We start from the raw sequence: 57,671 nt of genomic DNA on the forward strand, positions 1-57,671 counted from the left end.
CGAGATTCACATGCCGCGTGACGAGAATCTCGAAGACCGCGTCAGACGGTACGGCAGCGTACCGTTTCAGTAGTTCGTCGTCATTGAGGCTGTTCACCATTCATCCAAGTCATGGCCGCATCCCGCTGAAATCCGCCACGATTTCTTGAACAGTTTTGCAACGGCCTGGCCTTCCTGCCGGTTCCGTGTTCGTGCGTCGGGCTCTGGATGGCCGGATCATTCCAACAATTTCAGACGGAAGAACCTGTTGCTCGCCGATGGAGAAACGGGGACGGACTTTGCTGTCGAATTGATCGAAATGGCTCCTGGAGCCCGCGTCCAATCGGAGAATGCCGGATCGTCAGTCTGTTCCAGGATCGAAGGAATGGTCATCCGCGGCCACATGACATCCAGTTCCTCGCCTGATGTTGTGATGATCAATTCCGGCGCTGGAAGTGTCGCCGGGCTGAAAGCCATGAAGTTGGGCCCGGACAAGCCCCCGCTGCCCGGCACAACGAAATCGCCCAGATACGTACCGTCCACTCCGTCGAACCGGGCGATTTTGTGAGTGCTGTAGCTCGCCACGTACACGTTGCCGTCAGGCCCATGCACCAGGCCGACAGGCAGGCCAAGGTTCCCCTCGGTTGTGAATTCGCCCAGCCAGGCGCCATCGTGACCGTCAAATCGCTGCACACGATTGTCGTTGCCGCTCACCACCAGAAGCTCGTTGGTGGCTCCGAAGCGCAGTCCGAACGGCTGCGAGAGGTGATTGGAAACGATCACGCGCATGAGTGCGCCATTCGTCCCGTTGAATTGCATAACTCTGTTGCTGAAACGGCCAACGACGTACAGGTGTCCGTCTGGTCCAAATGTCATGTCAGAAAAACCGTTTGTGGCAGCGGAGTTTGTGACGAACGCATCCACAAATGATCCGTTTGTTGCGTTGAAACGAAGCACGCGATCGTTGAGCTGGCTGCTGATCCAAAGCATGCCGTCGGGCCGGAAAAGTAGCCGCACGGGATAATCGAGGCCCGCATCCGCACCGATGAACACATCCATGAACCCGCCGTTGGTTCCATTGTAACGCAGGACTGAATCGTTGCCCGCGCTCGCCACATAGAGGTTCCCGTCGGGACCAAATGCCAGGCCGTGGGGAAGGCTGAGCAGGTTGTTCGTATTGGGGACGATGACATCAATGAAGCTCCCATTCGTCGCGTTGTAGCGGTGCACCCGGTTGTTATCGAAATCGCTGACGAACAATTCTCCGTAAACACCAAACGGCAGCAGGAGCAATATAAACCCAACTAGCATCGGGGATTGCATGCGGTCAGCAGCTTAGCAGGCGGCCCAAATCTGCCAATTCAAGACTCCTCGCTGGTTCCCTCGATGCTCCCCGGACCATCACGCTCAACAGAGTTCATGGGTTCCTGTAATGCCGAAACACACTCCCCAGTGCCCCGGGCTTTTGATCCCAATTTTTAGAAAAGGTTTCTGTTCGTATGAGAACCATTGCTCTGAAGGGCCGCTGTTGTTGTAGCGGAATCCCTGGATCCACTGCCGATTTTGCGAATGGGCGTAACTTGACACGTCGGAGCTCCTGTCTAGCTTCAGTGCTCTGAATGACTGATTTAAACAAGGCATGCGCTCGGCTGCCGATCCCGTTCGTGGTGCTTTTCCTGTGCCTCGCCGCAGTCTCCTGCTCGCAACGTAAAGACGCCGCGGCTCCCGGCCGCAACCGTGCGCCTGTTCCAGTGGGCACAGCGCAGGCCGTCAGCGGTGACCTTCCTGTTGAAATTTCGAGCGTGGGCACTGTCGAGCCTCTCTTCCTCGTGACTGTGCGGCCGCAGGTGACCGGAAAAATCCAGGCCGTCCATTTCACCGAAGGCCAGGAGGTCAAAGCGGGCGATCCTCTCGTCACGCTCGACGCAAGCGCGTGGAACGCCGCACTGAACCAGGCGGTTGCAAATTTGCGACGCGCCGAGGCGCAGTTGCTCAACGCGCGGCTGGAGTTTCTCAGGACGAGCAATCTCTTCAAAAGCAACATCGCCTCGGAACAGGATTTTCAGACCGCCGAGGCGACGTTCCTTGCAGCCCAAAGCATTGTGAACGCCGATGCAGCCGCCGTGACCAACGCGATGGTGAGTCTCAGCTACACGGAAATTCGGGCGCCGATTGACGGCAGGACGGGAGCGTTGCAGGTAAAGGCTGGCAATGTGATCAAAGCGCCCGATGATGCCATTGTTACCATCGCATCGCTCAAACCCGCGCAAGTGGTCTTTGGCGTCCCGGAGCACCACCTGAACGCGATCCGCAGTCGGGCCGCGAATGCCTCGCTTGAGGTGCGCGCGTTTGCACCTGGAGAGACCGAGAGGCAGTCAATCGGCGAGCTGACCTTCATCAACAATCGTGTGAGCCCCGGCACAGGCACCATTCAGCTGAAGGCGAGGTTCGACAACGAAGACCTTACGCTCTGGCCCGGGCAGTTCGTGAATACCGTTCTCACGTTGAGCAACCTCGTGAATGTCACGTCGATTCCCAGCCATGCCGTGCAATCGGGGCAGAACGGCGAGTATGTCTTTGTCGTGACCGCTGATGGAGCCGCGGAGATGCGTCCTGTGAAGCCGGGAATTACTCACGCCGGGAAGACGGCGATTCTGCAGGGCGTTGCAGCCGGCGAAACGGTGATCTCTGAAGGCCACCTGCGCGTCACACCCGGCGCAAAGGTGGTGATCAAGAATAACCCAATGTCCGCCGCCTCCGTCACCCCAGCCGTAGCCGCGCCGTGAATATCTCGGAAATATTCATTCGCCGCCCCGTCATGACGTCGCTGGTCATGATGGCGATCCTCCTTTTCGGGATCGTCAGCTATCGGTACTTGCCTGTCAGCGACCTGCCGAACGTCGATTTTCCCACGATCCAGGTGACCGCCAGCCTTCCGGGCGCGAGTCCGGAAACGATGGCTGCGTCGGTCGCGACACCGCTGGAAAAGCAGTTCTCGACGATTGCGGGAATCGATTCGATGACGTCGGTGAGTTCACTCGGCAACACGCGGATCACGATTCAGTTCAACCTGGAACGGGACATCGACGCTGCCGCGCAGGACATCCAATCTGCGATTTCGAAAACGGGCCGGCAGTTGCCGCCGAACATGCCGGCGCCGCCCACGTACAACAAGGTGAACCCCGCGGACTCACCCATTCTGTTCCTTGCGTTGTCTTCTGAAACACTGCCGCTGTCGAAAGTGGATGAATTCGCGCAGACGTTCATGGCGCAACGCATCTCCATGGTTGCAGGCGTTGCGCAGGTGTCCGTTTTCGGATCGCAACAATATGCGGTGCGGATTCGCGTCGATCCCACGAAGCTCGCTGCGTACGGGATTGGCATCGATGAGGTGGCTCAGGCCGTGGAGCAGTCGAACGTCAATTTGCCCACGGGAACGCTCGATGGCGCGCGGCAGGCATACACGATCCTTGCCAATGGGCAATTGCGGGAGGCAAAGGAATATCGGCCCATCATCGTGGCCTATCGCAACGGCCAGCCGGTGCGCCTCGAACAATTGGGAAGCGTCCTGGACAGCGTGCAAAACGACAAGGTCGCAAGCTGGTTCAACAACACGCGCGCCATCGTCCTGGCGGTGCAGCGTCAACCCGGCGCGAACACGGTCGAAGTGGTCGATTCCATCCGCGCGTTGCTTCCCAGCATTCGTGTGCAGCTGCCCGCGTCTGTGAGCGTGGAGGTTCTGAGCGACCGCTCGCAATCCATCCGCGAATCCGTCCGCGAAGTGCAGTTCACCCTCATGCTGACGGTTTGCCTCGTGGTTCTGGTCATCTTCCTTTTTCTGCGGAACCTTTCTGCCACCGTGATTCCGAGCCTCGCGCTTCCGATGTCCATCGTCGGCACCTTCGCCGCGATGTACCTGATGGGCTACAGCGTCGATAATCTCTCCTTGATGGCGTTGACGTTGTCCGTGGGATTCGTCGTCGATGACGCCATTGTGATGCTCGAGAACATCATGCGTCACATTGAAGACGGCATGCCCCCGTTCCAGGCTGCGTTAAAGGGATCACGCGAAATCGGGTTCACGATCATCTCGATGACACTGTCGCTTGCGGCTGTTTTCATCCCCGTGCTGTTCATGGGAGGGATCATCGGACGGCTGTTGCACGAGTTCGCGGTGACGATTGCAGTGGCTGTGTTGTTGTCGGGCTTTGTATCGCTGACCCTCACCCCGATGCTGTGCAGCCGGTTCATTCGCCCGGCGCACGAACGCAAGCATGGACGCATTTACGCCGCGTCAGAGCGGTTCTTCGAAGGCTTTCGCGGCCTCTACGATCGAACGTTGGTCATCGTGCTGAGGCATCGCCTGGCGACGTTGATTCTGTCGCTGTTGGTGGTGGTTGCGACAGCTTGCCTTTTTGTCGTCACGCCCAAGGGCTTTTTTCCAGTGGAAGACACGGGCCAGATTTTTGGCTCAACGGAAGCCGCGCAGGACATTTCGTTTGAAGCAATGCGCGAACGGCAGCTGGCCGTGGCGGCGATCATCAGCGAGAACACCAACATCCTCAATTTCATGTCGTCGATAGGCGCGGGCGGGCCGAATGCGACAGCGAACAGCGGACGCATTTTCATGCGCTTGAAGCCGCTTTCGGAAAGGGACAGGAGCGCCGAGGAGATCATCCAGGACTTGCGTCCGAAACTCGCAACGGTGCAGGGCATCCAGGTCTACCTGCAGGTTCCGCCCCTGATCCGCCTGGGCGGCCAGTTAAGCAAGGGATTGTATCAATTCAGCCTGCAAAGCACGGATATGGCGGAGTTGCGCCAGTGGGCGCCGTTGCTGGTCGAACGCATGTCGGAACTCCCGGGGTTCCAGGATGTGACGAGTGATTTGCAGGTGGCGAATCCACAGCTCAATGTTCAAATCGATCGTGACAAGGCCGCGGCCGCGGGATTGACCGTTGAGCAGATAGAAAACGCGTTGTTCAACGCCTACGGCCAGCGCCAGATCTCCACGATCTATTCGGACGTCAATACCTACTGGGTCATCCTGGAGGTGGAACCGGGGTATCAACAGAATCCCGACGCGCTGTCGCAATTGTATGTGCGCTCGCAGAACGACCAGCTGGTGCCGCTCGGCGCCGTTGCCCGGCTGTCGCGGGGGGTGGGGCCCATGACGATCGCGCACGTTGGCCAGTTGCCTGCAGTTACTGTTTCATTCAACCTCGCGCCAGGTGTTCCGCTGGGATCGGCTGTCGATGAAGTGCGCCGTTTGCAGGAGGAGTTGCGTCTGCCAGCAACAATCACAGCCAGCTTTCAGGGATCGGCGCAGGTTTTCCAATCTTCAGTCCAGGGCCTTGGCGTGTTGCTGATCATGTCGATCCTCGTTATCTACATCATCCTGGGAATTCTCTACGAAAGCTTCATTCATCCGCTGACGATTCTTTCCGGACTGCCATCGGCGGGATTCGGGGCGTTGCTCACGCTGATGCTGTTTGGAATGGATCTCAACATTTACGCGTTCGTGGGCTTAATCATGCTGGTCGGCATCGTGAAGAAGAACGCGATCATGATGATCGACTTCGCGTTGGACGCACAACGTGAAGGCAAAACGCCCGCAGAGGCGATTTACGAGGGCTGCTTGCTGCGGTTCCGGCCGATCATGATGACGACGATGGCGGCGTTGATGGGAACATTGCCGATTGCGCTCGGGCACGGCGCGGGAGGCGAAGCGCGGCGTCCGCTCGGCCTGGCGGTTGTGGGAGGATTGGTGGTGTCGCAGTTGCTGACGCTCTACATCACGCCTGTGATTTATCTCTACCTGGAAAGCTTCCAGCAATGGATGCGCAAGCGCTTCGCGCGCAAGGAGCGGGCGGTTGTGGCCGAGCCCGCAGCCGTTTGAGCGTGCGCGAACCCCGATTGGCAGTCATTTCACACGACTGATTTGCGGTTGGCTCAATGATTATTTTTCAGGCTAAGGACCAAAGAATCCCTTGAAGCACAGCCAATCGCGGCTATAACGAAGCCGTCCCACTCGCAGAACCGGCGCGATGCTGCGCCGGGTTATTGCCGCGATTCCGTAATCAAGAAACTGCTTATGCAAAGGAACTCACCCAACCGGCTGCTCGCGCTTCTCTCGCTCGTTGTTTCCGCGGCGCAACTGTTCGCCCAAGGCACAGCGTTCACGTATCAGGGCCAGTTGAACGACGGCACAAGTCCCGCGAGCGGAATTTATGATTTACGATTTACGATCCATGATCTGGCCAGCGGCGGCGGCGCGCTGGGAGGCGCGGTTACCAACTCCGCGACGAGCGTTAACAACGGGCTGTTCACGGTCACGCTGAACTTCGGCGCGGCCCCGTTCAATGGCGCGGATCGCTGGCTGGAAATCGGCGTGCGCACCAACGGCGGCGGCGCATTTACCACCCTCAGCCCACGGCAGGCAATCACCGCAACGCCATACTCCATTCAGAGCGCCAACGCGTCCACAGCCGCGACGGTCAGCGGTTCTGTTTCGGTGACGCAGCTTGCGGGCACCATTTTGTCGAACAACATCGGCGCGGAGAGCATCACCACCTCCATGCTCGCGCCGGGCGCTGTGACCACGGGGGCGATTGCCGATGGCGCGGTCACGGCCGCCAAGATGGTCATCGATTCCAACTGGTTCGCCGCGTTGACGATTGCCAATCCCACGCCAGCGATCCAGGACCAATTCGGCAGTTCTCTGGCAGTCGTCGGGAACGATCGAGTGCTCATCGGCGCGTATCAGGACGACACGGGTGGATTCGATGCCGGCGCGGCGTATCTGTTCAACCTGAACGGCACGCTGTCGACGACGTTCACCAATCCCACCCCCGCGGAAGGCGACTATTTCGGCTACGCGGTGGCGCCCGTGGGAAATGACCGCGTCCTCATTGGAGCGTATCAGGACGACACGAGCGGAATGGACGCCGGGATTGCATACCTGTTCAGCACCAACGGTTCATTGTTGATGAACGTTACCAATCCCACCCCGGCAGCCGGCGACTTCTTCGGCTACTCGGCGGCGGCCGTGGGAAACGGCCAGGTGCTTGTTGGCGCGTATCAGGACGACACGGGCGCGGCGGATGCCGGGTCGGCGTATCTGTTCAGCACCAACGGCACCCTGCTGACAACCTTCACGAATCCCGCTCCGGCAATTGGCGATTCGTTCGGTAGCTCGGTGGCTGCGGTCGGGAATGACCGCGTGATGATTGGTGCGTTTCTGGACGACACCGGCGCGAATGGAGCGGGTTCGGCGTACCTGTTCAGCACCAATGGAGCGTTGCTGATGACCTTCACGAACCCCACTCCCGCGGCAGGCGACCGGTTCGGCGTCCGGGTGGCGTCGATGGGAAACGACCGCGTGCTCATTGGGGCATCCGACGACGACACGGGTGCAGGGAACGCCGGGGCCGCGTATCTGTTCAGCGTCAACGGCACTTTGCTGACCACCTTCACCAATCCCGCTCCCGCGGTGAACGATTATTTCGGCAGCGCGATAGCGCCAGTCGGGAGCGACCGTGTGCTCATCGGCGCATACTCAGACTCAGCGGGCGCGCCGGATGCCGGAGCGGCATATCTGTTCAGCACCAACGGCACGTTGTTGACCACCTTCACCAATCCCACGCCTGCCAACGGCGACTTTTTCGGGCTCCCTGTGGCCTCGCTGGGAAGCGACCGCGTGCTCATTGGCGCGTTTTCGGACAGCATGGGCGCATCGGATTCCGGAGTGATGCATCTGTTCAGCACCGAAACCTACGCGCCGGGACTGGTGGCGGACGCGGTGCGCAGCGGTTCCATTGGCGCGACCAGCTTCGACGCAACCATCGGCGTCTGGACGCGTTCCGGCGACAATGTTTTCCGTCCGTTTGGCAACGTCGGTATTGGCACCGCAACGCCGCAGCAAAAGCTGCATGTCATTGGCAACATCTTCGCCACCGGCTCTGTCACCGGTTTGAGCGACCGCAACGCGAAGCGCGACTTCGCGCCTGTGAACAGCCGCGAAGTTCTCGAGAAAGTTTCCGCGCTGCCCCTCAGCACATGGAGTTACATCGCCGATGACGGCGTGCGGCATCTCGGCCCGATGGCGCAGGATTTCCATTCCGCGTTTGGTGTAGGCATGGACGACAAAACCATTTCCATGCTGGACGCGGACGGCGTGGCGCTGGCCGCAATTCAGGGGTTGAACCAGAAGCTGGAGGAAAAACTTCAACAGAAGGAAATGGAGATAGGTGAATTGAGCCGGCGGCTTGAAGCGTTGGAGACAATCATTCGCCGCCAAACTCTCCACCCGATCCACTCGAACGAAACCGAACCATAAAAGGCCGCACGATTTCCGGAGCGCCGACTTTCAGTCGGCTTAAGGCTCAAATTCTGGCTGACGCGGATGTGGCGTGCGGCGCTGGTAGTCCTGTGCGGTATGGCTTTCAGTCTTCAGCGTTCCAGCGCTTAGTTTGAGAATCATCCGGGTTCATTCTTGGTTAAGAGATTTGCCCATTCGTCTACCTCCGCGATCTCTGCGTCCTCCTGTTCAAGGTCCTGTTTGCCCACGGATCAGTAGAAGAATCGGTAGCCACGAATCACACCAATCACGAAATCCAGAGGTACAGTCCCGACAATTTTGGGAAAACGGGACGGTGCTCCAAATCAGACAACCGCAGTTTCGCAATGGTGATCTTGGTGGTCTTGAGTGACTTTCGGATGAGCTTGCCGCGAATGCGAATTCGGGCATAGTAATTTTCCGATGGCCACAAGGCCGGATTCAATCGCGTTTCGCACTGGATCCAAATGCGGATTCATCGGTTGCGCCCGTAGCTCAGTTGGATAGAGCATCTGCCTTCTAAGCAGAATGTCGTGGGTTCGAATCCCGCCGGGCGCACCACTTTCAAAGGCCATCAGTAATTCAAGGTGAGAATTGTTAGCTCCTGGCCGCCTCCCGGGGATTTGAAACGCACTGTATCGCCCGCTTTGCTATTCATCAGGGCTTGCGCCAAGGGTGAAATTGAACTGATTCGCCCTTGGTCAGGTTCAGCCTCGTCAGGACCGACTATCTGGTAGGTTTCTTCCTCGCCGTCCCGATGCCGGACCCGCACTGATGCGCCGAATCCCACCTTGCCAGAATCGGTGGGAGGTTCTGCAACGATCACCGAATCCAAAACCTGCTGTAAACGCTGAACGGCTGTTTCGATCCGGCGCACCCTGGCGATGCTGTCGTTGCTTCCGATGTTTTCCCCAGTCCCCAGAGCTCGTTTTTCTTCTAGCAGAGCGTTTGCCTGTTGTCGTAAGCGGTCGGCTCCATCCTTTGTGATGTAACGCTTTATCCCGGGCTGAACCTGCAGTCGCAGCGGTGTGATTTCGTCACCACTCGCTCCATCGGATTCACGCGTAAACGCTTTGCTCACGCCCAATCATAACCCCTGTCTTTTCCCACATCAACAAGTCCGCCGGAGGGAATGTCCGAGCGCGGATCTCATTCACAACGCGCACCGTAACCGAAGACGTTTCTTTTCGGGCAACGATCAGGTACACGCAGCGTCTCGGTTGAGTTTGAACCCCGAGTTTACAGCAACTTTCGTCAATCATATCCGCGGCCTGGATTCCGGATTGCATTCGCAACGCAATTTTTTTAGCCATTGCGCCATGAAATCCACCCGTGGCTTGTTTCTTTGGACTTGTGTTTTTTCGCTGACGGCAGGTTTCCATGCTTCTGCCCACGAACCATTGCCGCCTCCCGATGTTCCCGCTGATCCTCCGCCCGTGTTTTCGCTCGAAACTTTGGGCGATATCGTCGTCGGTTCTTGCAATGGCAATCCCGTTGCCGTCCATTTTCCAGTCCCGCGAGTCACATCCGCGTGTGCCGACATCAACACAGTTGTCTGCGAGCCCGAATCGGGAAGTTTGTTCCCGCTCGGAGTTACGGTGGTGACGTGCTGGATGACTAACGCGTGCGGCGAGAGCGCGACCAACTCCTTCACCGTCACAGTGCAGCGCGACGGCGCTTCGCCCACCATCGAATGCCCAGCCACAATCGTCGCGTACGCAACGTCGGATGCGGGCGCGGTGGTGGACTATCCGCTGCCAGCCGTAACGGACGATGGCGATCCAGCCCCCGCGCTTTCGTGCACGCCTCCTCCCGGCAGCATGTTTGACCCTGGTAATACGACCGTGACGTGCACGGCGGTCGATGCGTGCGGCAACGTGGCAACCTGTTCGTTCGTGGTTGAAGTGCGCCCGCCCGAGTTGCGCATCCGCGCCGAGGTGGATGCAACGGGCGGCGCCGGGCCTGTGGTTGTCGAAGCAAAAGGCTTTGACGCATTGGACACCACAACGGATCTGCTGGGCGAATGGCTTCCACTTGCAGGCAGTACCGTGGTTGAGCCGCCGTCGCGAACGAATGTGTTTTATCGTCCACCGTTGCTGGAGGGCGCTGTCCGGGCGCCCGGCCCGCTGGGGGAATTGGCTTACGTCTCCGTCGGGCCGCTCGCTGCTTATTCGACGCCCGGCTTCAACCCGGCACGCGGGCTCACGGATTCCCAGACGCTCTTCGGGGTGAAGATTCTTTCCGGCGATTCGGGTGGAACCGCCAATCGCTGGTCGGGTCCCCAGAACATGCCCTTCACGTTTTACTTCTTTGGCCGCCCGTACAAACAGTTCCGCGTCAGCAAGAATGGATTGCTCACCTTCTCCACCAACATCGTGACTGGAACGGAAGGTCTTTCCTATTTCAACTTCAGCGCGGCGGGACCTAACTCGCTCACCAACCGCCTGCCGCTATGGACGAATGGGTTTGCGGTAGACAACACCGTCTTCGGCCTTGCGGGTCGTTACGTGACGCAATCCAGTTCGGACGACGTCTTCGGTTATCTGCACGGATCGCCGCCGTATCGCCAGGCGTGGATCGTCTTCCGCCATCCAAAGGATCTGTATGGCCAGACCGTGACAGCGATCGTCCTCGAGGAGACGTCGAACCGCATTTTTATCATGGACATGGACACCGACGCGGCGGGCGATTCCACAAGCCGCCTTGTTGCGGGCGTCCAGGGAGAACTCAACTCGTTGCGCGAAGTGCAGCAGCCTCCTGCGTCGCCGTTCATCCAGCTCGTATCGCGCAATGGCAGCCTTGCCGACAATGCAGTGTATTTGTTTCATCCGCACATTCTCATGGGCCAGGTGAAGGGGCAGGCAGCGCCGCAGTTGATGACGGCGACAAACCTGGACCGTTACATCACGGAACAGATGCGGCAGGCGAATATTCCCGGCATGACTGTGGCGATCAGCCGGAACGGGCGGCTGATCCTCAACAAGGCCTACGGCTACGCGAACGTTGAGAAGCGCGAACTGATGCAGCCGTATCATCGCGCGTGCATAGGGAGCGTGTCGAAGATGTTTGCCGCCTTTGCGATTGAAAAGCTGATCGATGACGGCGTGATTGCCAGTTTGAACGAATGGCCGTATGCGCCGAGCCGAATGGGTAAACAGTGGTTCTGGGACGGCGTGAACGAAGGCATTACCAATAACATTCACACCAACTTCAGCAACGCGACCTTTCTGGCAACTCTCACGAATGTGACGCTGCGACATCTGCTCAGCCACACCGCGGGGTTTGCCAACCGCAACGATGACCTCGGGGCTGCGAACGCGTATGCGGACGGTGATTACACGCAGCTCACACCCCAGCAGCAGGTGCGCCGCTTCATCGCCACCCAGAGATTGATCACCAATGGCGTCGCCCTTTTATCCGCCTACTCGAATCCGAGTTTCAAGCAGCTGGGCGTGTTCGTGGAGGAAGTGGTGGGCGAGTCGTATGAATCGTGGATTCTCGACAACCTGTTGATCCCTGGGGGGGCGCCATTTGCCCGGTTGATGCGCACGTACGAGAACGAGGAAACGTTCCGCGACGCGCGGCGATATCTCTATTACCCGGCGGGTCGCGTGCCCAATTCGTCGCCCGTGATATTGCGCGCCGATTCCCCATGGGGCAACAGCCGCATCACAGGCGCGTGGGGACCTGTCACTTACGGCGACGCGATTTACGCGAACGCAGCCGACGGGGCTGCAGGATCGCTGACTGCAACCGCGCATGACCTGGTCCGTTTCATGGCGGCGATCGATGGCATGCCAAACAAAACGGACATCCTTCCACCCGAGCGTTTCAACGAACTGGAACAGCGATTCTTCCCGGCTGTGTCGCAGGGAATTGGCTGGGATAATGTGAGCGTCAGCGGCAATTCGGTGTGGAAGAACGGCAACATCAGTTACGGCGCCTCGCACCTCGTGCGATCCACTACAGCGGATCGGTTGACGGTTGCGGTGGTTTCAAACACTGGCGCGAACGTGACGACACTCGGCAACACGTTGTTCAACATCGTGCGGGCGGTCCCGCCCATCAGCCCATTCTACGACCTGTTTCAACTGCCAGTCATGCTGCCGTAGGAACCGCAGCCGTATCGCTGACTTCCAAATCGGCACCGCGTTGGATGGTCCAGGTGCGCCGGGTTCCTGTCAGCGGTACAGCATGCCCAAGTCATGGCCCGAACGCCGCATTGGTGGTTCCCCACCAATGACTCCAGCGCGCGTGATCGATGCTGTTGTACGGATTGATGTAAGTGCGGATCACCGTATTCACGTTGGTGTTCCCCAACAGGAACTTGTCCAGGAACGCTCCCACTTCGGCATCAATGCTGGGCGTGGTGGCGCAGTGGCCGTGCCCGCCAATGTTGTTGAAGCCGAAACGATCGCCGATCCCCCAGGTGTTGTAGATCTTCTCCACGGCGCGACTCGCAACGTAGTGCGACGGATTGCCGAGCCACGTGAAGTCCGGGTTGCCAGTGACAAACAAAGCGCGTGGCGCAACCATCGCCATCAGCATGTGATGATCAATCGGCAGCCTCGAAACATTTGCACCGCTGAAGGCGAACATTCCTTCGCTGAACCAATTGTGATCCGTGTTGCTGATCTTCTCAACCGTGCCTGCCGGTTCGGTTTCGTTGTATCGCCATGAATTAGCGCCGCCTCCGCCCGATTCCTGCGCTATGGTCAACGCGATGCGCTCGTCAAATGCGCCCGAGAAGAGCGCCATCTTGCCGGCATAGGAGCAGCCTGTTACCGCTATCGCCCGAATGTTGATGGGCAGCGCATCCTGCACCATTTCAAGCCCGTCGATGATTCGGCTGACGCCCCAGGCCCATGCGCTGTATTGGCCGCTGTTATCGATATTAAGATTTGGATACAGCTGGTAATACGGATTCGTGTTCTGCGGGTTGCTATAGGTTGTCACCTGGTTGTGGCTGAACGTGATGCGTGCAATGTCGCGGCTCGTAAAGAGGTTCGCCGGGATGCTTCCACTCGGTGTGTTCATTCCAATCACCGCCGGGAATGGGCCGTCTCCCGCCGGAAGCAAAACCGCGCAGGTCAGCGTCAGTGTTCTGGGGAGGCCTGCGACCATGTTCGTAATCCGCACAGTCAGTGTTCCATTGGTGGCGGTGATGGCGTTGTAGCTGGCGAACACGTTCGTGCGATCGACGGACGGCTTGGGTCCGATCTCGTAATTCTCCACCTGCGCCTTGATCTCGGCGCGACGGTGGCTCCAGTCATAGAAGCTGGTGCTGCGCGTTCCCACCATGTTCAACGGATCGGAAGCCCAGGCGAACGGGTCGGGAAGAGGTTGAATGATCGGCAGGTTCGCAAGCGTGGGCAACGGAGGCGCGGGAAAATTCGTGCCTGTGAATTCCACGGAATAAACCAGCGGCGGCGTGTCGAATGGCGTCGCCGTGACCTGCGCCGAATTCGGGCTCTCGCCGAAGTTGTTGAACGCGGCTATCACGTAATAATAAGGCATCGCATTCGTGACGTCGAAATCCACAAAACTCGTCGTCGTAACGTTCGTGATCGCCGTGTAAGGGCCGCCGTTTATCGTCGCGCGTTTCACGGTGTAATTCGTGCCACCCACTGCCGCAGTCCACGTCAGTGAAACCTGCGCATTGCTCGCAACCGCCGTCAGACCCGTCGGCGAAAATGGGGGCAGTTCCGCAGGGGTTGCGCTCGCTTCGAGCGCATTGCCGCTTTCACCGTAAACATTCACTCCCGAGACGGTGAAATAATACGTTGTTCCATTGGTCAATCCCGTATGGACAAAGCTCGTTCCTGCGATGTTGGTAACGGTGGTGTAAGGCCCGCCGCTCGTGGCCGCTGCCTTGACCAGGTAATTCGTTGCGCCGGAAGCAGTGCTCCATGTCAGCCAAACCAGGCTCTCGCCCGGAGTTGCAACCAGATTCGCGGGAACCACCGGCGGCTGCGGCGGAAACGGCGTTGCACTCCGCTCCACGGAATCCGCGCTCTCGCCATCGAAGTTCAGCGCCGACACGACGTAATAATAGGATGTGCCGTTCACCACGTTTGTATCGATGAAGCTCGTTATGGTTCGGTTGGTCAGTGTCATGTACGGTCCGCCGCTTGCGGTGGACCGCTTGACATTATAGCTGTGCGCGAGAGGCGACCCAGGCCAGCTCAGCGCCACCTGTCCAACCCCGGCTGTCGCCGTCAGGTTGCTCACAGTAACCGGCGGCGGGGTGACATCATGAATCCTATAAAACTGCTGCGAGTCCGAGGGCGTGTTCGTGAGACTTACAAGCCCGAGCGTGTTGGCCGTGCTGGTCTGCATTGCTATCCAGGCCACTGGCGGCTCAAGGCTGTCTGTGCGTTCCCAGGAGTAGGACCGTCCTGATGTTCCAGAGTAAGTCACGCTCACGTCGCCGTTCGGCAGCAGCAACGGGAGAAGAAGCTGATTGGCGATCAACTCATACCCAATGCCGTCAAGCCACGTCCGCGTGTCCGACCCAGTCTGGTTGGGGTCGGGGCCAAGAAACACCGTGATGTTCGTGTCATAAACCCGTCCCAGCACCGGTGTCATGAGCAGGCGCCGGTTGCCTTCTGAAATCATCACGGGCGTGGTGAAGGGATTAGGTGAAAGGTTGGTGCTGTAAATGGTCGTTGAATCTGTGGTGCTCGCCCATAACCGCCTCACGCCGGGCGATCCCTGCCGATAAAACGGCAGCGGCCCCGGGTAATCCGTCAATGCCGCGCCCGCGGTCCAGGTCGGGCTCGTATCCGTCCAAAACAATCCATAGACATTGTAATACTGGCCAGGCGGAGGCTCAGGCACGGCAATGCTGGTCTTCAACCTCGCCGCATTGGTGTCCGCGAGGGCGTTTGCTGCGTTTTGGAAGATCGTGGCCAGATTCCCAAATGCTCTGCGGTCCCAAATCCCATCGTTGGCCAGCGCTGTTTGTCCGTTGAATGCAGTCCATGGCTGCCACTGCCCGTTCGTGAATGTCGTGGTGTTTCCAGCAGGGCCGTCAGTTATGTCGACATAGGTAATGGCTGCCTCGGCGGTGCTGACGATGCCAATGGCGGCGCAGAGGGCGAGTGCTTTGATGCGGTTTGTGATCATGCGAATTTAGAGTTGATGCGCGCGCGTGGAGGCGCATCGGGATTGCGGAAGAGAGGCATTCCGCAGGAGAGTAATGACGCGCCTGACGACGATCCACTGTTGGACTGGTGGCCACTCTAACCTGCGAGAAACTCAAGGCAAGGGCTGAACCATGGATGATTCTATGTTTCGGACGCAGCGCAGCTTTCCGAGCGTGCCCACGCTCCGCAGCAGCTGCTACTGGGGACGCCCTGAAAGAATAGACATGGAAGTCGCGCTACGTCGCGCACCGCAAAATGCGATTCCGCAAAAAGCAAAAGGCCGTCTCCAGTGAGACGGCCTCTGTAGGATTGACGACGCTTATTTCCGTTTCGCCATGAACGCGAGGCCGGCCAGCGCTGATCCCAGGAGCATCACGGAACTGCCACCATCCGGAACCGCTGCTGTCGGGGGCGGCGGAATTGTTCCCGTGGAATTCACGACGACGTTGATGGCCGCACGGCCGATTTCAACATTGTTCTGAAGAAGGGCGAGCGCGAAGCTGTACTCACCATTGGCGTTCGGATCGAAGGCAGATGATCCGAAAACCGAATCCATGCCCAGGTTCCAGGAGTTCTGGGGATCCATGCTCAATCCCGTCAACAGGGATGGCGCGACGGCCAATGAGGTGGTCACGTCGTTGTCGAATGCCGGGTTCTTGTCGTAGTAGAGCCGCACGGAAAAACCTTTTGTATTGAGGAAGTTCACGTTCGGGTTGATGTCCACGAAAAACCCGACATTCCATCGGGAGTAATCCGGATTGGAATTGCCGCCGCTGAATGTGTCACCTCCACCGACAGCGTAGAAAGTGCCTGCCCCGTCGTTGGCAGGCGCCGGATTGGAGTAGCGCGCATGGGCCGTAAGGCCGAGCGTGATGTTGTAGCTCCCGCTGGTGACTGAGGTGATGGCCACCGCGTTGTTCGGAATTCCCGAGCCGCCGAATGTCGCACCGCTCAAGGTTCCAAAGGATGTGTATGTGGGATCGACCTGGATCGCCATCGCGGAAGCGCAGGCCAAGCTCAAGGTTCCAATGCTGCAGATTATGTGTCTCTTCATCTAGTTATAGTTCTTAAACCGCCCCGTACATCGGCCACGGCAACTCCTTTTTAGCTCGCGACGTGCCATGCCACTGATTCCGTGCGGTTCTGCGCAACGGAACTCGCAAGAGCTTGACGAAGAATAACTTGGAGAGCTGATTGTTTCGAAGATCGGATGGCACCGGAAATCCTCAATCGATGAAATCCGTAAAGCGCGGCGACATCGAGTCGGGCGATGAGCAGGTCGAATGGAACTGCGAAAGTCATAACATGCCGCACGGCGAGAAAACCCCGGTCGGCAAATGTTCCGAGCCAATTCGTCCGCAGTTATCTCGATGAAGCCGTCGGAAAACTGCGGACGCCGCAGTCTCTGGCCATGCAATCCAACTCAAGAGAGTTCACTGTGCGAACAAGCGGAAGAATCTGGAACCCTGTGCTGCGGGCACTGTCATCGTCTGTTCCATCCCCGCAAAAACAGGCAAACCCGCAACGTTCTGCCACGTGCCCACAGAAAGGTTTGTTCGCGATTGAAGCGTAAACCCAGAGATCGCAGCGGGCCAGCCGAGTTGAATCGAGTTGTTCGCCGCGGCACGCATGTTCAGGTAAACCAGGGCGTTGGTCGAAATGACGTCGATCTCGCCTCCGACGACAAACACTTCCGTTCCGATGCCATTGTCGAGCCTCGTCATCCAGCTGAAGGTTCGCGCATTAGCGAATTGCGACAGGACTGGTGGTGTGATGGGAAGCGCCGCGGCGTCGTAAGCGGTTTTCGATGGATCACTGAAATAGAGCGTGAGCGTCGGGACCACCATTCCAATCCGGGTTGAAACACCGTCCACAATGATGTCGGAGCTCCCCGATTCGATCGTGAGGGAATCATTGTTATTGAACTCATTGTAGACTCCCACGTACCCGCACGTGGTGTGTGAAAAATGGGAGGCATTGGTGATCGTATGGCCGCCGATCTGCACCAGCATCGAAAAGTCGGATGTGTTGGTGAAATACGCGTCGAGAACATCGCCCGCGGGAAAGGACACGAACAACGATTGGCCGACACGTGCCGGATCGTAGGTGACGCGGCCGCTGAATGGTGTGCCTAGCGCGACACCGGCTGGCAGGGAATTCGAAGGATTTCGGATGTTGTTGACCGTTCCCTGGAACCAGAACGTGACAGGCGCGGCGTGCGCTCGCGAGACCACATCGCCAAGCGTCAGCAGCAGCAACGCTGCAAAAAAGGCGCGAACGGGCGGCGCGATGAGGCCACGGGCGTTAAGAATGACGCTTGGGGTGGAATGTTTATCCATCGAGGTGGGGGAATGCATGAGCCCGTTGTAGCATCGGACGTTCAAACCACCAATACGCCCATGGTCGCACCTGCGCCACAAGGGCGGGGCATTGCGGCCCGATGTCTCCGCCGCGTGAGCGATGCTGCGTTGCAAAATGGACATTGCTCCAGGGGCCGCAGCTTCGGATAGTTGGTTCCGCCCGCTGATTCGCAGAGCCGCCGCAGCGCGGCCAGTTTACCAAGGCGCGTTGGCAGCGTTAATAGACGCGAATAATCTCGGCAGTCTCCACAGCGACAGGGCCGAGCAGCCCGGATTCCAGCAACGGAGATTCTTTGGTGTAGTGACGCCAGGTGCTGAAGGTCAGCCGGCCCGTCGGGCTCGGTTTTCCGTCAACCACCCATTGCGGCACGGCTGTTAGTTCTTCGCCTTTCCATTCAGCGTCACCCGGCAATTGTTCGTCGCCAATAATCCTGTTGGGCCACAGATTCGTTACCTTTAACACAATCCTGTTTGTGCCTGCCTTCGCGGCTCGCGTGATGTTGACGCGGAATGGGGGCTTCCACAGCACACCCAACTCCTTCCCGTTCACGATTACCTCGGCAAAGTTTTTCACGCTCCCGAGGTTCAGCCACAACTCCCGTCGCCCAGCACGTTGAGCGGCGGAGAGTTCAAATCCATTCTCGTAAGTGGCGGTTCCCGAAAAGTAACGCACCCCAGGTTCGCTGCGCCCGGTCCACGAGCCGAGTTTGTCCCATGTGATCATCGGCGGAGCGCCCCACCCAGGAGGGAACGTCAAAGTCCAGGACCCGCTGATCTCGAACGGCGCAGGCACGTTCGTGGCTTCGGCGTGCAGCACTTTGCCGTTGGCGGTTTTCATCGAGACGTGACCGTTCGTCCAGGCTTTCACCGCCAGCGAGCCTTCGGCTGATACGCCCGGCTCCCATCGCGCTGGCAACGCTTCGACAAGATGATCCGCCCCCGTTGCGAGCTGTCGAAAGACTACGAACACGGATCCAGCCGGGTCGAAGTCGAGTTTTACGTGCGTGCGGCCATCGTTCTCGCTCCAGACGGCTGCTGTTTCGATTCGACCCGTGTCGGGATGCCAAAGTTCGGGGACCTTTCCGTTGACGCGGAAGGTGCAATCGGCGGAACTGGATTCGCGACGTTGGTTCGATACGAAATAAATATGGGCAGTCCCATCGACCCGATGCGTATACGCCAGGTTCGTGCCGGCTGACCCGCCGCTCACTTCAAAATCGGGTTTGAGCTTGCACGAAACGAGAATCTCCTCGAGAGATTTTCCCCACACCACGCGGCCTTTCCCCAACGGGTTCTCAAGCACCGTTTTGCCATCGCATGGTCCCCATATTTCATCGGCGATTTGTTTCACCTGTGCATCACAACGGGGATAATCGTCGAGGCTGGGCGAATGCTGCGGACGGGGGCCGACCACCGTCAAACCCGCACGAATCAAATCACGCAGGCGACGCACCATGCGGGGCGTCATGTTGGCGTCATCGGGCGGAAGAATCAGAACGGCATAGTTTGCACCACTCGCGAGCACCAGCCGGCCGTTCAAGACTGCCGCGCCGCGCAGCAATACATCCGCGTTCACGGCGTCATAGTCGTAACCGGCGGGCAGCGGCGGGTTGCCCGCGCGCATAACGACAGGAGCGCTCTCCCCCACGAAATACGCCGCGTCTGCCACAGTGCGGCCCTGTTGCAACAGAAACTGACAGCGCGAGAGGTAATCGATCCATGCCTTGCCCTGGTTCCACCAGGTCGCAGTGGGTTCGAAGTTGATGCCGAATGGTCCCATCGTCATCCCCGGCCAGCGGTTCGTCCACGGCTGCATTGCGTATCGATGAAACACAAAACGATTTATCCCCTGGCAGAACATCAGATCGCCCAGCGGTTTCAGCGAGTAAGGATCATTCTGCCAGCGCCCGTCATTGGGCCATCCCGTGAATGATTCCGCGGCAACGATTGATTTCCCATAGATGTGCGCCAGGGATGCGGTCATCTTCACCGAAGGATCGCCCTGGCTGCCCGTCCAGAATTCACCCATCACAACGTCAGCGGGCGCTCCCGAAATCAGGGATTCAAACGGCCCGGTGTAGGGTTCGATTTCGCTGATCAAACCATTTTGCCGGCAGAGGTCAGCGAAGTGCGCGAAATAATTTTCGGCAAACAGATCCGACACCGTTTTGCGCATGTCCCAGAGAAATCGTTCGGTAACCGCGGGACTCTCCACCACGAATCGGTTGAACGCGGGCAGGAATGGAAGCGGATCATACCCGCGGCGCTTTTGGAATTCCTCCCGAAATTTCGGGCTCCAATCCTGGGTGCCCACTTCATAACTGTCGACCAATGCCGACACGAGCGTCTTGCCAGCCAGGGATCCGATCTCGTCGAGGATCTTCTTCATGAAACCTTCCCAATGCGCATCGAGGCCGGTCTTGGTGAGTTTATCGCATTCGAGCCCGAGGCCTTCTCTGGGCGCAGGGTGATTGTTCACACCGATGGGCGTGTAGCCGAGTCGCAGAACGATCCAATCGCCAGACGGGACATCCCATCGCAGGCGGCCGTCAGCATCCATGTTGGTTGTGAGATTCAGGATCCCGTCGCGGGGAATTGCCGTGTTGCCAAACGAGACCGTCGCGGGCGGCGGTCGGACAAATGTGCGATACGCGGAGGTCTTGCCGATCGAGCGGATCGCAGCCAGCTCATTTGTGTCGGCGGGGAAGACGAGCGTGTCGCCCTCGCCCACGGTGACGCTGGCGGCCTGCCCATCGAGCGAGAGTTCGACGCGCAATTGCTTGACGGCTCCCGGCGCGGGATCGCCGCCGAGGTCGATGTTATTAACGCCGACGGATTTCCGGCCGTCCCGAACCATCTCGTTGAGCCGCGAGGTGACGTCCGCAACCCCTCCGAAATCCGGCTCATACACGGCACGCGTGATCTCCAGTTTCGCTGCCCTGGCGCCGGTGGATTGTGCAGCGACCGGGGGCGCTTTGAAGGCAAGCACGCCGATGTCGTGGTAATAGCCGAGGTTGGCAGGGGGCAAAGGCAGAACGGCGTCGAAACGATGCGGCCCGGCAATGCGGGCTTCGCTCGAAGTCAGGCGCTGCATTGCGTTCGTCACAGTGTTCCAGGGTCCGCCGCTGCTGGACCAGCCCGCGCAATTCATGATGCCGAGTTTGAAATCCAGGCGTTCGGCTTCCTGCACGGCGAACTTGAAATGCTCCCGCCATTCCGGACTCATGAACTTCACCGGACCTGCGGGGATGCTGCAGTCGACGTTAAATATCGTGGCGGCGCCGAGGCCGATCTGCTTCATCGCCTCGAGGTCGGCGGTGATGCCTTCGCGCGTGACATTGCCGTTCATCCAATGCCACCAGGTTTGCGGCCTGGCGGATTCCGGCGGGTTGACGAATGCCGATTCGAGCCTGTCCGCGCCGGACGCGGCGAGGCCTGCAACCATCACAAGAGATGAAAGCAATTTCCGATCTGCCAATTTCCTGTTCCACATGATTTTTAAACTCAAACTTTGAACTCCGAATTCTAATTCTCCATTCTGAATTCTGCATTCTGACGTGTCGGTTCATTCTGCCCGCAAATGGGAAAATAGTCTAAACACGGGTGGCACCCAAGAACACGGAATTCACGGACTCCCTTCTCGCCGCGCACGATTCGCGAGAAGGCTGAAGGAGTGTTCGTCGGGTAACGATTGTTCGTCTCGTGTTGTCAGCCGCTCCCTTTCCTTATTGGGTATACACTGCCTGGGAGCGGACCCGCCGGGAAAGAACTGGCCTGAATTGCTCGGAGATCGCCTCAAACCCAAAGTCAGAAATGTTTAGATTTCCGCTGCTCTCTTTCGTGTGGTTCGTGTGATTCGTGGTTAACTTCCTTTCTTCAATTCGCGTAAACCCATTCTCCCCCGTCCCATTTGGCTACCGGCTCTGGCGCGGTGTGTGATTCATGGGAATGCCTGTCTTCGTTCTCCCGATCGACTGTTGCGAGCCTTGGATGCGCAAATCACCTCATTGCGGCGAGTATTGAACGGGTGAAACTTTCGACATGGCTACTGCGAAAAAGAAAGCTTCAAAAAAGAAAGCTGCGAAACGGCAGTTGATCAATACCGGCACGGACAAGCGCTTCGTCCGCCGCAATGCGAAAGGACGATTCAAAGAGAGCGACGACGTCGGCAAATCTTTGGCAGCCGACCGCCGGAAGAAAGCAAAAACAAAATCAAAGCCAGGGCAGGGAGACAAAGGCGACAGGTGATCGCGGGCTCGGAAATAAAGGCCGCTTAACCACAACGGCACAACGCGGCAGCGCCGGAACCAAGGGATGGACACGGATCCGGAGAAGACAAAGGCCGTTTAACCACGAATTACACGAACCACACGAAATAACTGAAACGAGGCCAGAATCGGGTTTGGAGCCGCGCCCACACTCGTGTGAATAGTGTGTTTCGTGGTTGTTTCCTTCTTCAGGTAGTCCCGTTCAGGCGCACATCAAAGCAGAGGCGTGGTGCGCTTGCACAACTGCAGCGACAGCCCCCAGGGATCGCGCATCATGATCAGGTGCGACCCGTCGGCCTGACGGACTTCATCGACGATCTTCGCGCCAGCCGCGATAAGCCGCTCGGAATCCTTTGCGGGATCGGCGCTCACCAGTGCGAGATGAAACGTGAGCGGATTCATACTGTGGTAATCCGGAACCTGATCGGGCGGATTACAGTAGATTTCGATCACGGACGAACTGGAGTCGGCCAGAAAATGGGTTTGCGTTGGATGCGGAACGTGGCGGACAACCCGCAAGCCGCAGTGTTTACAATACCAGTCCGCCACAGCGACAGGGTCAGCGACATTGAATGCGGCGTGTTCAATTTTCATAAACAGTTATCGGTTGTTCGTTGAGTGCCATTTTCAACAGTTCAGCGTTGCAGTCACAGTTCAATCCTGAACACCACCGACGTCGCGAATGGCATTTGCGGCGGACAGGTCACCGTCAATCCGTCCGATTCCTGACGCCAATCCAGTGGCCCATCGTGCCCGAGCATCTTTACTGACCGAACCCGCTGGCTCGCGTTCGATCCAAGGGTTTTGATGTTCAAGCGTGCACCGGGTTCTGGGACGGCCATGCAAAAGGCATACACCGCGCCGTCCTTCCCCAGCGTGAATCGGAAATCCGTTGGACCGAACTGAAACTCCGCGTGCCTTCGTCCAAGCTTCCCGCCCGGAAGCATCTTCAACCGGCCGCCGTCCGTGTTGCCTTCGCCTGCCACCCGCCATGCGCGGCTGCCATAAATGGCTTCGCCGTTTCTTCGCATCCAAACGCCCACCTCCTTCAACATCCGCTGGCTTCCCTCATCCAGCGAGCCATCGGGCAATAGCGAGACACACACGGCGGCATTCCCATCCTTGGCCACGGCTTCGATAACGTAACGGATCACCATGCCGGAATCGTATGTAAAACCCGGGCTGTAATACCAATCCCCGACGGGCGCTTCAGCAATCCATGGCTGATCGGTTTTGATCTGAGCGGGAATGCCATGTTCTTCCGTGTTGACCGTGCCGTTGTTCTTTGGACGGAACTTCACGATGCTGAACGTGTCGACCTTGCCGCGCCGCGCGAGAGCCTGGTTATAGAAATGTGCAATCACGCGTTGCATGGCATCGCACTTATAACCCGATCCCGTGCCCGACCCGCTAAACGGCTGCGTACTGGTGCCATCCGTATAAATGAAATCCGGATCGTAACCGTCAATCACATCCATCATCCGCAACGCCCATTGCGTCGCATACCACTCGGCGTAGCGCAGGTGGTTTGTGAAGATCCCGGACGCAGGCACGTTCCACGGCCCTGCCGCCGCGCGCGCGACGCCTTCGTATTCCCGCAGATCAATGCCATACAGAAGCCGAGGATCGAGCCCTTCCCACCATTTCCCCTTGCCATCTGCGAGCGTGAGGTGGGCGTCGTACGGCACACCGGCTTTCGGGCCGTCCTTGTCGCTGCCAAACGCGGTCTGCCACCAATACCAGGTGTATTCGTGATGGAATGTGACACCGTAACGCATGCCTTCTGACCGCGCAGCTTTCGCCCATTCGGCCAGCAGATTGCGTTTGGGTCCGAGCCGGGTTGAATTCCATGGATGATGCCTGGAATCCCAAAGGTCGAAGTTATCATGATGAACTCCCTGGATGATCAGGAAACGCGCGCCGGCTTCTTTGTAGGATTGACTCAGGGCTGCTGGATTCAAGTTGGTGGGATTCCATGCGCGCAGCACCTCTTTGTAACCGACCTCGGACGGATGACCAAAGTTCTTCAAATGGTTCTGGTATGCGGCGTGGCCCTGTTTGTAGAGATTGCGCGCGTACCAATCACCGCTTTGCCCGGATGCCTGGGGACCGAAATGAACCCAGATGCCGAACTTCGCCTCGCGCAGCCAATCCGGCACGCCGGGATAATTGGTTTCGATCGATTCCCACGAAGGCGCGAAAGGCCCGCTTGCGATGTCGAGATCCAGTTTGGCTTCGGGGAAACTCCTCGCGTTGCCGAGGGGCACGCTGTCCTGCGGGCGCGGTGCCGCGACTTCGGGCATGGGCGGCAGGTGGGGTTGCGTGACGCAACTGGAAAGGGCGATGACGAATGCGCAAGCCATCAAACAGTGCACGGCTGGGCGAGGTCTCCGGAGAAGTTTCGCAATCAGCGTCATAAGAATGTTCTCAGTCTGCGCAACATGAGATTCCTTTTTCGAGCGGAAAAACCTCTACCCTATGAGGGAATTCAACCACGCATGGACACGGATAAACACGGATCTGACGAAGAATGCTGAAACGCTAAAAACTAAAAGTTCCATCACGCTCGCGAAGTCACACTGAAGCAGGTGAAGCCTGCGCTCCCGTTCGACGTTTGTCTTCTTCGCGCCCTTTGCGACCGTAGCGTGGGATTACTTGTTTGACCACGGACAGGAGGTATACCCACGAAAGACACAGGGGTCTCAGGCCGATATTCAGGAGCTCACGCGGGTCGCCGCCCGGCTTTAACTTGACGATCGGTATGGCTATGTCAGACTTCGCGCCGCCGCTGTGAGAGTCCATTGTCGCGGTCGAAAAAGGAAAATTCCCATGAACTCACGAGTTCGCTTTTGGTTGAACGCCGCAGCCGTTGCAGCGCTTTTGTTTCCGCCGTGCGCTCGGGCGAAGGATGTCCTGGAACTCCAATCGCACGCCGCAGAGGACGGCTGGTTTCATTACCGCCTGCGCACACTCGAAGATCCTTTTTTCAACGGGATTCACATTGCCGGCATCGGGCCCTGGTTCACTAACTATATTACGAGCATCGTGCCCGAGGGTTGGACTAACGGTTTCTACAATGGAACGTGGAACGGGATAGCATACGACGGCTGGGCCCCGCAGCCCCGTTTGAACGAAATCAGTTTTTCCGTGCAAAGCGGGCAGCATCATTTTCGAGAGGGAATGGTCACCCTGATCATCGGTCTCACCTCCTTCGATCCCATGTTTAGCGGGGGCGGATATATCAACTTGAAGGCGCTCGTTCCCTGCCGTCCGGAGGATGCCAGTGGAGGGGAGCAAGAAATGGTCACGCGCGCAGAACTGGTGCCTGATGTAGTCGTCGATGAACTGATCGTGACGAACGGCCTGGTTTACGGCATCACGTTCTCGTGGAACGGGGAATCGACCGTTCAAATGGAGGGATCGCATGACTTTGTAGCATGGATCCCAATTGCGAGAATCCATGGTTATGCTCCGCAGACGACCTGGCGCACCAATGTGGCGCTGAATGGGTTTGGCAGTTTCTTCAGGCTGTCACTTCTTTCAGCCCGGCATCTTCCGGGGCTTGCCAGCCAGGCCGGAAAAGGCACGCGCGCTGGTCCCACGATTCCATTGCAGCAACAAAGAATCGCCGGCTCCAAGTTGTTGGTGATGTTCATATCCGAGCCGGGTAAAAGCTATGTGATTGAACAAAGCGAATTCGGTGGGGAGATCTTCTCAAGAGCACGCGTCGACGCCTCGGAGGCTGTCACTGAAGTGCCGCTGGAGATCGTCCATGATCGCCCCAGCGTAAAAATACATGTGCGAGAATTGACGGAGAAGTGAAGTCAGTCGTCTGATGTCCCTTGTCCGGGTTGAACCATGAATGCACACCAATGAACACGAATCCGGGAGACGACTCCCATGACCACGAATCACATGGCGCGGCAGAGCCGCAACGAGAACGGGAAGGGGAAACGGGTTGACGCGAATTACGCCAATTTGCGCGAATTGAAGGCAGGATGGTTCGAGGGAATTTCTAACCACGAATCACACTAATCACACGAAAAGGGGCGCTGCCATCGTTCATCGGATTCCAGTTTTCCGGGCCAGACAGCGCAGCATCGATTCCTTCCAGGCGTTCATTTCGGCATGGGAGAAGAAGCGGCGGCTTTTGAATTCCGGCAGGCGTCGGCGGCGACCGGCGGCCAAGAGATGGCAAATGGCAAATGGCAAATGGAAGATGGACCGGACCCCACCCTCGACCTTCAACGAACAACGAACAAGAATTGAGCGCGACTCCGCAACCTCCTGACCTCCCAAGAGGCTGATCTGCTCGCCTCATGCAAAACTGCAGGGTTCGGTTTTGCTTCGGGCGGCAGTTCCCTGTGAATGGATGGCTGCATCGGACCGCTGTTTTGAATCGAAAGCCCGGCTGCGACCGGAGTTGCGACGCCAGTGTCGCGAAGACATTGCCGCGGAACGCATTTCAATTGAACGCCACGGCGCATCCGTGCTGGACCAAATGCTGCCGCTGCTCTGCGCTCCTGTTCAATGCCGCTTTTCCTTTGCGGCCTTCGAGTCCTTCGCGTGAGGCTTTTCGAGGTTGAACCACGAATGAACACCAATCCCAAGGAACGAGTTGCATGACCACGAAAAACACGATTCCGAAAGGGGAAACGGGCTTACGCGAATGACGCTAATTTTCACGAATTGACCAGGATATAAGGGCAAACGGGTTTACGCGAACTTTGCGAAGTGGTGCTAATCGAAATGAAGAAATGACAGGAAGCTGTGTGCGCAAACCTCTGATCGCATTTCGTGTGGTTCCGTTGATTCGTGGTTGACGATCCCCCCTCTTTCCGGCTCTCTCCCGGTTCGTGCCTCTCAGGGTGAGAGAGAGAGCAGAAAACTCGGGATATGGACCGCGCGATCGGGCGTCAACCCTCAACCCAAACCCCGCCAACGGCCAACTGACACATATCGATTTACCAAGAGCGCAGCCGGTAAAACCGTTCATCAGCGCCCGCTGCCGTGTCCGTAAACACCTGTGCACCACCGATCCCGGGAACCGATGGCAATGAGGTCCAATTAGGGGCCAGCAACGAGTCGGTGTGTTCCAGCGCATAGACTCTTCCGCTTTGCGTGTTTGCTGTACAGGTGAACGTGGTTTCTACGAGCATTGGATTGAAGAGGAGAACCGGCGGCAGCGACGTCCCTTCGATCTTCAATGCCATGCTGTGGAAATTTCCTGCCGCGATCGCCACGACGTTGCTCAGGCCGGGTGGAATATCGATCTGTCCTGCCGGTTCGCGGACGCAGTTCGTGTTTCCAATGAATTGGCACTCGCCGTTTGCCCAAGCCCCGTTGCTTCCCCAACCCAGCACCGTTCCATCGGATTTCAACGCGAGATTGTGCTCCAAACCTCCCGCCACGGCCACGATGTTCCCCAAACCGGCAGGAACAGTGGCCTGGCCCATGTCATTGAATCCCCACGCCGTCACCGTGCCATCAGCCTTCAAAACAAGGCTGTGGAGTCCACTCGCGTTGACCGCGACGACGTTGCTCAGACCGGGAGGAACATCGGTCTGTCCAACGCCGTTCCATCCCCAGGCAACCACCGTTCCATCAGCCTTCAACGCCAGATTGTGGTATTCGCCCGAGTCGATGGCGATGACATTGGTCAGTCCGCCGGGAGGAGTCGCCTGGCCTTCGCTGTTGCGTCCCCACCCGGCCACCGTGCCGTCAGCCTTCAATGCGAGGCTGTGGGTCCAACCCCCTGTAATGGCGACGACGTTGCTCAGACCGGCAGGGACATTCGTTTGACCATGATCATTTTGGCCCCATGCCGTCACCGTGCCGTCCGCTCTCAACGCCAGGTTGTGAAATCCAGCTGCCGCAATGACCACGACATTGGTTAAGTCGGAAGGAGCAGGGTGGTAGAGGCCCCAAGTGGCCACGGTTCCGTCGGCTTTCAGTGCGACGCTGTGCCACTCGCCTGCGGAGATCGCCACGACGTTGGTCAGGCCCTGGGGAACAGAGGACTGGCCAATCCTGTTGTCGCCCCAGGCGATTACGGTTCCCGTTTGAGCCGAAACGTGAGCGGCAAATCCGAGCAAGGCGATGCCAATGAGGAGTGTTCCAAATGGTGGAACCATTGTTGCCCGTGAAAATTTGCCGTCCATGGCCTTTGCCACTGAGGAAAATGTCTGTTGCATGGCGTGGACGGTAGTGTTCCAGTCGGCATCGCGAAATAAGGTGCAAATCCCAGCAGCGACGAACGCGCGCGCGGCTCAGGCGAGAAGGAACTTGAGGGCAGAGAACCGAGGATGGTGGAGGGTGGAGGACCAACCACGAGCAACGCAGCGCGGCGGAGCCGCAACCAAAGGAGGGGAAAAACGGGTTCACGCGAATTACGTGAATTTTCACGAATTGAAGTGGAAGTTTAACCACGGATCGACACGGATGAACACGGATTCGGATGCAGCCTCCTCTGGCTATTCTTCCCCACCTCTGCGTGCTCCTGTTAAACGTCTTCACTCAGTCTCCGCGGCGAAGAATTGATTAACCGCACATGACGCCGATTCTCGCCCTATGGAAGATTCTGAACATCCTTGTCATTCGGAATCATTGGGACTGTCACGTTTTCCGCTGAACTGGAGTTCTACGGCGGCACCAGCGCTTCCAAATCCAAACTGCCACGGTGATGCCAATACACGCCCAAAATACTTCCACCGCATCCGAGATCCCAAGGAATCCGAGTTCGAGCCATTCGACACCTTGAATAACCCCGGTCGTGCCGGCGCTGATCCGCCAGATGGCGTCAATCCCCGTTAAAACAAGCAACGCAATGGTCAACCCAAAGAAAACAGCGGCGTGCAGCATGTCCCACTTCCGGTTTACCCATTCCAGCATCGGAGTGCGGCGCGGGTTGGCGGGGGGCGCTTGTTTTACTTCTTCGCTCGCCGCGGGCGCAGACGGGATTGCGGTTGCACTCGGTTGAACGGGAGAGGACGGCGCGGCAAGCGAATTGACAGCGAAAGTCGAGATTTGCGGCGGCGGCTGATAGAGTCCGGCGAACTGGCCTGGCGCAAGGGGACGGACAATCGTGGTTATCCCTGGCAAAGCCAGAAACCAAAAGAGCGTTAACACACATCCCGCGCCGAGCACGCATCTCCAGATCGGCACGGTGCTCATGAACCAGACCCGGATTAGTCCCACCAGCCAGACACACCAGGCAAGAAGCAGGAGCGGGACTTGCCACCCGAGCGCCGGGCGGTCGCGGACAAAGGCAACCTGGAAATCGCGCACTGCGAACTCCCCGCTTGTCCCCATATTCTGCACTGCAACCCAGACGTGCTCCATTCTGGGATCAAGCTCAAACACCGCTTCATCCGAGCTCCACGGTTGCGTTCCCTGCGCAGGTGCGAGGCTATGCGGCCGCTGGAACATCCCCACTCCCGCTTTATCGATGCCATAACAAATGATCCGTCCGAGGCGCCAGTCAACGGAGCCTGGCTTGAGATCGCGCGAAGAGTAATCGCATCGAATCCACACATACCGCTGGTCGCCGGCCTTGAGTTCGCGGCTGAGGTGGGGGCTCGGCCTCTGCGGCATGGCTGTTAAGCGGACAATCGTCGAGGATCCCGGTCGATGTTCGAAGTTCACCCCATCGGGAGACCTTTGCCAGCCGGCGTCTCCGAGCAAGAAGGACGGGTTCGAAGGGACAAGGGTGCGTTCGAAGCGGTGATGCCAAAGCGCAAAAGTGCATGCCGCCAGAAGGCACCATGAAATTACGAATGCGATCAGCCGGGTGTGCCTGGGCATCGGGTGCCTTAACCAGAAACGGAAGGAGACGTTCTCGTTGAAGCAGCTGTTCAATTGCGGTTAGAATTTCAAGTCAGGATATTGCCGTCAATCAGGGAGGTGCTTTTCAACCACGAATGAACACGAATCCGGGCGACGAGTTGCATGACCACGAAAAACACGAATCACACGAAACAAGGAGACAAGCAAAACGGTTTACGCGAATTTCACGAATTGTCGCCAATTAGCGGGGGAGGTCGTTAACCCTGGATGGACACGAATTTGGAAAAAGGCTGAAACGCTTAAAAGCTAAAAGCTGAATTCCGTTCGACGTGTCTTTTCAACGATGGGGAAATCAGCCGTACACTCTGGTTCGCCGGCTTGCACGGGGTCCGCCATTCTTCCTATCCTCTGTTCGTGGAAAAGGCCGCCGATCGGACTTGTGAGATGTGCGGGAAAGTGATTCATCCCGACCGGGATGAATGGGCTCTCGACAATTTTGGAGACGCGCTCTGCCACGATTGCCATCTCCAGGCATTGGCAGTGTTTCACGCGCAGGGCGTCGTCTGGGACGGCCAGACATTTGGTTACGAGATTGGCGCAATCAGGGACTTCGGCCTCCCGTTCAACCGCGCGTTTGACCCTCCCTGCGAGATGTCCGATTGCTCCAGCGAAAAGGTCGGACGAAACGAACCATGTCCCTGCGGAAGCGGAAAGAAGTTTAAGAAGTGTTGCGGACAATAATCCAGTTCTTCCTTGCGACGACGGAGCGTTCGAGAACGGCGAAAACACTAAACCACGAAAGAAGCTGAAGAGGCTGACATCGAAGCGGCGCGACGGCGCAGGTAACCGCTCTGAACAAAATTAAACTCCGAAACTCCATGGCAAAGATTGCAATGATTGGCGCCGGCAGCCTCGTTTTTTGCAAGACGCTGATGTCTGACTTTCTCGCAACCCCGGCGCTCGCGGGGAGCGAATACCGGCTCATGGCGCTGTCGCATACGCGGCTCGACAAAATGAAGGCGTTCGTCGAACGCATGATCCAGGATAACGGGGTGGACGCCCGCGTGCTGGCAACGACGGATCGGCGACAGGCGCTCGCAGGTGCGGATTATGTTGTCGTCATGCTTCAGGCGGGTGGCGTGGCTGAGTTTCGTCAGGATTATGAAATTCCGCTGAAGTATGGCGTCGACCAGTGCATCGGCGACACGCTCGGGCCCGGCGGTGTATTTCGGGCTCTGCGACACATTCCGGCTTTAATGGAGATTGCCAGTGACATGCGGGAGTTGTGTCCGAACGCGGTCCTGTTCAACTACGCGAATCCGATGGCAATGTGCTGCAGCGCACTGGGCCGCGTGCCGGGATTGCAGTTCGTGGGGCTGTGTCATGGCGTGCAAACGACGATGGACCTGATCGCCAGCTACGTGGGCGTGCCGAAGGGTGAGATCGATTTCCTGGCGGCGGGCATCAATCACATGGCGTGGTTCCTCCGGTTGGAACACAAAGGCCGAGACCTTTATCCAAGGCTCCGGGAGAACTTTGAACGTCCGGGTTATTACGTGAATGAAAAGGTGCGCGCTGAAGTCATGCGTCATTTCGGTTACTTCATGACGGAAAGCACGGGGCACCTTTCGGAATACCTGCCGTATTTCCGAAAGAACCGGAAGGCGCTGGAGCTTTACTGTGATGAACCCTCGTTCGGCGGGGAGAGTGGTGCGTATTACAAATATTGCGCGATGCTGGCAGAGAAGTTTGCCACGACAGAACCGCTTTCGATCGAGTCGACGACGCTGGGCCCGCGCAGCGCGGAGTATTGCTCGCACATCATCGAGGCGAAGGAAACCGGGAATGTCTTCCGCCTGAATGGCAATGTTCGCAACGACGGGTACATCACCAACCTGCCGAACGGCTGCTGCGTGGAAGTGCCGGTCTACGTGGATCGGCTCGGCCTGCATCCCACGGTTGTCGGCGACCTGCCGCCACAGTGCGCCGCGCTTAACCTGACCAATGTGATCGTGCAGAACCTGGCGGTGCAGGCGAGCTTTGCAGGAGACCCGGAACTGGTAATGCAGGCGGTTGCGCTGGACCCGCTCACCTCGTCCGTGCTCACGCTGAAGGAGATTCGCGAGATGGTAGGTGAGATGCTTGAAGCTGAGCAACAGTATCTGCCGCAGTTCAAAGGCAAAACCCTTCGCCGTGTGGATGCCATCAAGGTTCCAGCGGACGTGGTGCGACAGGAAGTGCCGCTGGACCCCGCCCTGGCCATTGCCAATCGCTTCAGCAAATTGGCCAGTGCTTGAGGCAGGGCGCGTGTTTCTGATTCATGCGAATGGCTGCTCCGTATTTTTGCAGCGAGCGCCTGGCCTTCATGGGTAATTAAGCGGGTTGCAGACCGAGGCAACTCGGCTACTGTTTCCCGAGGCTGATGCACCTAAACTGTCCCGCTGACCCGGCTTATGATTAAATTCCTCATCCCTATTCTTCTTGGTTCAACCGCGATGGTCAGCGATGGGCAGCAATGCGTTATTCTCCCAGCCCAGCAAGCGCTTCAATTTGGGTTGCTGGAGATTGGAACGTATTCCGGGGGACAAAGTGTCGATGTAGCCAATTCGCCGCAATGGCTCGAGGATGGCCGCGTTATCATTGGCGCGGCCGATGACGACACGGTCGCGTTTAATCGTGGCGCGATCTATTTGTTCCATCCGGTCTCACACGGGCTCGATTTGCAGACTAAGATCTTGCCTCCTTCGGATATCAAGGGCCTGGGAGGCGAACTAGCGGCCAGCGAAGGTTGGATTGCCGCCACGGCTGCGACAGTGTCCAGCAACATCACCACCGTTTGTCTTTACCAGGCGACCAATGGGAGTGACTTCGCTTTTCGCACGAATCTTTTTTCCAGCGATGTGCCGATGGTGGGATCGTCGTTCGGGAGCGGCTTTCGTGGCATCTCGATGTCTGGTTCGTGGCTGGCGGCTGTGGAATATGTGAATCCGCCCAAGGTGCATCTGTTCAAGCGGGATGCGGACGGAATATGGCATCGGCGTCAGACGCTGGCGTTCCCTGGAGAGAGCACGTCGTTTCAACAGGCGAACGTGCGGATCTTTGGAGATCTCCTGGCAATGGGACAGCCCAACAACGGCCATTCCAGCTTCAAAGGCGCGGTTCACCTCTGGCGCCATCAGCTCAACGACACGTGGATCTTTGAAACCACGCTGGTGCCGCCCGGCCTTGATGCAGGGGATCGCTTTGGTGTCGCCACTGCGTTGGACAACGACCGAATCTTCGCCACCGCTCCCGCCGCGGATGTGGGCGATGTCGTGGATTGCGGGGCTGCCTATGTGTTTCGCCGGGTGAATGCGGTTTGGACGTTCGAATCCAAGATCGCCGCGGCTTTTCCAAAAATGAATGATGTCATGGGATTTCAAATTGCGTTTAGTCCGCTGGGCGGATCCTTTCTGGCGATCGCAACGCGTGGGAACATCTGGATGTTTCAACCGAACGGAATCCACTGGGCGCAGGTTTCGAGGGGCCATTCCGGCAAGGTTTTTCGGAACTGGGAAAGTCCGGCTGGGGAGATCAACTCCTACAGTTATGGTTTCATTGGAGCCTCGGTGGATGAGCTTGCGATTCGCGGCCACCAGGTGGTTGCGGGGTTGCCGGCCTCGAGCACGCTGCTCGAGCATGGCTGGCATGCGATTATAACACGGTTTGTCACGAATAATCCCTGCACCAGCGTTCCGATTGGTTACCGTCCCATTGGTGCCGCTTCGGGCAGTGGCAATCCACCGCCCGCGTCAGATGCCGATGGGGATGGGCGGAGCGACCTGGCAGAAATGTATTTCGGCACGTACGCGGACCGCAGCAATGTGCTGTCGAGCGGCATCAAGGGAGCATTGTCCCACGACAGGAGGCTGACTGTGGAATGGCCGCACGCCACCGACCCAGAGCTGATGGTGAGCGCGAAACCAGAGTGGGGCACCAATCTGTCGTCCTGGACGACAAATGGGATCACGATTGAAAAAGTTCGTGATGAAGCTGAATACGGACGGGAGATTCTTCAAGCCTCGCTTCCGATCACGAATGGTGCGGCGGCCTTCTTTCGATTGGTTATCTCGGAACCTCCTGCACCTCCGCCGACTGAATGAGGGTCCCCGGCAACGAATCGGAGATGCAGCAGTTTCATGGAATCGCATTGCGCACGCGCTGCGGAGTGAACAGATTCATGCAATGACTTCGAAACGGTGGCGGTCGATCGTGCTGTTAATGGCGCTTTCGATGACGCATTGCTCCCGTCCGCCGGAATCCCACCTGACCCTGGCGCCGATCTGCAAGGCTGAAAACCGCAGCGCATGGATGTCTGTTTCGGGTTTGTGTCATATCCTGGCGTTTTATGGGTTAGGGCCGACGGATTTACCGGGCATTGCGTCTGGCAAGGAGATAATAACCTTACTGACGGATGAAGCCGCCGCAGCTGCGGCGTTCGGACGATCTCCTTTTGTCAAAGCGGGTGAAGGGGTGAGATATGCCTTGTTCGATGAGGCGTCGTGGGAGGTTGCAGTCGGGGAAGCGCATCGGGACCAATGCCTCGCAACGTTTGCCGCGCTGGACCTGCCGCTGCACACACCTGTACGGCTGAACTCCGGCGCGCGCACGCTGCGCGACTTGCTTGCGGAATCCATGGCGGGATTTGACCTGGATCGGAAGGAAATTGCGTGGTCGGCAATGGCGTTTGCAAGATATCTCCCGCCGCTAAGTTCCTGGACCAACCGGGCTGGCATAGGAGTTAGTTTTTCCGCGCTGGCCAATGCGCTGATGGCAATCGATTTGAACTCACAAAAGTGCGCGGGCGTTCATGTGATTGAAGCGTTGCTGGCGATCGAGGCGGCCGACGCTGTCCATTTGATCCTGGATCCATCGACGCGCAACGCCCTGCGATCCCGCTTGAACCCAACCCTGCGGAATGCGGGGGAACGGCAGCGAAGCGACGGCATGTGGGGTAAGTCCTGGTGCGCAGGGATGAACGACGAGACCGAGCCGATGTCGCCGTTTCAGATGAGCTTCCTCGTAACCGGGCACCTGCTGGATCTTTTTGCCCGACTGGATTCGGATCGAAGGCCTGATCGCGCTTCGTTGGAACGGGCAGCGCGTGCTTTGACAGCAGCAATGCGATCGACGGATGTTAGGCCGAACGGATTTTGGGTGTGTCCGTATTCGCATGCGGCACGGGGTGTGAATGCGGTTTGGAAGCTGGAGGAGTAAAGGCGCGTCTCCACCACGAATCACTCGAATCACACGAAACAGCATTTCGGGAATGGCGGAACGGTTTTTCGCGAAACACGACGCCTGCGTCTTGACGTTTCGAGACGGGAAAAAATTTCGTCGACACCCACCGGGAGGCATACGCCGGAGAGAGCGAGATTCAGGCCAATTAACGGGCGTTTTAATCCGGAGGGCTTTGCAGATCCACCTTGCATTTTTCCCTCGCGTTCCCTAAAAGCGAGGGCGTGCCAACGCCGAACGAAAACCCTGAAGGGCGTGGTGTCCCTTCGTCCCGGCCAAAAGCCCTGCTGGGGGTGGTGTTTGCTGCGCTGATCGCCCTCGGAGTGTGGGCTGTTTTGCGTTCCACGCGATCGCCAGAGACGCCCGCCCCAGGCGGGACGAACGGCGTCGACGTCGCCCTCGCGCCTTCGTATTCCGCGGTCCTGTTGACGAATGCGCCCGGTCCGCTGGTGGCCGACCCCCGCTGGTCCGGGGTGCTTGGGGTTTTGGAGTCGATGAAGAATTGGGCGGAGGCGAATCCCGTGTGCCACTTGCTGGTCACTACGGAGGGGCTGGGCGGCAAAACCTACGCCGAAACCGAGATGTTCCGCTTCCAGGAAACCGACGGCACCAACCTCGTGACGCGCATCAAAGTGCATCTCCGATTTCCCAATGACGTGACGTTCCTGATCGAAAAGGTCGGCGAGGAAATCATCGCCTACCTGCCGGAAAGCGATCAATTGGTGAAGGTGGACGCAGAGAAGGAAATTTCGAAGCAACTCGGGCTGGACCTGCAGAATCCGGGAACGCAGTCGTTCCTGAACCTGTTGCGGCTTGCGTTCGTGGAAACCAACAACACCCATCGGGCGCTGACATTCGCGTTCAAACCCGAGGTGCTGAACGTGCCCTCGGCGGCCTCAGCAGATTCTTTTACAACGTTGCGCATCGATGAAAAGGGCGCGCTGCAGACCGTGGAGCAGACCGAGGGCGGTGAGCATCGGGTGATGCGGGTGCGTTACGTGGCGTTCCAGCAGGAAGCCGTTGTGCGCGCCGCGCCGCAGATTCCAGAAGATAAACCTGTCGTTACCGGCAAGGCGTTCGCCATCGCGTTGCAGGAAGAGATCATGAAAGTGAGAGAGAAAGGAAACCGCATCTGATATGAAAAAACGTTTCGAGATTCCGGTTGAGCCCAGCGGATTCAACGCGTTTGTCATTGATGATTATCTCCGCATGATCCAGACGCCGGAGAAGCGGCGGGAGATCATCGCGACGGTCGGCTATTCGCCGCAACTGCGCGAGGCCTATGAGAAGAGCCACGGCCTGCCGCGCGGCGCGGTTGAACTGGCGATGCTCACGGAGGACAGCCGCTTCAAGGCGACCAACGAACGGATCGTCAAGCGCTTCACCGGCAAGGAACCGGGATCGCTCGATCAAAAGGAAATCACGGACGCGCTGATGGAAGTGCAATCGATGGGGCAGGGCCTGCAGGCGCTGTATCCCGAGGCCGTGCATTTCCTGATGCAATACAACGCGCTGGCGCAGCGCAACAAGGCATCGTTTCGTGGCGATTACCGGTTCACCACGGATTACAAAATCATTCTCGCGCAATGCAGTTCACCCTGGTGGTACACAAACGCGCGCGTTTACACCGACACCAACGTCGTGTGGAACGCGAACGTGGCCGCCTATCAGCAGGTTGCTGTGTTGTTGTGGCTGGCGCTCGCCGTGGCAGCGGCGTGGGCCATCTTCCTCTATGCGTGGGTCTGCCTCGTTGTAGCCATTTGTCCCATCGTCTCCTAACCCCCGCACATTATGATTATCACCCCCCATACGCTGTCGCTCCTCGTGACGAAGCGCTGCACAGCGGCCTGCGATCATTGCTGTTTCACCTGCAATCCGGAGCGGACCGAGGCGATCCCGATACCGAACCTTTACAAATACATCGAGCAGGCAACCATTTTCCCGACGATGCGCGTCGTCGTGTTCACAGGAGGCGAATGTTTCCTGCTGGGCAAGGAACTCGACAACCTGGTGAAATGGGCTGACGGCTTTGGCTTCATCACACGGTTTGTATCGAATGGTTATTGGGCGACGAGCCGTGCGACCGCCGTGAAACGGTTGCAGAAATTGAAGGACGCGGGGTTGAAGGAAGCCAACTTCTCCACGGGCGATTGTCATGCGGAATATGTGAAGCCCGAATACGTGCGCAACGGCGCCATGGCCGCGGTCGACCTGGGAATCACGTCGGTGATCGCGTGCGAAGTCTTCAAGGGCAGCCATTTCAAGCTTGATGAGTTCATGGCGGACAAGGAGTTCTACTCGCTGGTGGACCAGGGGAAGATCATCCTGCGCCTCTCGCCATGGATGCGATTCGAAGGCAAACGCACGCTGAACCAGACCGACACGTATCTCAATGTCATGCGCGACGACCGGGTTGCGGGAGGCGCGTGCAGCACTGCGCTGAAGGTGCTGGCGATCACGGCGGAGGAGGATCTCATCGCGTGCTGCGGCCTGACGATGGATTACATCGAGGAAGTGCATCTGGGTTCGTTGAAGAACGAAACGATCGGGCAGATTGTTCGAAGGCTCCCCGACGATTTCATCAAGATCTGGATTCATCTGTATGGGCCGGATGCGGTGATCCGTTACGCGCAGAAATTGGATCCGACGATTGAACGGCCTGAGCAGATGGCGCACATCTGCGACGTCTGCCGCTACATGTACAATCATCCCCGCATCCAGGAGGTGGTTGCCGCAACGCCGCCGCCGAACATGCGGCAGATTCTTGACCAGTATTACCAGTCATTGATGGTGCCAACGCCGAACGCGGAGCATCAGCACGCGATTGTATCGCAGGGCATTGGCAACACGAACAAGGCGTTGCGCGAGATGCATCGGATGGCTGTGGGCCAGGAGCCGAAGAAGTGCTGCACTGTATGAACGACGGCGCGATACCATTCACGGAAAAAGTGCGGCGTGCCGGGGTCGTGGAGCATTATCTCCTGCTGGGCGAGGGCAACATGCGGCGCTGGGATTGGGAGAAGATGTCGGCGAAGTTGCACGGCGACACGCTGGCACTTTGGCGTTTTCTCCTTCTCGGGCAGAAGGTTCCCGAAGCTGAGGCCGAAACGCTCCTGGGCAAGCAAGCCCTTGGATTTCTGACCCGCCACAAGATGTGCAAGGTCGAGAATGGCGAACTGAGCCTGGGAAGTGCGTGCCTGTTGAGTTATCGGGACCATCTCTTCTTTGCGGACATGGGTTCGGCGGCGCGCACGTTGTTCAGCGATGAAACCCGCGCATTGATCAGCCTCATCCCGCGCTTGGACAAGGGCCGTGTTCTTTCGCTTTATCCGACGACCGGTGTTGAAGTGTTGCCGCTGATTTCGAAGGGCAACGTTGAAGTGGCATTCCTGGAGGAGGAAAAGGAGCGGACGCTGCTCGAGCCCAATTTGGAACTTGGTGCGGCGGGCAGAAAGCATTCCTACATCACGAAGGCCAAGGCGAAGAAAAGCCAGTTCGATTTGATTCTTTCGTCGCCGCCCTCATGCATCGCGGTTCCCGGAATTTCATTGCCGGCCTATGTGGCTGGCGGCCCTGACGGGTGGAAGTGGGTGAATGAAAGCCTGCGCATTGCGGAAAAGTCGCTCGCACCCGGCGGCTCGATGGTGATGGTGTTCATGTTCTTTGCAAAGGCTGAGTCCAAGGACATGGAACCGCAGCTTCGCGCAAAGCTGGAACCGTATGAGCTGGATTACAGGCTGATGATTCCGAGCAAGATGCTGATGGAACCTGGCGTCCCGATCTTCAACCAGCTGGTTGCGATTTCCGGCTACTTCAGCAAATCGACCAATGCGGAGAGCGTGATCAAGCGGGTGCTGACATTCCTGAAGAAGAGAGAATATGGCGCCGTTTACCTGGTGAAGGCCGTCTTTACGCGGCCGACCGAAGGCGAACGACGCCGCGACATCACGAACTATTCGGATGATTACTACGGAACCTGGACGTTTTAAAAATTATGAAACGACGCCAATTCATCACGCTGGTGGGCGCCTCCGCGGTGGCTGCCCCGTTCCTCGTCAAAGAAATCGCGGTTCGTCGTTCGGCCCGGGCGATTCCCGCGGCCAATCACGAGCGCAAGCCTGTGGCGATGGCTGTTTCTGCGGATGAGCAGCGTGTGATTGAAGCGCTGCAAGGACGCTCGAAAGGCGTGTACTTATTGGGCGGATGTGTCGTTGCAAAGATGCAGCAGCGCGACCTGCCGTTCATCAACCTGCTGGTCAGCTCGCAGAGTTTTTCCGAGCTTAAGCGCGAGCTGTTCGTGATGGGCGTGCAGCCTGTTTCGACGCCTGAATTGCCGCCCACGGTGATTCGCTTCACGTACGCGGGCAAACCCTACAGCGTCGTGAATCTTCCGCTCAGCGAATACCTCAAGCAGAACACGCTCACGAGCGAACTGTCGTTGATTCCGTTCGCGCACAATTTCCTCGTGTACTCGTTGACCGATCAGTGGGTGATCGATCCCTACAACGCGCTCGCGGGCAAGGAGCAGCGGATTCAGTTGATGCAGGATCCCGCGTCGCCTGTGGCCGCGCTGACGTGCGCGCTCGCGGGGACGTTTGACATGGCGTTGCTGGGATTGAAGGAATCGCCACGTTTCACGCGCATGGTTGAGAAATGCCTCAAGCAGATTGTGGATGCCACAGCGGCTCCGCTGATCGTTGAGCAGGTGATCAACTACGTGCCTGACGTGCTGGAACTTTGCGGTTTCCAGGCGATGCAGCAGTTTCTCCTGTCGCCGCTTGCCGTGGCCGCAGGGCGCGACGGCGCTGGCGTGGATTTTCGCAAGGTGAACTCAGCTCTGGTGTCGGCCAAGCGCCGCCGGATCAAGATCGATGGCGCACAATTGCTCGGCGCGATCAACAAGGAATTCCTGGCGAAGGAGAATCCGGATGGCATCGGGCTCGGGGTTTCCGACTACATGGCGTCGCAGGGATTCATGCTGCGCCGCACCGATCTTCTCATGGCTTCGCTCAAGCTTCGCGAAGCCGAACTCGCTGCCTGACATGACGAGCCTGGCATCCAAGTTCTTGATCCTGGGCATTGTCACACTGCTGCTGGTGCTGCCGCTGGTATTTCGCAAGGTGCCGATGAACCGCTACTATGGTTTCCGCACCAAGGCTGCGTTTCAATCGGAGCAAAACTGGTATGAGATCAACGCGCGGGGCGGCCGGATGATGGCGTGGGGTTCGCTTGCGATCCTGCTCGTGGGTGCCATTGGATTTTTTATTCCCGAGAAATACACGCTGCTCTACATCGGCGGCGCTTTGATTGTGATCGCGATCGCCATTGTGGTTCCACTTGTCAGTTTTATTGGATGGCAGCGCCGCTTCGGACCGTAATTGCAACTGGGTATGGATGCGGAATGCGGCACTGCGTCGTTTTGTGAACAGGGTTGTCAGGGAATTGCCACGGGGGAAATGTGCCGCTCGGTCGAGCTGGCAGTCAGAGACGGAAAGGAAAACCTTTGAAAACTGGAAATCGTAATGCCTGGAGGCGGGCCGTTCGAGAGCTTCGAACGTCGCGCTTGTGTTCCTTGCTGGGAATCCTGCTTTGCGGCGCCCAGCTTCTCACGCTTTCGGCGAGCGGCGCATGCATTCTGCCTCCGTCCGGGCTGGTGAGCTGGTGGAGCGGCAATGGCAGCGCGAACGATGCGCAGGGCGCGAATTCCGGCACGCTTCAAGGACTGGCGTCGATTGTTCCAGGTTTTGCAGGGCAGGCTTTCAGCCTCAATGGATCGACCGATTACATCCATGTTCCTGACGCACCTGGCCTGCGGCCAAACCAGTTCACGATGGCTGCGTGGATCCGGGGCACCGGATTTTCAGCAGGTGGGTGGAATACAATCATCGCGCGCGGGAGCAGCGGATCTGGGGGCATTGGCTGTTGTTCCGAATCGTACGGATTGTTCATCTTCCAGGGAAAACCGCAGTTCACGTCATTCCACACAGGGGGAGCCAATGTGTTGAACGCAACGAACGTGGTTTCCACGAACGCCTGGCATTTTCTGGCGGCAACCTTCGACGGCAACATGAAGCGTCTGTATCTCAACGGGACGCTGGTTGCGAGCGTGGTGGAAACGAATGCGATCGTTCACGACACGAATGGGGTTCCGACAACGATCGGTGACGACTGGAACAACAACGCGGCGGGTGGCAACCGCTTCAATGGATTGCTCGACGAGGTGGACCTTTACAATCGAGCTTTGTCCGCTGCCGAAGTCCTGGGCCTTTACAACGCCGGCAGCTCCGGCAAATGCGGCGCGCCGATCGCGGGAGCGACGGTTCCTTACTTCACCGACTTCGAGAGCGCGATTGGAACTGAGTGGAGCGTGCGGGTTTCGAACACGGCGGAAACTCTTGGGTTTACGTCGTTCTCCGGCCGTTTCGTCAACCAGTCGCAAACGCTATCGCTTGCCAATCTCATTCCCGGGCAATCGTATACAGTGGGTTTCGATTTCTATGCGATCGACAGCTGGGACGGCAGTGGCAGCGACTTCCTGAATGTCAGCGTCGACGGCTCGCAGGTGTTTCATCACACGTTCGCCAATCACAATGCCAATCCGCCCAGCGGCACGCAGACTTTCCCGAGCCAGCCGGATGAGGGACGCGGTCACTTCGGCTTTTCGCCCAGCTACCTGGACGCGATTTATCGGAACATTGAAGTTACATTTGTGGCATCGAACGCCCTGGCGACCGTTTCGTTCAGCGGACAAAATCTTCAAAACCTCGATGACGAATCGTGGGGAATTGACAATGTCCGGGTGCGGCTGACCTCGGCAGTTTCGAGCCCGATCATTCATTCAACAACCCTTCCGCCGAACGGTTCAACCAATCGAATTGCCATCGACAGTTTCACGATCGCTGCAAGCCATCCCCTCAGTGCCAGCGCAACGAACGCGGCCAATTACTCGTTTCGAGGCGCGGGGCCGGATGGCGCGTTCAACAACGGGGACGATGTGTTGTATCAGCTGATTCCCTCGAATCCTGGTTTTGGGGGAAATCATTCCGTGAGCTTTTCAATCACCAACGCGCCGTTGCAGTCGGGGAACTACCGGTTCCAGACGCTGCCTGGACTGCTCGATACCAACGGAAATCCTGTTGCGGCGTTCACGCGCAACTTCACGTTGGAGAATCCAATTGTTGGGAGAATCGAGGATGCTGGAAACGACAGCATCATCACGGCGACACCACTCCCATTGAGTGAGACTCCGCCGGCAAGCGGGTTTGCCACGGCTTACGGCCTCGGAATTTTTGCGAGCACGACCGATGTTGATTACTGGCGTTTTGATGCTGAAGCAGGCGATGTGATCACTGTGCGGCTGGAGGCGGAGTCCTTGAGTGTCTATCCCGCAGTGCGTATCCGCAATGCGTCAGACCAGGACCTCGCGTCCGTGGGCGGCGATTACAATGGCGTTGCGCAAATTCAAAACTACACGATTGCAAGCCCGGGAACGTATTACGTGCGGGTGTGGAGCAGCAACGGACGTTCGCGCTACGGTCTGAGGCTGGATCGCGCGCGTGCGCTGCAGATGGAATCAGAGGGGAACGATGCCCAGGGAACAGCGAATCAGTTCGCATTGAACTTCGCGCCGGGACTTGCGCAAGCGCGCATGGTGGGATCGTTGCCGCCCGCCGACACGGCCGGGGATTTCTTCAGGATTGGCATGTTGAACCCCGGCAACACCATTAACCTGAACGTGGTGCTTCCGGCCGGGTCGAGCCTCGTTTCGGGCCAGTACGTCCTTGCAATTCAAACGGAGGGAAACAGCTCGGCGCTCGCAACCAGCACCAACGGCAACTTGAATTACGCAGTCACAGCCAGTGGCGTTCACTACGTGCGGATCCATGGGTTGAGCAACACATTGCGATCCCAATATCTGCTGAATCTTTCCGTCACTGACAGCACTGCGCCGGCCGTGACAGCCGCGACGCTCCCCGGCCAGGGGACCACCACGACAACCATTGTGGACCGCTTCGATCTAAGTTTCTCCGAAGACATGTTCGGCGGTGCGATCAGCAATGCAGGAAATTACGACCTGCGATCTGCAGGGCCCGACGCCAGTTTCGGCACGACCGACGATGTGTTGTATCGGGTTGCGACGACCGGGTATTCCAGCGGTTTAGTGGTTCCCTACACCATTCAAGACGGGCCGCTGCAGGCGGGGAGTTATCGCCTGACCGTGAGCACGAACGTCACCGATCGCGCTGGAAACCGCCTCGCCACAGCTTTCGTCCGCAACTTCACAGTGGCGAACGTGGCGGGCTTTGTGACCGAGAATCGCAGCAATGATGTCCATGGCTTTGCGACGTCACTGAGCTCTTCGCCAAGCACGAACGCGGCGGGAACGGTGAGTTGGATTGGCAATGTGGGTTCGGGAATCAACCCGCATGCCATTGCTGCGGGTCACTTCAATTCTGACACGAACCTGGACATGGTGACTGCGAATTACAGCAGCAGCACCATAACGATTTTTACGAACGACGGAACCGGAGCATTTCTCGCGGCGACGAACATTGCCGTGGGAAGCAATCCGATCGGGGTGGTTTCGGCTGATTTCAACAACGACGGAAGGGCAGACCTGGCGGTGGACAATTACGTTGGGAACTCGGTTTCAATCCTGTTGGGAAACGGGAACGCAACATTTTCGCTTGTCACAAACATCGGCGGTTTCAACAGGCCGTTTTCGCTCGCGACAGCGGATCTGGACGCGGATGGCGCGGCTGATCTGGTTGTGCCGAATTACAACAGCACGACAATCGTGGTGCTTCTCGGAAACGGCAACGGGACCTTCCAGGCGTTCACCAATTACACAACGGGGAGCAATCCAGAGACCGTCGCGATTGCCGATTTGAATCACGACAACCACCTGGATCTCGCTGTTGCGAATTATGGCAGCAGCACCACGACGATCCTCATCGGCAACGGGACTGGGGGCTTCCAGAGCGTCACGAACCTGCCTTCGGGCGTCAATCCACGAGGCGTGGCGCTGGGTGATGTCACCGGCGACGGGCATGTCGATGTGGTGACGGTCGGCGATGGCGACAACATGCTCAATGTGATGGCTGGAAATGGTAACGGAACGTTCCAGGCGCGGAAGTTCTATGCGGCCGGTTTCACATCTGTTTATCAGGTAGCTTTGGCTCATTTGAATGGCGACGGCAGGCTCGATGCGATCATTCCTGGATACGGCAACAACACGATCAATGTCCTGCTGAACAACGGCGCAGGCGGGTTCACGAATCTGCACTCGCATTCGACATCTGGAAATCCGATCGGTGTTGCCACAGGCGATGTGAATGGTGATGGGCGCATCGATCTCACTTTCTGTCATTACAGCGGCAATATCATTTCTACCTGGCTTGGGAATTCCACGCATCCTCTGCTGGAAGATCCCGCGGGAAGCGGCTTGAGAATAGGGGCAGGGCGGGGCACACGCTCGCATTCGGGTGACATCGATTTCTGGCATTTCGCGGGGCAGGCAGGCGATCTCGCAATGGTGGCGGTCGAAACCGATGGCAGCCCTGCTGCGAGCCAGATGTATTACCAAATACTGGACGAGGCTGGTTCCGCGCTGACTTCATTCTATCCCAATCACAACGGTTGGGGGCAGAGTGCCACCGTCACGTTGCCGCGGACAGGCACGTATCTGGTGCGTGTTGCGCCCAATTACGATTATCAGGGCGAATACAGGATTCGCGTCAGCGTTGCCCGTCCTCCGTTGCAGTTTGAGACGGAGCCGAATGATTCCCTTGCGACAGCGTCGGAAATCAACGCCATGTCGACCAACGGCCACCTGCGGGCGAACGTCGCCGGTTACGTGGGGGTTGGTGATTCGGGCGATGTGTTCCGCCTCGGAAATTTCGTTGCCGGCGCGGTGATCCGCCTTGGTGTGCGCGAGCCGTCATCCAGCGGATTCGGCGACGTCATTGCGATTTATAATTCGGCGGGAGTGTTGATGACCAATTCCCCGGCTGGCGCCACGAATCTTGTGTTCACCGTTCCCGCCGGCCAGGAGGGTGTTTATTATGGCTTCATCAACGCGGCACCGGGAGGCTTCAGCGGAAATGCCGATACCGTGCTGCGGTTTTCTGGGAGCAGTGACCACGTGGCGTTTGGAAATTGGTTCAGCAACCAGACGTTTACAATCAGCTTCTGGGCAAACCCTGCCGCGTCGCAGACGGCGAACGCGGACATTCTCGACAACAACCATCGGGCCAACGTCGGCTGGGTGATTCAACAGAACGGAAACAGCGCAAACCAGTATGGCTGGGGATCGGCCGATGGCGGATCGAGCGTGTTCTTCAACCTGAATCCGAACACGTGGCAACACGTGGCGATCACCCGCCTCACAAACAACGTCAGCTTCGTTTACATCAACGGTGTCCTGGTTGGATCGAACGTGGCGCCGGGCCAGATCAATTATGACGGCACGCAGTTTCTGCGGCTTGCACAATGGGGCGGTGGAGGCCGCGGCTGGAACGGAATGATTGATGAATTGCGGCTTTGGAATCGCGCGTTGACGCAGGGGGAGGTCATTGCCGGGATGAACACGGTGCTGACCGGCGCCGAGTCCGGGTTGATGGGCTACTGGCGATTCAACGAAGGATCGGGGACCAACGCCACGGATCTCGTAGCGGGGGGGCACACTGGGTTGCTGGTTAACAACCCGACATGGACTCGAGTGGCCGCCGCGTCAGCCCGGTCACCAGGCGTCCTCGCTCAATATCTCCTCGATATCGACATCACGAGCACGGCGCTGCCGTTGGTCACAGGAGTCACCCTGCCATCCCACAATTCCACCAACTCAGACATCTTCAGCAGCTTCACCGTGAGCTTCAGCCAGGAAATGGATCCGCGGTTCAACTGGCTGTCGCGAGACGTGCATCGGTATGGCGGACATTCGTATGTGTTGACGGATTCGGCTGGGTCGTGGCTCGCGATGGAATCTGCGGCTGTGGCACAGGGCGGGCACCTGGCTGCGATCAATGACGCAGCGGAGAACACCTTTTTGAACCAGACGTTTAGCGGAGCGGGCAACCTCTGGATTGGATTGAATCTTTATTTGGGCGGCGGATGGAGCTGGTCGAGTGGCGACCCATTCACCTATTCGAACTGGGCGGGCAGCGCACCGAATAACGGTGGCGGATACGAGTTCGGGGTTCGTTTCAATACGAGTGGTGTATGGGATGACATCGCGTTTTCAACCAGCATGCGGGGCATCGTTGAAGTATCGGCCGCTGCGGATACGGATAATGACAGTCTTGTTAACCTCCTTGATCCCTTCCCGAGCGATCCCTTCAACGGCTTTGACCTGAGGGCCGCGGGCGCGGACCAGGCCTTTGACACGACCGACGACATTATTTATCGCATTTATTCCGGCACCTATGCCGGTGGACTGGCGGCCACGTTCTCGATTGCCGACGGACCGCTGGCGCCCGGCAAATACCGTTTCACGGCAACGACTGCCATTCGCGATCAGTTTGGCAACACCCCCTCTGCGCCCTTCGTACGCTTCTTCACGATCGCGCCCTTGCAGGGATTCGTGCAGGAGAACCGCCGCACCAACGGGGTTTCAACGACATCGCTCAGCTTGAACGCCAGCAATCGGCTCGATGGGTCGTTCGGCATCAGCAGTTCGACATCGGTCGGCAGCAATCCGTATTTTGTCACGAAGGCTGATTTCAACAGCGATGGGAAACTCGATCTGATCACGGCAAACTGGTCGGCGTCGGGAGTCAGTGTATTGACCAACAACGGCAAAGCCGGATTCACACTGCTGACTAATATTCCAACAGGCAACAACGCGGCGAGTGTTGTCGCCGCCGATTTCAACAACGACGGCAAGGCCGATTTTGCTGTGGCGAATTATGGGGCGGGAACAGTGACGGTCCGCATGGGCGATGGACTGGGTGGATTTTTGCTGGCGACCAATCTCGGAGGTTTCAGCAATCCGTGGAATCTGACGGCCAATGATTTCAACCGGGACGGAATCCTCGACCTGGCTGTGCCGGGATACGGCAATGGGAACCTGACCATTGTATTCGGAACAGGCAGCGGGTTGTTTACCAATGCAATGACCTATGCGATCGGCAGCGGCCCGGAAACGGTTCGCGCTGGCGACCTGAACGGAGACACGAATCCCGACCTGGTTGTGGCGCGCTACAACGGCGCGAGCTTTGCCGTATTGCTGGGAGGATCCAATGGCGTCTTCACCGCGCTCACGAACGTTCCTGCCGTGTCCAATCCCCGATACGCCGGGCTTGCAGACGTGACGGGCGACGGTGACCTGGACGCCGTGCTGGTGAACAACGGCAATTTCCTCAGTGTCTATCCGGGGAATGGCGATGGCACATTCGGGACCCGCACCGATTACAACATCGGCAGCAGCGACACCTACCAGGTTGAGATGGCTGACATTAACAACGATTCAGCGCTGGACCTGTTGATTCCTGCGTATGGTGCCAACCGGCTGATGACGATGTTGAACAATGGGGACGGCACGTTTGGCAACGTGTTGAACTACGCGAACGTTGGTGGAAATCCGATCTCGCTCGTGACTGGCGATTTCAACAACGACGGGCTGCTGGACATTGTGACGTCGAGCTGGAGCAGTTACATCACGGTTCTGCTTGGACAGGATACCGAAGGCCTGCAACTCGACCCTGCGACGGGAGTGCGGATCGCCGCCGCGCGCGGCAATCTTGCGGACAGTTCAGACCTTGCGTACTGGACCTTCAGTGCGGACGCCCACGATCGGCTGTTCATCGCAGCAGAAAATCCGCGTGATCCGGCAAGTTCGCAAATCCTATATCGCATCTATCACCCCGACGGTACGCAGTGGACGTTTTTTTATACCGATGGAAACGGCCGGGGGCAGATCAGCCTCGTGGTTCCACATGCGGGCACCTACACCATTCGAGCGGAACAAAGCCAGGCTTACACGGGTGAATATCGCCTGCGTGTCTCGCTGGCCCGGCCGCCCATGCAGCTCGAGAGCGAGGCGAACGACACGATCGCGACGGCGAACGCGCTGACGTTTGATCTGAGCGCGGGACAGCGCGCGGCGAGTGTGCTTGGATATTTAAGTTCGGCCGATGGCAACGGCGACTTTTTTCAACTCGGAAACCTTGCGGCCGGGACCGAAATCCGATTGAACACCACGCGTCCCGCCAACAGCCGCCTGGCACCGGGAATAGAAATTTATGACAGCGCTGGGACGCTGCTGACGAACTTGTTTCCGGGACAGACGAATCTCAGCTACACGGTTGCTTCAGGAGCGGGCGGCGCGTATTTCAGCCGTGTGCTTCCGTCGTATCCTGCGCAAGTCAGCTTCCGAACGAATGCCCTCCTGTTCAATGGCGCCAACCAATATGTGAACCTCGGAAATTGGTCGCCTGGAAATCGATGGACGTTGCAGGCCTGGGTGATGCCCACATCGCTCGCCTCGGGCCGGCGCAGCATTGTTGGCGGTGCGGGGGGGTGCGCGGATTGGACGATCGTCATGCAGTCGGGACGTTTTGGCGTGAACGTGCGGGGTCCCGCGAATTGTGACATTGCGTATCTCGCTCCGACTTCGGCCGTTCCCAACACGTGGTACCATGTCGCGGGCACGACCGATGGCACAAATGCTTACCTGTATGTAAACGGAGTGCTCCAGGCAAGCGGGCCTGTGGACGTGAACTACAGCCCATATGCGGGTTCGACGCGAATCGGCGGCGAAGCGTGTTGCAATGGATATTTCCCAGGCATCATCCAGGAAGTCGCCATATGGAGCCTGACCCGCACGCAGGGTGAAATTGCGGCAACTATGAACAGCGGTTTCGTCGGAACGGAAACGGGGCTTGCGGGCTACTGGCCGCTGCAGACCGGTTCAGGCACGACGGCGTTCGACCTTAGCCCCAATGCACGCCATGGCAACTTCGTAAACACTCCTGCGTGGCACCGCGTTGGTCCACCTGGTTCCCTCCCCAACGGCATTTTGCAACAGTACGTCCTCAACATTGGCCTGCTGAACACCATTCCTCCACAGGTGGTTGCCGTCAGCCTTCCCCCTCAAGGCGGCGTTTCATCGGATCTCATTGATCGATTTACAGTCACATTTTCGCAGGACATGCTCGCATCAAGCGTGACGAACCCTGCGAATTACGAGTTGCGGTTCGCGGGCGGAGACGGTGCGTTCAGCACGGGCGACGATCAGATTCGCAATCTCGCAAACTCGCCTGTGTATGCTTCAGGCACAAACGCGAGCTTCCTCGTCCCGGATGGTCCGCTTCAGGCGGGGCTCTACCGATTCACCGTGCGGACAAATCTCACGGACCCTGCGGGGACTCCGATTGCGGCGGCTTACGTTCGCACCTTTGCCGTTACGAACGTGGCTGGGCTGGTGCTTGAAAATCGACTGAATGACACCTTCGGCGGTGGGACCTCGCTGAGCGCGAATTCGTCGAATGTCTTCGATGGATCGTTTGTGTTTGGGCCGACGACCGGCGTGGGATCCTGCATCGAGCGCATTGCGTCAGCGGACCTGAACGCCGACGGGAATCCCGATGTGGTGGCGGCCTTTTGGTGCACCCACTCGGTGGGGATTCTGATGGGCAACGGCGATGGCACCTTCACGGTGAAGACGAATTATCCCACAGGAAACAATGCGTGGTCGCTCGTGCTCGGTCATTTCAATGCCGACGCCCATCTCGACCTGGCGGTCGCAAATCATAATTCGCACAACGTTACTGTGTTCACGGGCAATGGTGACGGGACATTCCAGGTGCGCACCAACCATGCGACTGGAACGAACCCTTATCACATTGCTGCAGGAGATTTTAACGGCGACGGAAAAACAGATCTCGCAGTCCCGAACCTCAATAGCGATCACATCAGCATCCTCGTAGGGAACGGCGATGGAAGCTTCCAACCTGCGGTCAATTATCCCACTGGCGACGGACCCATGTATGTCGCGATTGGTGACGTCAGCGGGGACGGGAAGCCCGACCTTGCGGTCGCCAATTACAATGCGAACACCGTCAGCCTCTTGCTGGGCAACGGCGATGCGACGTTCGGGAATGCGTTTACCCTGGCGGCCGGAGTGAATCCGCGGACGCTGGTGTTATCGGCGCTCAACGCAGGGAACGCGCTGGACCTCGCGGTCTTCAACGGTGGAGACAACACCATCAGCGTGATGTTCGGGAACGGCGATGGATCGTTCCAGCCGCGGATCAATTACAGCGCGGGAACCTCGGACGGCTACGAGTTGATCGCAGCGGATCTGGATTTAGATGGAGACAAGGACCTCGTTGCAGGCGGTTACAACAACAACGTCGTGTCCGTCCTCATGAACAACGGCAATGGCTCATTTGGTTCGGCGATTGTTAACAATGTCCTCGCCCGCGCCGTCGGGCTTGCCGTGGACGACTTCAACAACGATGGGCGAATGGATATCGCGTTTGGCAGCGACAACGCAAATCACGTGGGCGTCCTTTTGGGCAACGATTCCGAGCTGGTCGTGACCGATCCTGCGACGGGTCTGCGGATCGCGGCGGGGCGCGGAAATCTTTCGACCGCTGCGGACGCTGACTATTGGAGCTTCAGCGGCCAGGCGGGGGACCTGATGAATATCGCCGCTGAGAATCCCGGCAATCTGCCCGCTTCAGGATTGCTTTACATCATCTACCGGCCTGGCGACGGGCCGACGCGCAATCAATACTGGACTTACTTTTACACCGATTACAACGGACGCGGTCAGATGAATCTCACGTTGCCAACGACTGGCACGTACCAGGTGCGCGTCGAACCTAATTACGAATACTTTGGGGAATACCGTTTTCGCGTCACGCTCGCGCGCCCGCCTGTTCAATTGGAAACGGAAGGTAACGATACGCTTGCCAACGCCAACTTCCCGGGCTTCGCGTTGAGCGCAGGCCATCAGACCGCGATGATGCTGGGATACATCGGGAACTACGAATCGGCCGGGGACTTTTTCCGCACGCCGACACTTTCCCCCGGCGCGAGCATCAACCTGAATCTTTCGCAACCTGCGAGCAGTGGATTATTGGGCGCCGTCTGGATTTACAATTCGGCCGGGGCGGTCGTTGCGCGCTCTGCGGCAACGCAGTCGAACCTGTCTTATACCGTGCCGAATGGCGGCAGCGGGCCGTATTACGCAGTGGTGTCTGATGTGGGCCCAGGCGCGCCATTCCGGTTCAGCGGCGTCGACGGTTACGCGCTGCGGATGAATGGGAGCACCGACTACATTGAAGTGACGAATGCTGTTGTTCCGGCCTCCGGCGATTTCACGGTCGAAGCGTGGGCGTACGCCGCAGGCTCAAGCAGCCATCGTGAAATCATTTCGCAAGGAACCGGCGGCAATGCGTTTTATCTCGGAACCGACGGCAACATTGTTCGTTCTGGCGACAACTGGCAGAACACAGGTGCGTCGTTCCCCTTTAATGGGTGGCATCATTTTGCGCTGGTGAAAAGTTCCACCAACACGTTGCTGTTCATCGACGGGGCGCAGGTCGCCGCCCGGGGCAGTGCGATCGTGAATCCGTCGGCGACGGGATTCCGTATCGGCCGGCAGTATGGACCGTACAGCGAATATTGGTGGGGCGGAATTGATGAAGTCCGCGTCTGGAACACGGCGCGTTCGAGCGCCGAGATCGTCAACAATCGCAGCAACCGGCTGACTGGCCTTGAGACCGGATTGGTTGGCTACTGGCGGCTCGACGAAGGAACAGGCAGCATGGCTGTTGATTCATCGCCATCCAACCGCGTCAGCCTGGTTCAGGGGAATCCCGTCTGGACCCCGTATGTCGCGGATGCCAGGTCCCCGGGCATTTTCTCGCAGTACCTCCTGAACATCGACCTTGCAGATTCAAGCCCGGCGGCGGTGGCTTCAGCAACCCTGCCTGGAGCGGGCGCTACGAACTTTGGCATTCTCGACGGGTTCTCTCTCACCTTCACGAAGGAAGTGGCTACAAACCTCAGCGTGCTGAATCGCGATGTGCGGCGGTTCAACGGGAAGGCATACGTTTTGACGGATGCGGCGATGGACTGGTATTCGGCGGAGACGCAGGCGCGGGCATTGGGAGGACATCTCGCGACAATCAATGATGCGGCCGAGAACGCGTTCTTGAACCAGGAGTTCAGCAGTGCGGGGAATATTTGGATTGGGCTTACCGACGAAGCACAAAAAGGTGTTTTTGTTTGGGCCAGCGGCGAAGCTTTTGGGTACACGAATTGGAACGCAGGCCAGCCGCAAAATTCCGCCAACAGGAATTACACGGCGATGATCCCGAGCGGAACCTGGCAGACATTTGCGGTCAACAACAACTATCGCGGCGTGATCGAGGTCTTTGGGATGGACAGCGACGGCGATGGCATTCCCGATGTGCTCGATGCGTATCCCAATGATCCTTACAACGTTTTTGACCTGCGCCTCGCAGGGCCGGACGGGGTGTTCGACACGGTGGATGACGACGTTTATGAATTGGATCAATCGCTCGCAGCGGACGGCAAAACGCTCACCTTCAGCATTCCGGAGGGTCCGCTGCAGCCGGGTTATTATCGTTTCATGGTCAGCACGGCGTTGCGCGATCAATTTGGAAATGCAATCGCCAGCCCCTTCGTTCGTTACTTCACGGTAGGCAGCGTGCCGGGCCTGGTCCTGGAAAGCCGCACGAACAATACGCCCGCTTCGGCCACTTCCCTGCTCATGAACGAGGATCCGCCCGGCGTGAGGATCGGAGGCGGACGCGGGGCTCTGTCCAGCAGCGCCGACATAGATTATTGGAGCTTCAGCGGTAATGCCGGGGACCTTCTGAACTTGGCGACGTTTGTTCCGGGATCGCCCGGTGCAAGCCAGTTGCGGTATCGGGTGATTCGGCCGGACGGTTCGCTCATGCTCGATTATTATCCTGCGTTCAATGGTGATGGACAGGCAGAGCGCGTCGTGCTTCCGACGAATGGCGTTTACATGGTTGCTGTTTCGCCGTCCTACAACTTCTTTGGCGAATACCGGTTCCGTGTCACCATCGCGACGCCGCCGTTGCAGATGGAAACGGAGGAGAACGGCGCACCGGGCACCGCCGATCCGCTGGTGCTTGCGCCTTCGGGCGGAGGAAACGCGGCGAGCATAGTGGGCAATGTTCGCACGACGCCCGACCTGGATTACTTCAGCCTGGGAACGGTTAGCAACGGCCACAGCATCCTGTTGACTGTGCGTCTGCCAGCGGGAAGCACGCTCGCTCCGATCGTGAGCGTTTACAGCGTGGACGGATTTTACCAGCCTGAAGCGCCGGGCGGACGCAGCGATGACGCCACGGCCAACGTGCCCATCGCGGCGACTGCAAGCTACATCGCCGTCATCCGCGCAGCGAACGGCACAGGGGGTTTGTTGGATCAATACGTCCTCGACGTCAACGTCGTGCCCACGGCAAACCTGAGTTATCCCAATTTGATCGTCTCCGCGGTGACTCCGCCAGCCGGGGCAAATATTCAAAGCGGGCAGACGGTGAGCTACTCGTACAGTGTGCAGAACATTGGAAACCTGGCCACAACAGCGGGCAATTGGGTGGATCGGGTGGTGTTGTCAACGGATCTCACGATGGGCAACGCCGATGACATTGCGCTCGGTTTCTTCCCGCACACCGGTGTTCTCGCACCTGGCAGCACGTACCTTGTCACCAATAGCATCGCGTTGCCGCAGGGGATTGCCGGTGATTTCTACGTGATTGTTCAGGCCGATGCGGGGAACGCGGTGAATGAGTATCTGTTTGAAGGCGACAACATCACGGGCTCCGCCACTTCCTTCCACGTCGCACTGCCGCCCTATCCTGATCTTGTCATCGAGGACCTGAATGTCACCGGCCCGGACGCAGGACAAAACTATGTGATCACCTGGAAGACCGCCAATCGCGGCACCGGCAGCGCGCCGGGTGGGTTCTTCGAACGGACGATTGTCAGGAATCAGACAACGGGCGACATGCTGGTAAATGCCGAGCCGATTGTGGCGGCGGCACTGGCGCCGAACAGTGTCCTGTCGCACACGCAAAATGTTGTCGCGACGATTGCCGGAACTTATCAGGTGCAGATCATTGTGGATTCCCAGAGCCACGTGTACGAGTTCAATGCCTCTGGAAACGCTGCCGCTGAAGCGAACAACACGGCTTTGGGAGGGTTCCAGATTGTTGCGCCTTACACCGTCAGCCTGTTTTCAAATCCAGCGGGCGCCGGGAATCTGAGCGGCGGCGGAACGTTTCCGTCGGGAACGACTGTGCTGGTCACCGCCACGCCGAACACAAGCGTTCTTCCATACCAGTTCGTGAACTGGACTGAAGGCGGCGCAGTGCAGAGTGGCAGCAGCAACTTCTTTTTCGTGATCACGCGCGACCGGACACTCACCGCGAATTTCACTCTGCCCACTTATCAGATCAGTTCTTCGAACAATCCTGCCGTGGCAGGCAGCGTCAGCGGCCAGGGCACATTCTTTTATGGAACCACGAACGTGCTGCGCGCGACGCCGGCTTTCGGCTACCAGTTCACCAACTGGACTGAGAATGGTGCGGTCGTGGGGACCTCGCCCCTGTTCATCAGCGTGGTTCGCAGTAATCGGCTGATTGTTGCGAATTACGCGGAAGCCAACACGTTCCACGTGGTGACGACGGCAACGTCCCCAACCAATCTCGTGCAGGTCACTGGAGCGGGAACTTACACCAACGGCCAGCTTGCCAGCTTCTCGGCTCCGCTTCGCGTGACCAACGCGCCAAACGTTTATACCTTCCTGAATTTCCGAACGAATGGCGTCATCGAGGGGACGAATGCCAGCTTCAGCCGGGTGTTCTCCACCCTCGATCCCACCAACCTCCACTACGTCGCGCATTATCAGGGCATCAGCATTCTGCCTTTGATCACCAACGTGACGCTGAATTTTCCCACGGTGGTTCCCGCCACGAACAACTTCATGGTTCGGGTGCGATTCGATCGCACGATGAACACGAATTTTGTTCCGTTGATTGCGATTACGAACATCGATGGCGGAAACAATCCTTTGGTCCCCGCAGGCGGAACGTGGAGTTCCACCGTCGTGTCGAACGACACGTTCGCCCCGGCGCCGATCACCATCGTCAGCGGCATGGATGGCACCAACCGCATCTGGGTGTCACAGGCACGCGACCTGAATGGCAATCCATTGGCGCTGACGAACATCGCAACGGTTGTGATTGCCGCGACGCCTCCGCTCATCAGCCAGGTGCAGTCCTCGCCCGCCACTGTGCAGGCGGCGATCACGTGGAGAACGGATCAACGCTCGACTTCACAGGTGGAATTTGGCGTTTCGGCCCTTTACGGGAACCTCACGCCGTTGAGCACCGGGCTCGTGACAAATCATTCCGTGACGCTGACGGGATTGCAGCCGCTGACACAGTATCACTTCCGCGTCCGATCGAAGAACACGTTTGGGGTTGAACGCGTGAGCGGCAACTTTACGTTCACCACGCTTGCGGACACGTCTGCGCCGAATACGACGTTCGTTTCGGGCCCGGCCGAAGGGGCGGTTGTGTGTGCCGTGCCGGTGGTGTTTGGATGGTCAGGCACGGACGACGTCACGCAGTTGGGCAGTTTGCAATATTCCTATTCGATCGATGGGGCGCCGTTCTCGGCATTCGCAGGCGCCAATGGCATCAGCTTCCCAAGTCTGCCGGACGGTCCGCACACGCTGCAGGTGCGGGCGCGTGACGCCGCAGGCAATGTGGATCTCACGCCTGCAGTGCGAAACTTCGCCGTCAACACATCGGGTCCGATTATTTCTGGCACAAGCGTGGCAGCGACGAATCCCGGCGTCGCCGTGGTCCGATGGAACACCGATGCGCAATCGAGTTCTCGCGTTGAGTTTGGCCTCAGTGCGGCTTATGGAAACCTGAGTGCATTGTCCGCGCCGCTCGTGACGAATCACGTCGTAACACTGGCGGGATTGATCCCCGGCACGAACTATCATTACCGCGTGCGCTCGATTGACCAGTGCGGACGCGAGACATTTTCCGCCAACGGCGTTTTGATCACCGCGCCCGCGCCTGACCTGCTGATCACGTCAGTTCAGGTGCCGGCGTCCGCTTGGACGGGCAGTGGGTTTGACGTTGCGTGGGCGATTACCAATCGCGGAGCCGGTCTGGCTTCAGGGCCGTGGACGGATCGCGTGTATCTCTGCAGTGCGTCGACACCCTGCACCAACCAGTTCCTTGGCGAATTCGCATTCAACGGCACGCTTGCTTCCGGGGCTGCGCTCACCCGCGTGCAAGCCGTCACCATCAATCGCCAGCAGGTCACCGAAGGAAACTATTTCCTGACGGTCGTAACCGATGCCGGCAACAGCGTTTACGAAGGGCTCCCGAACAGCGCGGCAGAAACGAACAATGCGACATCGTCGAGCGGCCCTGCCTACGTTCATATCACGCCGTTGCCCGACCTGATCGTCCAGTCAATCTCGGCACCGACCAATGAAGTCTTCTCGGGACAAACGGTGACGATCAGCTGGTCTGTTCACAATGCCGGGTCGAATTACACGGATGCAACATTGTGGCAGGACCACGTGTTGCTTTACAGCGACGCCGCGCGGACGCAGCTGGTCAGGGATTTTGGCCGCTTCCCGAACCAGAGTTATCTCGGGCCCGGCGAATCGTATCAGCAGACAGTCAATGTGACGTTGCCGATTGGAATTTCTGGAAACAATTATTTCGTCGTCACGACGGACGTGGCGAACACCGTTCTGGAAACGATCGAAACCAACAATGTTGCCGTGGCTGCTCCTGTTCCGGTGACCTACGTGGCTCCGGGCTTCCTGCATGTGCAATCGGTTACGGTTGCGCCAGGCCCGCCGACGACTCTTTGGGCGGGCGATCAGCTGACGGTCACCTACACGGTCAAGAACACGGGCTCGACGGCGATTTCCCCAGCGGTCTCAGGCCGCTGCTGGGATCACGGGCTGGGAATCAGTTCGGTGCCGAGCTGGTTCGGCGCGGAGTTCGCCTACTATCACGTAGGTGGCCAATGCGGGCCGGTCGCTCCGGGTGAAAGCTACACCGAAACGAAGGTCATCACGATTCCTCCGTATCTGAGCGGAACAAATTACATCAGCATCCAGCCCGATCCTCCGTTCTGGCAGCCGGAGGTGGGACGCGACACCGGGATTGCGACGATTGTCATCGCGGAGCCGCCGCCTTCGGATCTCGAAGTCACCGCGGTGAGCGGACCACCCGCCGCCGCTATTGGCCAGACGATTAACGCAAGCTGGACTGTCTCGAACAATGGCCTGGGCCTGGCTCGGGCGAGCACGTGGTACGATCAGGTCTATCTTTCGCCAACTCCTGCCTTTAACCAGGGAACGGCGATTCCCCTGCATTCGGTGTTTCATTCGAGCGGCCTGGATGTGGCGCAAAGCTACACGGGTAGCGCGCTGGTGTTCGTTCCAAATTCTATCGCGGCCGGGACTTAC

Annotated in this window: 29 protein-coding genes and 1 tRNA gene (2 of these 30 cut by a window edge); 19 read left to right on the forward strand and 11 right to left on the reverse strand. The window is 58.2% G+C overall.

The window, feature by feature from the left end; all coding sequences use genetic code 11:
• Together VEH04_18965 and VEH04_18970 are read right to left on the reverse strand one after the other, a co-directional pair.
• Window positions 1-100, reverse strand: the 5' portion of a protein-coding gene (locus tag VEH04_18965) for a sigma-70 family RNA polymerase sigma factor (protein HYG24855.1). The gene continues 1,637 nt to the left of window position 1, outside the view; the window shows 100 of its 1,737 coding nt (coding positions 1-100); the start codon lies at window positions 98-100; its stop codon lies off the left edge, out of view.
• Window positions 101-216: 116 nt separating this feature from the next.
• On the reverse strand, window positions 217-1,302 hold the full coding sequence (locus tag VEH04_18970; protein ID HYG24856.1) for an NHL repeat-containing protein: 1,086 nt from the start codon (window positions 1,300-1,302) through the stop codon (window positions 217-219).
• A gap of 296 nt (window positions 1,303-1,598) precedes the next feature.
• Between VEH04_18970 and VEH04_18975 the strand changes: the two genes are divergently transcribed.
• The 4 genes from VEH04_18975 to VEH04_18990 all read left to right on the forward strand — a co-directional run bounded on the left by VEH04_18975 (window position 1,599) and on the right by VEH04_18990 (window position 8,875).
• Window positions 1,599-2,765 carry an efflux RND transporter periplasmic adaptor subunit gene (locus VEH04_18975; protein HYG24857.1) on the forward strand — a complete coding sequence of 389 codons (1,167 nt, stop codon included), beginning with the start codon at window positions 1,599-1,601 and terminating at the stop codon, window positions 2,763-2,765.
• On the forward strand, window positions 2,762-5,875 hold the full coding sequence (locus tag VEH04_18980) for a multidrug efflux RND transporter permease subunit (GenBank protein HYG24858.1): 3,114 nt from the start codon (window positions 2,762-2,764) through the stop codon (window positions 5,873-5,875). The genes VEH04_18975 and VEH04_18980 overlap by 4 nt, the downstream gene beginning before the upstream one ends.
• Window positions 5,876-6,070: 195 nt before the next feature.
• Window positions 6,071-8,314, forward strand: coding sequence for a tail fiber domain-containing protein (locus tag VEH04_18985; GenBank protein ID HYG24859.1), 2,244 nt, complete (start codon window positions 6,071-6,073; stop codon window positions 8,312-8,314).
• 484 nt (window positions 8,315-8,798) lie between these two features.
• A tRNA-Arg gene (locus tag VEH04_18990) sits at window positions 8,799-8,875 on the forward strand.
• Between the two features lie 13 nt (window positions 8,876-8,888).
• Here the strand turns inward: VEH04_18990 and VEH04_18995 are convergent.
• Window positions 8,889-9,395 carry a GreA/GreB family elongation factor gene (locus tag VEH04_18995; GenBank protein HYG24860.1) on the reverse strand — a complete coding sequence of 169 codons (507 nt, stop codon included), beginning with the start codon at window positions 9,393-9,395 and terminating at the stop codon, window positions 8,889-8,891.
• A gap of 238 nt (window positions 9,396-9,633) precedes the next feature.
• On the opposite strand from VEH04_18995, the gene VEH04_19000 reads away from it, so the two are divergent.
• A complete protein-coding gene (locus VEH04_19000) occupies window positions 9,634-12,426 on the forward strand; it encodes a serine hydrolase (protein HYG24861.1) in 2,793 nt (930 codons plus the stop codon).
• 91 nt (window positions 12,427-12,517) lie between these two features.
• Here VEH04_19000 and VEH04_19005 read toward each other — a convergent pair whose 3' ends face one another.
• The 4 genes from VEH04_19005 to VEH04_19020 form a co-directional block, all read right to left on the reverse strand.
• A complete protein-coding gene (locus tag VEH04_19005; GenBank protein ID HYG24862.1) occupies window positions 12,518-15,442 on the reverse strand; it encodes a hypothetical protein in 2,925 nt (974 codons plus the stop codon).
• A gap of 339 nt (window positions 15,443-15,781) precedes the next feature.
• The gene (locus VEH04_19010) at window positions 15,782-16,516 is read right to left on the reverse strand and encodes a VPDSG-CTERM sorting domain-containing protein (GenBank protein HYG24863.1); all 735 of its coding nucleotides are present in this window, start codon (window positions 16,514-16,516) and stop codon (window positions 15,782-15,784) included.
• 379 nt (window positions 16,517-16,895) lie between these two features.
• The gene (locus VEH04_19015; protein ID HYG24864.1) at window positions 16,896-17,819 is read right to left on the reverse strand and encodes a hypothetical protein; all 924 of its coding nucleotides are present in this window, start codon (window positions 17,817-17,819) and stop codon (window positions 16,896-16,898) included.
• Between the two features lie 220 nt (window positions 17,820-18,039).
• Entirely contained in the window at window positions 18,040-21,315 is a 3,276-nt protein-coding gene (locus VEH04_19020) for a glycosyl hydrolase (GenBank protein HYG24865.1), read from the reverse strand.
• A gap of 548 nt (window positions 21,316-21,863) precedes the next feature.
• Here VEH04_19020 and VEH04_19025 point away from each other — a divergent pair.
• On the forward strand, window positions 21,864-22,070 hold the full coding sequence (locus VEH04_19025) for a hypothetical protein (protein HYG24866.1): 207 nt from the start codon (window positions 21,864-21,866) through the stop codon (window positions 22,068-22,070).
• Window positions 22,071-22,303: 233 nt separating this feature from the next.
• On the opposite strand, the gene VEH04_19030 is transcribed toward VEH04_19025, so the two are convergent.
• Entirely contained in the window at window positions 22,304-22,684 is a 381-nt protein-coding gene (locus tag VEH04_19030) for a VOC family protein (GenBank protein HYG24867.1), read from the reverse strand.
• 53 nt (window positions 22,685-22,737) lie between these two features.
• The gene (locus VEH04_19035) at window positions 22,738-24,453 is read right to left on the reverse strand and encodes an alpha-L-fucosidase (GenBank protein HYG24868.1); all 1,716 of its coding nucleotides are present in this window, start codon (window positions 24,451-24,453) and stop codon (window positions 22,738-22,740) included.
• Between the two features lie 466 nt (window positions 24,454-24,919).
• Here VEH04_19035 and VEH04_19040 point away from each other — a divergent pair, with 466 nt between their 5' ends.
• Window positions 24,920-25,912 carry a hypothetical protein gene (locus VEH04_19040; protein ID HYG24869.1) on the forward strand — a complete coding sequence of 331 codons (993 nt, stop codon included), beginning with the start codon at window positions 24,920-24,922 and terminating at the stop codon, window positions 25,910-25,912.
• Between the two features lie 78 nt (window positions 25,913-25,990).
• Window positions 25,991-26,125 carry a hypothetical protein gene (locus VEH04_19045; protein ID HYG24870.1) on the forward strand — a complete coding sequence of 45 codons (135 nt, stop codon included), beginning with the start codon at window positions 25,991-25,993 and terminating at the stop codon, window positions 26,123-26,125.
• Between the two features lie 929 nt (window positions 26,126-27,054).
• Here the strand turns inward: VEH04_19045 and VEH04_19050 are convergent.
• Both VEH04_19050 and VEH04_19055 read right to left on the reverse strand, forming a co-directional pair.
• Window positions 27,055-28,284, reverse strand: a complete 1,230-nt coding sequence (locus tag VEH04_19050; GenBank protein HYG24871.1) for a hypothetical protein — start codon at window positions 28,282-28,284, stop codon at window positions 27,055-27,057.
• 421 nt (window positions 28,285-28,705) lie between these two features.
• On the reverse strand, window positions 28,706-29,683 hold the full coding sequence (locus VEH04_19055) for a hypothetical protein (GenBank protein ID HYG24872.1): 978 nt from the start codon (window positions 29,681-29,683) through the stop codon (window positions 28,706-28,708).
• Between the two features lie 648 nt (window positions 29,684-30,331).
• Between VEH04_19055 and VEH04_19060 the strand changes: the two genes are divergently transcribed.
• The 11 genes from VEH04_19060 to VEH04_19110 all read left to right on the forward strand — a co-directional run.
• The gene (locus tag VEH04_19060) at window positions 30,332-30,616 is read left to right on the forward strand and encodes an SEC-C metal-binding domain-containing protein (GenBank protein ID HYG24873.1); all 285 of its coding nucleotides are present in this window, start codon (window positions 30,332-30,334) and stop codon (window positions 30,614-30,616) included.
• A 137-nt stretch (window positions 30,617-30,753) separates the two neighbouring features.
• Entirely contained in the window at window positions 30,754-32,172 is a 1,419-nt protein-coding gene (melA, locus tag VEH04_19065; protein HYG24874.1) for an alpha-galactosidase, read from the forward strand.
• Window positions 32,173-32,328: 156 nt separating this feature from the next.
• Window positions 32,329-34,017 (forward strand): FG-GAP repeat protein, encoded by a 1,689-nt coding sequence (locus tag VEH04_19070; GenBank protein HYG24875.1) that lies wholly within the window; start codon window positions 32,329-32,331, stop codon window positions 34,015-34,017.
• 82 nt (window positions 34,018-34,099) lie between these two features.
• On the forward strand, window positions 34,100-35,131 hold the full coding sequence (locus tag VEH04_19075) for a hypothetical protein (GenBank protein ID HYG24876.1): 1,032 nt from the start codon (window positions 34,100-34,102) through the stop codon (window positions 35,129-35,131).
• Between the two features lie 245 nt (window positions 35,132-35,376).
• A complete protein-coding gene (locus tag VEH04_19080) occupies window positions 35,377-36,288 on the forward strand; it encodes a hypothetical protein (GenBank protein ID HYG24877.1) in 912 nt (303 codons plus the stop codon).
• A gap of 1 nt (window position 36,289) precedes the next feature.
• Window positions 36,290-36,931, forward strand: a complete 642-nt coding sequence (locus tag VEH04_19085) for a hypothetical protein (protein ID HYG24878.1) — start codon at window positions 36,290-36,292, stop codon at window positions 36,929-36,931.
• A gap of 12 nt (window positions 36,932-36,943) precedes the next feature.
• Window positions 36,944-38,071, forward strand: a complete 1,128-nt coding sequence (locus VEH04_19090; GenBank protein HYG24879.1) for a hypothetical protein — start codon at window positions 36,944-36,946, stop codon at window positions 38,069-38,071.
• Window positions 38,068-39,141: a hypothetical protein gene (locus VEH04_19095; GenBank protein ID HYG24880.1), complete on the forward strand. Its 1,074-nt coding sequence runs from the start codon at window positions 38,068-38,070 to the stop codon at window positions 39,139-39,141. Before VEH04_19090 ends, VEH04_19095 begins: the two co-directional genes overlap by 4 nt.
• A gap of 5 nt (window positions 39,142-39,146) precedes the next feature.
• Window positions 39,147-40,193: a hypothetical protein gene (locus VEH04_19100; GenBank protein ID HYG24881.1), complete on the forward strand. Its 1,047-nt coding sequence runs from the start codon at window positions 39,147-39,149 to the stop codon at window positions 40,191-40,193.
• Between the two features lies 1 nt (window position 40,194).
• Window positions 40,195-40,530, forward strand: coding sequence for an SdpI family protein (locus tag VEH04_19105; GenBank protein ID HYG24882.1), 336 nt, complete (start codon window positions 40,195-40,197; stop codon window positions 40,528-40,530).
• 125 nt (window positions 40,531-40,655) lie between these two features.
• Window positions 40,656-57,671, forward strand: the 5' portion of a protein-coding gene (locus VEH04_19110) for an FG-GAP-like repeat-containing protein (GenBank protein HYG24883.1). The gene runs 7,281 nt beyond the window's last position; the window shows 17,016 of its 24,297 coding nt (coding positions 1-17,016); its start codon is at window positions 40,656-40,658; the stop codon falls past the right edge of the window.

It is taken from the genome of Verrucomicrobiia bacterium (genome assembly GCA_035629175.1).
Lineage (GTDB): Bacteria > Verrucomicrobiota > Verrucomicrobiia > Limisphaerales > DASXHY01 > DASXHY01.

Excerpts from the sequence above, each read along its gene's own strand:
- melA (HYG24874.1), top strand. The coding sequence starts at position 30,754 with ATGGCAAAGATTGCAATGATTGGCGCCGGCAGCCTCGTTTTTTGCAAG.
- VEH04_19010 (HYG24863.1), bottom strand. The coding sequence starts at position 16,516 with ATGAAGAGACACATAATCTGCAGCATTGGAACCTTGAGCTTGGCCTGC.
- VEH04_18970 (HYG24856.1), bottom strand. The coding sequence starts at position 1,302 with ATGCAATCCCCGATGCTAGTTGGGTTTATATTGCTCCTGCTGCCGTTT.
- VEH04_19070 (HYG24875.1), top strand. The coding sequence starts at position 32,329 with ATGATTAAATTCCTCATCCCTATTCTTCTTGGTTCAACCGCGATGGTC.
- VEH04_19085 (HYG24878.1), top strand. The coding sequence starts at position 36,290 with ATGAAAAAACGTTTCGAGATTCCGGTTGAGCCCAGCGGATTCAACGCG.
- VEH04_19035 (HYG24868.1), bottom strand. The coding sequence starts at position 24,453 with ATGGCTTGCGCATTCGTCATCGCCCTTTCCAGTTGCGTCACGCAACCC.
- VEH04_19095 (HYG24880.1), top strand. The coding sequence starts at position 38,068 with ATGAACGACGGCGCGATACCATTCACGGAAAAAGTGCGGCGTGCCGGG.
- VEH04_19075 (HYG24876.1), top strand. The coding sequence starts at position 34,100 with ATGACTTCGAAACGGTGGCGGTCGATCGTGCTGTTAATGGCGCTTTCG.
- VEH04_19105 (HYG24882.1), top strand. The coding sequence starts at position 40,195 with ATGACGAGCCTGGCATCCAAGTTCTTGATCCTGGGCATTGTCACACTG.
- VEH04_19020 (HYG24865.1), bottom strand. The coding sequence starts at position 21,315 with ATGTGGAACAGGAAATTGGCAGATCGGAAATTGCTTTCATCTCTTGTG.
- VEH04_19055 (HYG24872.1), bottom strand. The coding sequence starts at position 29,683 with ATGCCGCAGAGGCCGAGCCCCCACCTCAGCCGCGAACTCAAGGCCGGC.
- VEH04_19000 (HYG24861.1), top strand. The coding sequence starts at position 9,634 with ATGAAATCCACCCGTGGCTTGTTTCTTTGGACTTGTGTTTTTTCGCTG.
- VEH04_19040 (HYG24869.1), top strand. The coding sequence starts at position 24,920 with ATGAACTCACGAGTTCGCTTTTGGTTGAACGCCGCAGCCGTTGCAGCG.
- VEH04_19025 (HYG24866.1), top strand. The coding sequence starts at position 21,864 with ATGGCTACTGCGAAAAAGAAAGCTTCAAAAAAGAAAGCTGCGAAACGG.
- VEH04_19090 (HYG24879.1), top strand. The coding sequence starts at position 36,944 with ATGATTATCACCCCCCATACGCTGTCGCTCCTCGTGACGAAGCGCTGC.
- VEH04_19100 (HYG24881.1), top strand. The coding sequence starts at position 39,147 with ATGAAACGACGCCAATTCATCACGCTGGTGGGCGCCTCCGCGGTGGCT.
- VEH04_19045 (HYG24870.1), top strand. The coding sequence starts at position 25,991 with ATGACCACGAATCACATGGCGCGGCAGAGCCGCAACGAGAACGGGAAG.
- VEH04_19050 (HYG24871.1), bottom strand. The coding sequence starts at position 28,284 with ATGCAACAGACATTTTCCTCAGTGGCAAAGGCCATGGACGGCAAATTT.
- VEH04_18985 (HYG24859.1), top strand. The coding sequence starts at position 6,071 with ATGCAAAGGAACTCACCCAACCGGCTGCTCGCGCTTCTCTCGCTCGTT.
- VEH04_19015 (HYG24864.1), bottom strand. The coding sequence starts at position 17,819 with ATGCATTCCCCCACCTCGATGGATAAACATTCCACCCCAAGCGTCATT.
- VEH04_18975 (HYG24857.1), top strand. The coding sequence starts at position 1,599 with ATGACTGATTTAAACAAGGCATGCGCTCGGCTGCCGATCCCGTTCGTG.
- VEH04_19005 (HYG24862.1), bottom strand. The coding sequence starts at position 15,442 with ATGATCACAAACCGCATCAAAGCACTCGCCCTCTGCGCCGCCATTGGC.
- VEH04_19030 (HYG24867.1), bottom strand. The coding sequence starts at position 22,684 with ATGAAAATTGAACACGCCGCATTCAATGTCGCTGACCCTGTCGCTGTG.